The sequence below is a fragment of the Streptomyces griseofuscus genome (assembly GCF_014673495.1).
Classification (GTDB): domain Bacteria; phylum Actinomycetota; class Actinomycetes; order Streptomycetales; family Streptomycetaceae; genus Streptomyces; species Streptomyces murinus.
Genome location: NZ_CP051006.1, coordinates 7,348,974 through 7,406,644 on the forward strand (window position 1 = coordinate 7,348,974; position 57,671 = coordinate 7,406,644).

Below are 57,671 nucleotides of genomic sequence, written 5' to 3' on the forward strand. Positions count from 1 at the left end.
TCCAGGTGCCCGCAACGGTGTCGACGACCATGACCCCGGTTGCGCCGTAGAGGAACTGTGCGCGGCGGTGCTCGTGCCAGTCCAGCAGGTGGCCCGGCGGGTAGTCGGTGCCGATCGGCAGGACGTCCCGTTTCACGTGGTCGACTGCGTCCAAAAAGACGTTCCTCACCTCACCACCGTACTGGCTGAGACACGAAGGAACAGTGCCGATCTTCGCATGCGAGAAGGGCGACGGCCCTGGTGGGATGGTCCCGTGGACGTTGTGATGTTGATCGGGATCGGACTCCTCACCGGGGTGACGACGGTGTTGTTCGGGTTCGGCGGCGGGTTCGCCGCGGTCCCGGTAGTGGTGTGGGCGGACGCCGCGCTCGGCGCGGACGCAATACGGGTGGCGACGGCCACCTCGGCCCTGGTCATGGTGGTGAACGCGGCGTTCGCGACCGCCGTCACACCCCGGCAGGTACTCGGCGCCCTCCGCGGCAGCACCGGGCTGCTTCTCCCGCTGGCGGCCGGCGCCTCGGTCGGTGCGCTCGCCACCCGCCTCGCCCCACCGGCGCTGGTCCTCTGGTTGTTCGTCGCGTACGTGGCCATCACCATCGTCGACCTTCTGCTCCGGCCCGGCTTCCTGCGCCCCCGCACACACGTCGGGGAGCCGGCGGGCGGGCCGCGTCCGCTGCCGGCTGTTCTCGGCGCACCCATCGGCGCGGTCGCGGCCTTCCTCGGCGTAGGAGGCAGCGTCATGACCGTCCCCGCGATGCGGCGCGCCGGGCACACGATGCACGTGGCGAGCGCGCTGGCCAACCCGCTCACCTTGGCCATTGCGCTCCCGGCCACCGCCGTCTCGCTCAGCTGCGCCGGGCTCCCGACCTCCGCTGATGCACACGTTCGCCTGGTGGGCCTCGTCGACCCCGGTGCCGCCGCAGCCCTGCTCGTCGGTGCCCTGCCGGTCATCGGAGTGCTGCGCCGGCGCCCACCGCGCATCCCCGACCAGATCTACGCCTGGGCGTACGTCGGGCTGCTCACCGTGGTGGTGGCGGCGATGTTGCTGTCGGACCTCGCACGGTGACGGCGAAGTGGCCGGCGCCGCGCTGCCATGGCGCCGCCAATGAGTGACGGGAGGATTGCGTCTGCCTCAGCCTGAACAGCCGTCGGCCAGAGGCGTTCGCTACCACCCGCATGTCGGACGGCACCTCGGTGACGACGTGTTCGATGTTCACAAGGCACGACAGCACCCATGTCAGTCCGTGTGGTTGCCGGAAGGCGGAGCTCAAGAGCTCGGGCTGGGCGAGTCCGCCGCACATGAGGCGGGGCGATCGTCCCGGCGCCAGAGGGCCGCGACGCCACCGGCCGTTCCCGTCGTCAGCGGGCGGTGCGCCGGCGTCGAAGACGCGCCAGCCTCGGTAGGACGGCGAGCAGCAGCAGGCTGTAGTACTGCAGGACGGGCACGGCTAGTACTGCAACGGTGCTTGTTGTGACTGATGGCCAGGTCGGTCGTTGGTGTGGTTATGGGTGGGGGCCTTGCTGATGTCAGGTCGTGGGCGGGTGAACTGGAGGCTGTGCATGAGCGGTTCGTGCACCGTTTCAGCAGGTCGGAGCCCCGGGAATCGGCACTTGCCTATATGCGGGGCCTGATCGCACCCCTGCAGCGGAAGAACGGCTGGACCCTGGCGGAGGAAGCTGGCCACGCAGGCCCGGACCGCCTCCATCGGATGCTGAACCGGATCGAGTGGGACGCCGATGAGGTGCTCGACGACGTGCGCCGGTATGTGGTCGACAACCTCGGCGATCCCAGCGCCGTCCTGGTCGTGGACGACACGGGCTTCCTGAAGAAGGGAACGCGGTCGGCCGGGGTGCAGCGGCAGTACTCCGGCACCGCCGGGCGGACGGAGAACTGCCAGGTCGGCGTGTTCCTCGCCTATGCAACCGACCGCGGGCGGACACTGATCGACAGGCGTCTGTATCTGCCCGCCTCCTGGACCGACGACCGCGAAAGGTGCCGCCGGGCCGGTATCGACGACGAGGTCGGCTTCGCGACCAAGGTGGCCATGGCCAAGGCGATGGTCCGCCGGGCCATCACGGACAAGATCCCGTTCCGGTGGGTGACCGCGGATGCCGCCTACGGCTTCTCCAAGGGCTGGCGGTCCGAGCTGGAGAGGGCGGACGTCTTCCACGTCATGGCCACCACCCGGCACGACACCGTGGTCACCCGCTGGGTGATCGACCATCCCGTCCACGACCTGTTCAACGGCCTGCCGCGGCAGAAATGGAAGCGGCGTTCCTGCGGCAACGGGGCTCACGGCCTGCGGATCTACGACTGGGCACGCGTCGAGGTGCGGCCCTGGCACCGGCCCGACCGCCGGCACTGGGTGATCGCCCGCCGCAGCGTCGCCCGCCCGCAGGAGGTCTCCTACTACATCGCCTACTGCCCCGCCGAGACCACACTTGACGACCTGATCCGCATCGCCGGCAGCCGATGGGCCATCGAGGAATGCTTCCAGAGCGCGAAGCAGGAATGCGGCCTGGACGACTACCAGGTCCGCCGCTACCCCGGCTGGCACCGCCACATGACCCTGGCCATGGCCGCCCACGCCTGCCTGACCGTCCTACGAGCCCGGGAACTCGACGCTGCGAAAGCAGAAACGGATCCTCCGAGCTCATCCACCTCAGCCTCGCCGAGATCAGACGGCTGATCACCCGCCTTACCCACCACCAGCCCATGACCGTCGAACACATCCTGCACTGGTCGACCTGGCGCCGGCGGCCACAACACCAGGCCCGCACCAGCCACTACAAGCGACGCGGACACGGCCCCTGACCGACCACCCATCACAACAAGCACCGTTGCAGTACTAGCCGGGGCGCAGTCGGCGACGTCACGCACAGCCCGACGTGCTGCGCGGCGGTGGGTCACTGTGAGCGCCGGACCGAGCCTCGGAGCTGCTTGGACCAGCCATGGGCCGGTTGAAGCGGATTGCCTCGTCTCCGAGTGCGCGAAAATCTATGTCAGCCAGAGTAGACATTGGGCTGTGGTGTAGTTACGATTTCTCTCGTAGTCGAGATCGAGCGAGGCCTGGCAGACATGAACTGCCGGTCGGTAGTGCAGCAGTTGCAGTTCGCAGGACGGTGCGGTGGTGGAGTTCCGAAGCCAGAGCGGTTGCAGGATGGCGACGGGACTGACGACCGGACCGGGTAGCCCGCAGTGATCAGGGGCCGCCATGAGCAGTACCGCAGTGGCAGTACCCGTAAGTGAGTAGTTGATCAAGAGGGAAGAACGGAGGGGCCGAACGCCATCAGGATCGCCCGGGCGGAATTCTTGGCCCCGGGTACCGCAGGACATCGATAGTGAGGTGGTCTCCGGTCAAGCAACCGCGATCCCCGCACCCCCGACAGCGTCTCGGTCGGGTTTGCGGAAACAGAAGGCCGGTGCAGTATCAGGGCCGGCAGATGGTGTAGTAGTTCCTTCGGGGCCCTGGTGCCAGTACGGCGCCAGGGCCCCTCCACGCGTTTTACAGAGAGGTGCAATGACAGCAGACGACACGTTCGGCCGTCTCGATGACGACGACTACCCCGCGTACACCATGGGCCGGGCCGCCGAACTGCTCGGCACCACACAGGGCTTCCTCCGGGCCATCGGCGAACACCGCCTCATCACCCCGCTGCGCTCCACAGGCGGACATCGCCGCTACTCCCGCTACCAGTTGCGCATCGCCGCCCGGGCTCGGGAACTCGTCGACCAGGGCACCCCCATCGAGGCCGCCTGTCGCATCATCATCCTCGAGGACCAGCTCGAGGAAGCCCAGCGCCTCAACGCCGAATACCGCCGCGCCGCCGAATCAGCGAACCCGACGGCAGCAGCATGAGATGAGCGTGCCCGTCAGCGTCGGCGGGCACCGCACGCACGGTCTCGCGTGTGGCGTGATCATTTCCTGTGGTGACCCGGTGTGTGGGCGTGTAGCGTCTGTGTCAGCTGTCGTGGTTCGGAATTCCCTGCCCGCGCCTTTGGTGTGGGCGTTTTGCTGTGCTGTGCCGCAGGGACCAGGACGATCACCTCCGTCTGCCACATGGAGTGGGAGGCGTTCATCGACTGGAAGGCATGAGCATGGCAACGGGAACTGTGAAGTGGTTCAACGCGGAGAAGGGCTTCGGCTTCATCGCCCAGGACGGCGGCGGCCCGGATGTCTTCGCGCACTACTCCGCGATCAACTCCACCGGCTTTCGCGAGCTCCAGGAGGGCCAGGCCGTGACGTTCGACGTCACCCAGGGCCAGAAGGGTCCGCAGGCCGAGAACATCAACCTGGCCTGACCTCGCAGACCTGCCCGAGAGGTCGCGCACGCCGCGTCAGGTGGCCGCCGCCCGTGCAGGCCCTGCCTGCTGTCGCCGGGCCGGTGCAGGATCAAGGGGGCCGCGCAGCCATTGCTGCGCGGCCCCTGGTCTGTGGAGGCCCGGGGCCGCCGCGACTTCGGCTTGAACCTTCCTGACCTCAGGCGCTGCAAGCGTCGTCGGGCACGGGAGCCGCATGTCTGGCGCGGCTACCGTGCGTCTCGGAGGAGCGGACGTTCAGACGCTCGTCCAGGCGTCGAGGAAGGTTTTCCGTCCAGCCGGATCGTCCGACCTGCGGTCTGCGTGCAGGACGCGCCAGGCGGTGAGTTCGAGATCTCGGAGCCACAGTTCTCCGATGACCTGTGTCTTGAGGTCGGGCAGATGGTCGGACTCGACGAGGGCCTGACCGATCACCTCCCCGGCCGCGGACCGCTGGGGCGGGGTCATCTCATCGACGGCCGAGAGGATCTGCCGGGCCAGGGCAGTTCCCTCTCCTGCCAGCGAACGCAGCACCAGATCCTTGATGTTGACGGGCAGCAGGTACGCGGTGCCCGAAGACCTCCACAGGTCCGACCAGAAGTGCTCTCCTACCGCGGTGGGGGCAGGCAGCGCGGCCAGCAGTCCGAGGAGATGGCCGGTGGCCGCATAGCCATCGGAGTGGGCGGCTGCGACCACTGCGACACCGGCGATGCCCTCCACGTCGAGCTGGCCCGCCTCGAGATGCGGAGCCAGGTCCAGTTGGTGTTCCAACTGGTCTGCGAGCGCGGTGGATACGTAGGGGCGGACCTCAGGAAGCATCGGCGATCCTTGCGCGTAGGCGAGCGGAGATGCCCGTTCGTAAGCACTGATCGTTCCCAGGACCAGCCGTTCTACTCGGCTTCGGCAAGCCCAATTGGCGGTAGGCAGGCGGGGCCGGAGTTCCCACGGTGGCGAACCGGCTCAGGCCCGGCGACGCGGCTCTGTTCCGGACCGACCTCCCGCCATATGTCCGGGTGAGGTTTCCTAGCATGATCGCATGGTTGCCAGTGACGCCCATGAGCCCGGGGGAGGACGAGAAGCTGTGTCCCGCGACGCCGCTGAGGTTGAACGTGGTCACGTCGTGTCAGCGCGTGGAGAGCGCCGTGCAGACGGGCTACCCGACGAATCACCAGGCGACCAGGCAGGGAAGGGGGCTCACTCGGTCACTGCTCTGGTGGAGCGGGTGGCCGACCTGGCCGAACCGATCAAGCCGAAATTGCGTGGCTGGCTCCATGCCGGAATGGTCCCCGCCGCACTGATCGCGGGCGTGGTACTCATCTGCCTGGCCGGTACTCAGCAGGCGGTCCTGGCCTGCGCCGTGTACTCGATCACCGCCTGGCTGCTGTTCGCGACGAGCGCCATCTACCACCGTGGCACCTGGGGACCGCTCGGCGAGGCTCTTCTGCGACGCCTCGACCACGCCAACATCTTCCTGATCATCGCCGGCACCTGCACCCCCCTGGCCGTGCTCCTCCTCCCGTCCGAGCAGCGGTCCGTGCTGCTGTGGATCGTCTGGACGGGAGCGTTGGCCGGCATCGCGTTCCGGGTCCTGTGGGTCGGAGCTCCGCGTTGGCTGTACACCCCGTGCTACCTGGCCCTGGGCTGGGCGCCGGTAAGCTACCTTCCCGACTTCCTGCACACCGGCGGAGCAGCCGTAGTCGTTCTGATCGTTGTCGGCGGTCTCCTGTATAGCGCGGGCGCGGTCGTCTACGCCCTGCAGCGGCCCGACCCCTCACCCCGCTGGTTCGGCTATCACGAGGTCTTCCATGCCCTGACCGTGGCAGCGTTCACCGCGCACTACGCCGCCATCTCCCTCGCCACCTACTGACCGCGCCGGGTTCGGGCTCGCGCCGCTTGTCACACACGTTGGCGTACTGATCCACGACGGGCGGGGCCGTCCCCTGAGCATCCCCCTGCTTGAAATCCGTCCGCCGTCCCGTCTGTTCTGCGGGGGACCCCGACAGCTGCCCCGATAGGCTCTCAGCCCTACATGCTGCTCCGTCCCGCATGCCGATCTTCGGCGCCGTCGACTGGCACGGTGAGCCTGCTCGCCGTTGACCACGGGGGCTTTTCACGGAAGGGCGCATGGACGTCACGCCTGCCCGGCGGCCTGGACCAGCACCGCCGACCTGCTCGTGGAGACTTCTCCAGGTGCCCGTACTCCAACGGCACCCGAACTCAGAATGCAGATCCAGACCGGGTGAGCAGTGGCCATGTCGGTCGGTCATGAGCAATCGGGCCCGCTCCGAGCGCATGCGAAAGTCGATTGGGTCGATTCCGATCGGTGCCGTACAGTTCACCGTACCGACGCGGGGTGGAGCAGCTCGGTAGCTCGCTGGGCTCATAACCCAGAGGTCGCAGGTTCAAATCCTGTCCCCGCTACTCGAACGTGAAGGCCCGGCATCCACCGGGCCTTCACTGCGTGTGTGCCGGTTCGGACCTGGATACGGAATCGTGGGTCTGACACAAGGCGGCGATCCGTTTACACGGCGCAGCCCGCCGTCCTGTCGGCAGGCTGCGCCGATGGATCAGACCCCGCTGGCCATGGACAGACAGGAGGGACATGGACATCGCTGGTTTCCTGGCTGGTTTTCGGTCGTCCCGATCAGTGGTGCGATCCCAGTAGCTGGCCGCCTCGCGCCGATGCGGTGCCCGCCACCGAAGGCGCCAAGGGTGCTTCAGCGCACTCACCCAGCATGCGCCGGCACCGTCGTATTGCCGGCGGATGACTTTCGCGGGATCTGCCGGTCACCCGGCAGACACAGATGGCTCACCGGGCAGGCATGGGTAACCCGGCAGACTGCTCCCACCGGCTGCGCAGAGCACCGGTTGGCGGCGGCCCAGAGCCACCTGCGCTGGAGGAACCTCGTGAACGGCGAATCGACCATCCCATCGTGCGAGACGCGCTTCCCGGCAGTCACGGCGAGCATCACGGTCGCCCGGCACTGGGTCCGCGACTGCGTGGACGGTTTCGGCGGCCCGCTGCGCCAGCACCGGATGATCCAGACCGCCGAACTGCTCGTCTCGGAACTGATCACCAATGCCATCCGCCACGGCTCCGGGCCGCCCCTGATCCAGCTCATCTGGAACGGGCGGTGGCTGCACACAGCCGTCAGCGATTCCAGCGACCGCTGGCCCCGCAAACGCGCCACCGCGAACACCGAGTCCGGCGGCTTTGGCATCCAACTCCTCGGCCGGCTCGCGCGACGCTGGGGCGTCACCCCTGGTCACCCCGGCAAAACGGTCTGGGCCGAACTCGGCCTCGACTTCTGAGCGCGGTGGCGGAGCTGACCACCAACAGGGTCGTCCACGGCGCCGGCTCGGACACGCTGCGGATCGGGGCCGAGAGTGACCGGATCGTCTGCGAGGTCCACGACAGCGGACAACCGGACGATCCCCTGGCCGGTGGAGTGCGGTGCCACCCCGACCTGCTGGGGTGGCTGCCCACCCTGTGCCCGACCACGATGCCGGCGGCGCCGCGGCCGGAACGGGACCGTGCCGCCGGGCTGTGGCTCAGGCGTCGATGATGACGGGGATGATGAGGGGCTTGCGGCGATAGGTGCGGAACGCCCAGTTCGCCACGGCGCGGGCGACGAGCTGTTCGAGCTGGTACGCGTCCCCGACGCCTTCCTCGGCTGCTGTGGCCAGGGTCTTCTCGATGACGGGGATGACCGGCTCGAAGGTGGTGTCGTCGTGGACGAAGCCCCGGGCCAGGAAGTCGGGGGCCTCGGCGAGGGCGCCGGTGTCCGCGTCGACGATTGCCACCACCGTGACCACGCCTTCCTCCGCGAGGGTGAGGCGGTCCTTGAGGGACGCTTCGGTGGCGCCGCCGACTTCCATGCCGTCCACGTAGACGTTGCCGGCGGGGACCTTGCCGGTGATGGACGCCCGCCCGTCGACGAGGTCGACGACGACTCCGTCCTCGGCGATGACGACCCGCTCGGGGTCGACACCGGTGCGGATGGCGAGGTCGGCGTTGGCCCGCAGGTGGCGCCATTCGCCGTGCACGGGCATGACGTTGCGGGGCTTGACGATGTTGTAGCAGTAGACGAGTTCGCCGGCGCTGGCGTGCCCGGAGACGTGCACCTTGGCGTTGCCCTTGTGGACCACGTGGGCGCCCCACCGGGTGAGCCCGTTGATCACCCGGTAGATGGCGTTCTCGTTGCCGGGGATGAGGGAGCTGGCGAGCAGGACGGTGTCGTCCTTGCCGATACGGATCTGGTGGTCGCGGGTGGCCATCCGTGACAGCGCGGCCATCGGTTCGCCCTGGGAGCCGGTGCACACCAGCGTGATCTTGTGGTCGGGGAGCTTCTCCAGCTCCTTGGTGCTGACGACGAGACCTGAGGGGACCTTCAGATAGCCCAGGTCACGGGCGATACCCATGTTGCGGACCATCGACCGGCCGACGAAGGCGACCTTGCGGCCGTGCTGGTGGGCGGCGTCCAGGACCTGCTGGATGCGGTGCACGTGGCTGGCGAAGCTCGAGACGATGACCCGGCGCGGCGCGGTGCGCATCACCTGCTCGATCGCCGGGTTCAGCTCACGCTCGGAGGTGGTGAAACCGGGTACCTCGGCGTTGGTGGAGTCGGTGAGGAACAGGTCCACGCCCTCCTCGCCGAGGCGGGCGAAGGCGCGCAGATCGGTGATGCGGTCGTCGAGAGGGAACTGGTCCATCTTGAAGTCACCGGTGTGCAGCACCATCCCGGCCCGGGTGCGGATCGCGACCGCGAGGCTGTCGGGGATGGAGTGGTTGACCGCCACGAACTCGCAGTCGAAGGGCCCGAAGGCACGCCGGTCGCCCTCCCGCACGCGCACCGTGCGCGGCCGGATCCCGTGTTCCTTGAGCTTGGCCTCCAGGAACGCCAGCGTCAGCTTGGAGCCGACGACCGGAATGTCGGACCGCTCCCGCAGCAGGTACGGCACACCGCCGATGTGATCCTCGTGACCGTGGGTGAGTATCACGGCCACGATGTCGTCCAGCCGGTCCCGGATCGAGGTGAAGTCCGGCAGGATCACGTCCACGCCGGGCTGGGTCTCCTCGGGGAACAGCACCCCGCAGTCGACGATGAGCAGCTTGCCCGCGTGCTCGAAGACGGTCATGTTGCGGCCGATCTCACCCAGGCCGCCCAGGGCGATGACCCGCAGCCCTCCTTCGGGAAGGGGCGGGGCGGCTTTGAGTTCGGGGTGCGGATGACTCATACCCTGACGGTACCTGGAGAGCGGGACAGTGTGATCGTTGCCCGTGCGATCTCCTTTTCCCGACGGAGCCCGCAGCGGGCGGGTGCCTCGGCACGATCGGGTCACGCCGGCGGCCGGAACAGGCAGGGGTGAAAGCGGTGCCACCTTCCGGTGGCCTCGGCACTGGTCCACTCCAAATGGTCGAGACGCCGGTGCCGTCGGCGCTCAGGTGCAAGCGGGCCGAGAGCGCCCTGAGACAGCTTCTCTCGCTGGGCGGACAGTTGACGGTGCCCCCGAGGCGCTCGCCGCCCCCGACAGCCATGCCGGAGCCCGAGGGGGTGCCGCACGAACTCGACGACGAGGTCGGGCGGGGGCAGCTCGGCCGTTGTCTCGAGCCGGTCCCGGGAAGTCCCGGACTCGCGACACTCATATTGGACCGGAAGTGGTCCGAATCTTGCTGTATCTGGGGCGGCTGTCCCGCGGCAGTCGGCTGCCGGGCCCTGCTGCAACCGCTCGTAGCTCCCGGAAAGACAGCGACACTGGCAAGCACTGTGGTGACCTGGGGTTTTCGGAGCCGACGAGGTCAGCCGGGGAGGGGAATGAACAGCAGGATGTTGTGGGCGGTGGCGGCGGTGAAGGTCACCGGCTGACCGGCCACGGGCATCCCGGAGGTGGTCGTCGGGGTGGCGCTGAGGGTGGAGATGTAGAACTCGGGCAGCGGGATCAGCCGGAGCCGGATCGTGCCTGGCTGCGCGGTCAGCGTGGTGGGGGTGGGGTTCACGGTGATGGGGGTGCCGGCGTGGAACCGGTGAAGCAGGCCTGCCCCGATGCATTGACGGCGACCATCTGGGTCTGGCCCTTGGGGAGGGTGAAGGCGACCGTGCCGGTCGGCACGGAGGTGGTGGCTGGTGCCGGGGATGATGGTGGCGCATACGGTCACGCTCTGCCCGCAGGCCGAGGGGTTCGGCGTCACCGACAGCGCCGTCGTCGTGGGGTTGGGGCTCACGATGACGGAGGTGGGGTTGCCGTTCACGGTCGCGGTGAACGTACCGACGGTGTAAGCGTGGGTGCGCTGCCCGCTCCCGGTGACGTCCAGGGGGACGGTGACCGTGGGGCTGGCGTCCCCGAAGTTCACCACCGCTGTCCCGTTCGGAGTCCCCCGGAAATGTTGAACGTCACCGGCTGCGCGCACGCCGGTGACGTCGGCGAGGTCGTCACCGTCAACGGCGAAATCTCCGTCACGTTGGCCGAATTGGCGTTGCCGACGTAGACGTTGCCGTTCGGCGCCACCGCCACCGCCACCGCCACCGCCAGTGGGCTCGTGCCCGCCGGGATCGTCACCGTGGAGAACGCCGCACTGAAGGGCGCGACCGCAAGCCCCCGTGCCGTGGCCACCTCGGATCCACCGGCCGGTACAACCGGCCGAACCCCGCCGGCTACCGCCGGAGCTCCCCACCAACCCGTAATCGGTCCCATGACAAACCTCTCTCAGCTGAGAGGGCCGCCCAAGAACTCCCACCGGGGCCCGCGTCGCACGGCGCCGGTATACGCGAACCGGATCACCGCTTGCACGCCGGGACAGAAAGAGGGCACGCCGACATGTACACGCACCCGGGCACCACATGGGGGTTGCCCATCTCTCCCCGGACAGACCAATGCGCAGTCCAACCCCGGCACGCCGTACGAGACGACGAACTACCGAAGAACGACGAGGACGGTGAAGAGACGGTGCTGCACGCCACCCGCATGACCCTGGGTCTGCCGGCCCGGCGAATCGGGCAGCTCACCGACCAGATCCGGGGCCGGCCGTGAGGCGGGCGGCCGGTTGGGCCGGGACGATCTTTGGCGCTGCTCGTCGGCCACCGGTGCCGCACACCACGTCACCCTCCGCCGCTCCAGCGACCTACTGCCGTGGTGCCTGCTCAGGGCCGGCCGTGCTGCCGGGCGCGGTAGACGGGGTGCCGCTGCCGGAAGGACGCTCGCAGCACCTCGAACCCCGGCGAACCCAGGCGAGTGCCGGCAACTCACCCACGGCGGGCCCGCGAAAGGATCCGTTCGTCACGGAACGGTGAGCCCCCATCGTCCCGGGCCGGCGGGCCTCACGCCGTATCCGTGCAGCCGGTGGGAGCGGGCCCAGGGCGACCGAGGCCAGCGCCGCGCCATCTGCGTGCCATCGATATGCCAGAGCCGCTCGGCATGATGGCCGAAAGCGATTCGGGGGCGCTGTCCACTGGGCAGCGGAAACGAGGGGGCAGGGTCATGCGGCCGAGGCCATCCACCAGGCGCCGCTCAGGAACCCGGCCACACGCCCGAGTCGATCTGCTCGGAGTCGTAGTGATGACACCTCTCGTCGGGATTGGGTGCTGCTCATGACGCGGCAATATTGGCTTCGCTGGTTTTCCCTGCATGGTGTCCCGCGGGTGGTGCTGCGCGTGCAGTCCCGGAAAGGCGACACCTTCGCCCGGATGATGGGTCCTGAAGGGATCGCCGATCCGCACCCGTACATCGAGACGATACGCAGCCAGGGCAGGCTGGTGAAGACGCCGCTGCCGTGGGTGACCTGTGACCACGCGTTGGTGCGGTCGGTCCTGCGGGACGACAGGTTCGGCGTGCGCAGCTCGGCCAGGATACAGATTCCCAAGGTATTGCAGAGATTTGCGAACCGGGTGCCACCGCCGGCCAATCCGGCCGATCCGCCCGCGATGCTGCGCATGAATCCCCCGGACCACACCGCGATGCGCAAGCCGGTCGTATCCGCGTTCACGCCGCGCGCGGTCAAGAAGCTGCGCGATACGGTCGAGACCATCACCGAGGAACTGCTCGACGCCATGCCCTCCGGCGGTTCGATCGAGCTGGTCGAATCCTTCGCCTCGCGCGTGCCCATCGCGATCATCTTCGACATACTCGGCATGCCCCGGGAAGACCAGGAGAAGTTTCTGGCCTGGGGCAAAGACATGACGCCTATGCTCGACGTGGGCATCTCCCGGCGGACGTACGGCCGCGCGATGCAAGCGGCACAGAGCCTGAACGACTATCTCGACCGGCATATCGAGAAGCTGCGCAGGGAACCGGGCGACGACATCCTCAGCAATTTGGTGCGGAGCGGCGATCTGGACCATTACGCCCTCAAAGCCAACGCCAGCATCATAATCGGCGCCGGATTCGAGACCACCGCCAATCTGATAGGTCACTGCGTGTCCCTCCTGCTCCGCCTCCCGGAGCAGCTGGACCGGCTGCGCGCGGAACCGCAGCTGTGGCCCAACGCCGTCGAAGAGGCGCTGCGGTACGAGCCGCCGGTGTTCATCACGGCCCGTCAGGCGCTGACCGATCTGGAGCTGGAGGGCGTCCAGCTGCCGCAGGGCTCCATGGTCATGCTGTCGCTGGCGGGCGCCAACCGGGACCCCGCGGTGTTCACCGACCCGCAGCGGTTCGACGTGGCCCGGCCGAACGCCAACGAACACCTGAGTTTCAGCTACGGCGTCCACGCCTGTTTCGGGGCCAGTCTGGCCCGGATGGAAGCCACGCACGCGGTGCGCTCTCTGTTCGAGCGCTTCCCCGACATGCGCGCCGCGGCACCGCCCCGGCTCCGCCAGCAGCTCACGTTCCGCGGCTATGCGCAGGTGCCCGTCCACTTGGGACGCAAGGTGCAGGTCACACCGTCCACGGTGGCCTGAACACAGGAACAGCGCGGTTTACCCAGTCGACCGAAGCATCGCTCAGAACGAGGTTGAATGATGAATGCTGCCCACGGCTCCCCGACCGAGAGCGCGTCACCGGCACATGAGGGCGTCGCCGTCGTAGGAATTGGTTGCCGGTTCCCGGGTCAGGTCGGCAACGTGGAGGAGTTCTGGCGATTGCTGGTCGAGGAGCGGGACGCGGTACGGCAAGTGCCGGAGGACCGGTGGACCGCCGATGCCTTCTACGACCGCGACGCGGGCCGACCCGGGCACATGCGTACCCGCACCGGCGGTTACCTGGACGACGTGTCCTCCTTTGATGCCCACTTCTTCGGCATCACGCCGACCGAGGCCGCGAGGATCGACCCGCAGCAGCGACTGTTCCTGGAGACCACCTGGGAGGCGCTGCAGGACGCGGGAATCCCGCCCGAGCACATCGCCGGCCAGAAGGTGGCCGTATACGCCGGTGTGTCAGGACACGACTACGGCATCATCCAGCTCAATCCGGAGAACCGGCATCTGATCGGCGGTCACACGATGACCGGCGTGACGAACTGCATCGTGGCCAACCGGGTTTCCTATCTGCTCGACCTCCGCGGTCCGAGCATGACGGTCGACACGGCGTGTTCCTCGTCGCTCGTCGCCATCCACCTCGCGCTCCGCAGCATCCGCTCGGGCGAGGCGACGATGGCCATCGTCGGCGGCGTCAGCACGCTGCTGCTCCCGGAGGCAACGATCGGCTTCAGCCAGGGGACATTTCTCTCCCCCAGCGGCCGGTGCCAGTCGTTCAGCCGGACGGGCGACGGTTACATCCGCAGCGAGGGTTCGGGCGCGGTGGTGCTCAAGCCGCTGTCCGCGGCCGTGGCCGACGGCGACCGCATCTACGCGGTGCTGCGCGGCAGTGCGACGAACCAGGACGGACGCACCAACGGCATCTCCGTGCCGAGTGAGGACGCCCAGGCGCAGATGATCGCGGACGCCTGCCGCGACGCGGGGGTCGCTCCGGCCGACATCTCCTACATCGAAGCCCACGGCACGGGCACCCCGGTCGGCGACCCCATCGAGGCGCGCGCCCTGGGCCGCGTACTGGGAACCGGGCGCATCGGACGGAGCCCCTGCGTCGTCGGCGCCGTGAAGTCGAACGTCGGCCACCTTGAGTCGGCCGCCGGAATGGTCGGCCTCATCAAGGCGTGCCTCGTCGTCCAGAAGGGTGAGATCCCCGCGAACCTGCACGCGGAGGAGCCCAATCCGGCCATCCCGTTCGACGAGCTGGGGCTGCGGCTCGCGCAGACCCGCCAGCCCTGGCCCGGAACCGGACCGCGACTGGCAGGCGTGAACTCGTTCGGCTTCGGTGGCTCCAACGCGCACGTGATCGTGGCAGCTCCGCCGGCGGAGGAGCCGACGGAGACCCTGGCGGCGGGCAGCGCGGTGGACGAGCCGGTCTTGTTCACCCTCAGCGCGAAAACGGACGCCGCACTACGTGCCTATGCCGGGGCGTACGCCGACTTCCTGGCGGCTCCGAAGACGGCCGCCCTGTCCGAGATCGCCTCCGCGCAGGCCCGGACGCGTTCGCACTACGACCACCGGCTGGCCGTGGCCTGCTCGTCCGCGGAGGAACTGCGCGACGCGCTGCGTGACGTGGCCAGGGGAGCCGATCCCGAGGGGCTGCACCGCGGTGTGAAGGCATCCGGCGCGAGCAATGTCGCCTTCGTCTTCTCCGGCCAGGGCCCGCAGTGGTGGGGCATGGGGCGCGAACTGCTCGCCCAGAACAAGGTCTTCCGCCAGACCGTCGAGCGCGTCGACGCCGAACTTCGCCGGCACGCCGACTGGAGCGTGCTCGAGGAGCTCAACCGGGACGAGGACGAAAGCCGCATCGGCGAGACCTTCATCGCGCAGCCCGCGGTGTTCGCCATCCAGCTCGGACTGGCCGCCCTGTGGCAGAGCTGGGGCATCACCCCGGCGGCCGTCGTCGGTCACAGCATCGGCGAGGTGGCCGCCGCGTGCGTCTCGGGCGCGCTGTCCTTCGAGGACGCGGTACGCGTCATCTACCATCGCAGCCGGGTGCAGCAGCAGGCGTCGGGCAAGGGCACGATGCTGGCCGTCGGCCTGCCCCAGCACGCCGCGGAGCAGCTCGTCAGCGGCTATCGCGGACGCGTCTCGGTGGCGGCGCTCAACGGCCCGGAATCGACCGCGCTGGCAGGTGACCCCGACGCGCTGGAGGAGATCCGCAGCCAGCTGGAGCGGGACCGGATCTTCTGCCGCATGCTCCAGGTGAAGGTCGCGTTCCACAGCCACCACATGGACCCGCTGCGCGACGACGTGTTCGAGTCGCTGTCCGGCATCACCTCGGGCCCGGCCGACGTACCGATGTACTCCACGGTCACCGGCGCCCCGGTCTCGGCCGGTGAACTCGATGCCGGGTACTGGTGGCGCAATATCCGCGAGCCCGTCCGGTTCGCCCCCACCATCGACCGGCTCATCAAGGACGGGCACCCGACCTTCATCGAGCTGGGCCCGCACCCCATCCACTCCACCGCCATCGGCGAGCTGCTGTCCAAGCGGCAGACCACGGGGACCGCCGTGCCGTCGCTGCACCGCAAGCAGCCCGACGGCTTCACCCTGCGGTCCTCGCTGGGATCGCTGTACGCGGCCGGTCTCGACCTCGCCTGGCAGCGCGTGTTCGACGGCAGCACCCAGCGCGTGCCGCTGCCCTTCTACCCGTGGCAGCGCGAAGAGCACTGGCTGGAAACGCCGTTCTCGCGCAGCCGGCGCTTCCCCTCGCAGGGGCATCCGCTCGTCGGGACCCGTTCCCCTGTCGCCGACGAGCCGGACAAGTACGTGTGGGAACTGACGATGGACACCGATACGTTCCCGTGGCTCGAGGACCACCGCGTGCAGGGGCCGATCGTGTTCCCCGGCGCGGGCCACCTCGATCTCGTCGTCGGTTGCGCGACCGAGGCGTTCGGCCCGGGCCGGTACTCGGTCGAGAACGTCGAGTTCCGCCGCCCGCTGTTCGTCTTCGACGACCGGCCGGCGCCGCTCGTCCAGGTGGTGCTGTCCCCGTCGATGCACTTCGGGGTCTACAGCCTGCAGGACGGCGACAAGGAATGGGTCCTGCACTCCGAGGGCACGGTCCGCGCCGGCGCCCCCGACGCGGAGCCGCCCGTTCCGTTCGCCGAGCTGGAAGCCCACTGCCCGCTCGAATTCGACCCGGCGAAGGTCTTCGCGAAGTTCCGCAACAACGGCCTGATGCTGGGGCCGACGTTCCGGGTGATCTCGCGGCTGAAGTACGGCGAACTCCGCTCGCTCGGACGGATCGACACCCCGGACACCATCGCGGACGAAGCGCCGCGGCACCTGATCCACCCGGCGCTGCTCGATGCGTGCTTCCAGTCGCTGTCCATCGCGATGGGCAACGACCCGAACACCGAGGACAAGACGCTCTACATACCGTTCGACGTCAGGCGGTTCAGCTTCCACGCCAAGGCAGGCAAGCGGCTGTACTGCTACGGGCAGGCACACGTCCTCGACGACATCGCCTACTGCGAAGGCGATCTGTGGCTGTTCAACGAGGACGGCGAGCTGGTGGCCGAGTTCGAGGGATTCAAGGGCAAGTCCATCACCCAGCCCACCGAAGACCGCGACACGCTGCTCCAGTGGCTCTACGAGTACCAGTGGAGTCCAGCGCCGGTACGCGAGCGGACGCTGCTGCCCGCCGATTTCGTGCCGGACGCGTCCGCGCTGCGGGCCGCCATCGCCCCGATCGCCGACGAGATCCGCGACTGGCCGCTCAACCGCGAATACCACGCGGAGACGGAAGCCGAGATGAACCGGCTCTGCATCGCCTACGTCACCGAGGCGTTCCACCAGCTCGGCATGGACTTCACGCCCGGACGTCGCTTCACCCTCGATGACCTCGCGCGCGAGCTGGGCGTTCACCGCAAGCACCACGACTACCTGGCCCGCCTGCTGGAACTGCTCGCCCAGCACGGCATCACCGGCGAGGACGGCGACGCCTGGCAACTGCTGCTCACGCCCGCCCGCATCGACACCGCAGCGGCGCTCGCGCGACTGCGCGAGCAGCATCCCGAATGCGAGTCCGAGTACGCCGTGCTGGAACGCTGCGGCACCGAGCAGGCGGCCGTACTGCGTGACGAGGTCAATCCCGTCGAGCTCATCTTCCCGGAGAGCGAATTCCAGTCGGTCGTCGACCTCTACGAGACCTCGTTCTCGTTCGAGCGGTGCAATCGCATGGTCGCCGAAGCCGTCGCCGAATGTGTGCGGAGGCTGCCGGAGGACCGGCCCATTCGCGTGCTGGAGATCGGGGCCGGCACCGCCGGCACGACCGGCTGGATCCTGAACCAGCTGCCCTCGGACCGCGCGGAATACGTGTTCACCGACATCGGCCAGCTCTTCCTGAACAAGGCACAGCAGCGGTTCGCCGGCCACGACATCGTGGAGTACCGGATTCTCGACATCGAACAGGACATCGCGGAGCAGGGCTTCGATCCGCACCACTTCGACATCGTCCTGGCGGCCAACGTCCTGCACGCCACCCGGGAGCTGCGTACCACCCTCGGCAACGTCGAGCGGCTGCTCACCTCGCGCGGGCTGATGATCGTCGTCGAGGAGACCAACCCGCCGCACTGGGTCGACCTGACCTTCGGCATGACCGACGGATGGTGGCGGTTCGCCGACCGCGAACTGCGGCCGCACTACCCGCTGATGTCCGAGGCACAGTGGCAGGAGTTCCTGCCCACGGCGGGCTTCGAGAGCGTCCAGATCTTCTCCGACATGACCGACCCGCGGCAGACCGGCTGCTCGGTCATCACCGCGCGGGCGAAGGAGCTGGACCTCACACCCCACCAGCCGCGTGTCGAACCGGGCTCCTGGGTCGTGCTGGCCGACGCCGACGGCGTCGGCGAACACTTCCTCGACCGGCTCGGGGAGGCCGCCGGCGGCAGCGTCCTCGTCACCCGCGGCGAAGCCTTCGAGCCGCTCGGCGACAGCCGCTACCGGGCGAACCCGGCCAGCGCCGACGACCTCCGGCGCGTGCTTGAGCAGGTACGCGAAGAGGCCGGCGCCGTGCCCGGGGTCCTGCACCTGTGGAACCTGGACTACGCCGCGACCGAGCTGACCGGCGCGCTGCTGCCGCAGGTGGAACGCGACGGCGCCTACAGCGTGATCGCTCTGGCGCAGGCCGTCGAGCAACTGGACTGGACCGAGGCTCCGCGGTTCTGGGTCGCCACGGCCGGCGGGCCGGTAGTGGACCGGGCCGATCGGACCGTGCCGTCACAGCTGCCGAGCTGGGGCATTCTGCGGGTGCTGCTCAGTGAGCACAGCAGCCTGCGAGCGAAGATCATCGACTTCGATCCGGCGTCCGGCGCCGACGTGCGGGCCACGCAGCTGTTCGACGAGCTGCAACACGTGCGGACGCCGGAGGAGGAGGTCGCCTACCGCGGCGGGAACCGCTTCACCGACCGCTTCGAGCACCTCTCGCCCGCCGAGTTCGAGGCTTCCGTCGCGGCCCCCGTGCGGGTGTCGGACGGGACCACGTTCGCGCTGGGCGTGCCCGCCGAACCCGGAATCGACGAGCTGCGGTACCAGGAGGTGACGCTGCCCGATCTCGGCCCGCACGACGTCGCCATCCAGCCGACGGCGACCGGCTTGAACTTCCGCGACATCATGCTGACCCTCGGCGTACTGTCGGAGGGCGCGGCCTCAGGCGGTTTCTACGAGAAGAACCTCGGTGTGGAATGCGCCGGTGTCGTCGTGGGGACCGGGGCCGAGGTCGAGGGGTGCGCACCGGGTGACCGCGTGGTCGCCTTCGCCCGCAGTTGCTTCGGCTCCCGTGTGGTCACCGGCGAGCAGCACGTGTATCCCGCACCCCGCGGGCTGTCCGACGCTGACGCCGCGACGCTGCCGATGGCGTATCTGACCGCGTGGTACGCGCTGGTTGACGTCGGCCGGCTGCGCGCGGGCGAGCGGGTGCTGGTGCATGCCGCCGCCGGCGGTGTGGGCCTGGCCGCGGTCCACATAGCGCACCTGCTGGGTGCGACGGTCGTCGCGACCGCCGGCGGCCAGGAGAAGCGGGAGTACCTGCGGTCCCTGGGTGTGGAAGACGTCTTCGACTCCCGCTCGCTGACGTTCGCCGACGAGATCCGCCGGCGCTACGACGGCGTCGATGTCGTGCTCAATTCCCTCCAGGGCGAGACCATCGCGAAGAGCCTCCAGCTGCTCCGCCCGCACGGCCGCTTCGTCGAGATCGGGAAGAAGGACATCTACGACAACTACCAGCTGGGGTTGAGGCCGTTCGGCAACAACCTGAGCTACTCGGCTGTCGACATCGACCGCATGCTGCGGGAGGTCCCGGACCGCTGCCGGGAGGCCATGACCACGGTCCTGCGGCATGTGGACGCGGGGGCGCTGCCGCCGCTGCCGCACACCGACTTCGGCGCCGCGGAGGTGGCCTCGGCGTTCCGGTTCATGGCGGGCGCCAAACAGATCGGCAAGGTCGTCGTCGGATTCGATGCGGAGGACGAGGTCCTGGTGTACCCGGGCGCGACCGGTGACGTGGCGATCGATCCCGAGGGCACCTACCTGATCACCGGCGGTTACACCGGGTTCGGTCTGCGGACCGCCGGGTGGCTCGCCGCCAAGGGGGCGCGGACCATCGTCCTGGTCGGACGCCGGGCACAGATCGATGCCGAGAACGAGCAGCCGATCGCGGCGCTGCGCGCGAAGGGCGTCGACGTCGTCCTGGAGCGTGCCGACGTCTCGGTCGAGGCGGAAGTGCGGAGTCTGATCGAGCGCATCTCGGCGCTGCCCCCGCTGCGCGGCGTCTACCACGCCGCCATGGTCATCGCGGATGGCCCGCTCGCCGCGATGACCGAGGAACAATTCCTGCGAGCGGTGCGGCCGAAGGTGGACGGCGCCTGGCACCTGCACCACCACACTCGCGGACTCGACCTGGACGCGTTCGTCATGTTCTCGTCGATGAGCTGGAACGTCGGCACTCCCGGCCAGTCCAACTACGCGGCGGCGAACGGATTCCTGGAGGCGCTGGCCCTGCACCGCCGGCAGACCGGCCTGCCCGCGCTGACGGTCAACTGGGGTGCCATCGCCGAAGTCGGGTTCGTCGCGCGCAACAAGCTCGACACCCTGTCCTGGCTCGGCTGGACGCCGATCTCGCCCGATCACGCACTCGACTTCATAGGCCGCTGCCTGGTCCAGGGCGTCAGCAGCGCCAGCGTCTTCGGCGTGAACTGGCCGAAGATGAATCAGGTCATGCCGATCATCCGGAGCTCGCCGCGGCTCGCCCACCTCGCGGCGCAGGACGCGGCTCACCCCGCGGCCGGGTTCGGCACCGAGGGCCTGCGGGCAGAACTCCTCGAACTGCCGGATGACGAGCGGATGCCGCGGCTGGCGAGCGCGCTGTCACAGCAGATATCACGGATCTTCGACATGCCGGTCGATCGGCTCCCCCAGGACGTCGGGCTGACCGACCTCGGAATGGATTCGCTGATGGCGGGCCAGATCCGGAACATCCTGGCGAAGCATCTGGAGATCGACTTCCCGACCATGGGCCTGATGCGCGGCCCGTCGATCACCGAACTCGCCAGTGAGGTGCTCGCTCAGGTCGTCGGTGAGTCCACCGGCGCGGCGCCGGTGCTGCCCGTCACCGGTCCGGAGCGCTGGATTCGCACGGTGATCGGCCGCTCCAACACCGCCTCGATGCGGTTGTTCGCGCTGCCGTTCGTCGGCGGCGGCGCCTCGGTCTTCACGCCGTGGGCCGATCACCTGCCCGACTCCATCGAGGTGGTGGGCATCCAGTTCCCGGGCCGCGAGGAGCGACTCGACGATATTCCGGCGGACAAGATGCCGGAGATGGTGGCGGAGCTGGCCGAGGCGATGCTGCCGCATCTCGACCGGACCTTCGTGGTCTACGGGCACAGTATGGGCGGGCTCCTCGCCTACGAGCTCACCAAGCACCTCGAACAGCACTACAACGAGGTGCCGATGAAACTCGTCATCGGCGGCTGGCCCGCGCCGACGCTGGTCGAGGACTACGTGCGCAACCTCACGCACATCCGCGACGGCTTCGACCTGGACCGGGAACCCGACAGCAGGGTGTTCGCCGTGCTGCGGGACAACCACCTGCTCGACATCCCCGTCGAGGAGGAAGCCTCGATCCTGCACTGGATGCCGGCGATCCGGGCGGACCTGAAGATGCTCGGCGACTACCGCTTCGAGAGCGGCACCCCGCTGCGGGCTCCGATCTCCGTACTGCGCGGCGCCGCCGACCCGGTGTTCACGCTGGACCAGATGCGCGGGTGGGAAGCGCTGACCAGCGGCGCCTTCTCCCTGACGACCGTGCCCGGCGGTCATCTGTTCATCCAGGGCGCGGACCCGGAAGTCATGCGGACGATCGCCCAGGAACTGTCCGCCGAGGACGCCTTCCCGAGTTTCACGAGCCTTGTGGACGGCCACTGAACCGGCCGCCGCGCACGGGCGATCCGAAGGAGAAGACTGATGAAACCGGCACACCGGTACGACGTCGTGATCTGCGGTGGCGGCCTTGCGGGGCTGACGCTGTCCAGGCAGCTCAAGCGGGCGATGCCCGATCTCACGGTGCTCGTGCTGGAACGCAGCGAGCGAGAGTTCCCCGACGGCGCCTACAAGGTGGGTGAGGCGACGGTCGAGGGTGGCGCGCACTACTTCAGTGAACAGCTGGGCCTCACCGGGTACATGAACCGTCGGCACCTGCACAAACTCGGCCTGCGGATGTTCTTCGGCGACTCGCACGGGCCGCTCGAAGCACGGCCCGAGCTGGGCGCGCGACGGTTCCCACGGGTGACGTCGTATCAGATCGACCGCGGCAGGTTCGAGCGGGACCTGCGCGAGGGGGTGAGCGAGCTCGGGGTCGATCTCGTCGAGCAGGCGCAGGTGGTGGACATCGACCTGTCGACGGACGATGACGACCACGTGGTGCACTTCGAGACCCCTGAGGGCGGTGCGCAGAGGGCACTGGCGCGTTTCGTCGTCGACGCCTCCGGGCGTCGCCGGCTGCTGCAGCGCAAGCTGCGCCTCGGGGCCCCGAGCCCGCACAAGATCAACGCCGCGTGGTGGCGGTTCCGCGGCGAGTACGACGTCGAGAAGATGACGGATACCGCGGGCCCGACGTGGCGGCCGAAAACCCAGGAGCGTCGCTGGTTCTCGACCAACCACCTCATGGGCACCGGGTACTGGGTGTGGATGATCCCGCTGTCCTCGGGGAACACCAGCATCGGCATCGTCACCGACGACGCCATCCATCCGTTCCAGTCGTACTCCACGCAGGAGAAGGCGCGGGAGTGGATCAGCGAGCACGAGCCGACGCTGGCGTCGTTCATCGAGCGCGCGGAGCCGCTCGACTTCCTGCGGGTGCGGAACGCCAGTTACGCTTCCGAACAGATCTTCTCCCACCATCGGTGGGCCTGCGTCGGTGAGGCCGGCATTTTCCTGGACGCTTTCTACAGCCCGGGGTCGGACTACATCGCCTACACGAACACCATCGCCACGCGCCTGGTCGAACTGGACCGCAAGGGCAGCCTCACGGCGGAGGTCGCGCAGACCTACAACCGGCTGATGCTGGAGGACATGTGGCCGAACTATCTGGAGATGTACCACCAGAACTACGCGATCTTCGGAAGCGCGCCGGCCATGTTCACCAAGGTGATGTGGGACACGTCCTTCTACTGGGCGCTTCCCTCCCAACTGCTCTTCCGGGGCCTGATCGCGAACGAGGAAGCGGCAGCCGAGTTCCATCCGATCGCGACGAGGTTCAAGAGCATCCAGTCGCGGATGCAGGCGAATCTGCGCGCTTTCGGCGCCCAAGCGACGCAACCGGACAAATACCTGTTCGTGGAGTACAGCAAGGTGCCGATCTGCGCACAGCTGCACCTGGATCTGCTCACCGAGAAGACGCCGGACCGGACATTCCGCGAGATGCGGCACAACGTCGACCGGCTGGAGGCGTGGGCGGATTCGTTCGAGCAGGAAGTCGCCAAGAGGTACGACCTCCCCGACCGGGAGGCGGTCGGCGCATGACGCCGGCCGGAGAGCGAGAGGAGCGCGTATGACAGGGTTCGAAGGGCGCGTAGCGATCATCACTGGCGGCAGCCGGGGCATCGGCAAGGCACTCGCCCTCGCCTTGGCCGGGCAGGGGGCCAGTATCGCCATCGGCGCCAAGACGATGGAATCCGGCGGGCGGCTCCCGGGCAGCGTCCCGGATACGGTCCGGGAGATCGAGGCGCTGGGCGCAGAGGCCCTGGGGCTGCGCTGTGATGTGCGCGACGAAGCGGATCTGAAGAATCTTGTCGACCGGACGGTGCAACGCTTCGGCCGCGTGGACATCCTGGTCAACAACGCCGGAGCGATGTGGTTGCAGTCGGTCGAAGGCACCACGCGCAAACGCTATGACCTGGTGATGGCCATCAACGCCCGAGCGCCCTTCCTGCTCGCGCATCACTGCATTCCGCACATGCGCCGCGGCGGATGGGGCCATATCGTCAACCTGAGTCCGCCGCTGGACCTGGAGGGGATTCAGCACATGGGCGGCAAGGTGGCGTACATGTCCTCGAAGCTCAACGCGACGCTGCTGACCCTCGGCCTGGGCAAGGAGGTCGCGGCAGACGGCATCGCGTGCAACACGATATGGACGCGCACGCTGATCGGGACGCTGGCGACGCAGAACCTCGGCATCGGTAACCCGCGGGACTGGCGGACGGAGGACATCGTCGTCGACGCCATCATGGCCGTGCTGGAGCAGAATCCGGCGAAGTTCACCGGGAACGCCCTGATCGACGACGAGGTCCTCGCGAGCCTCAAGGGAATCGAGGACCTGACCCGGTACCGCTTCGTGCCGGACCACGAACCGACCCCGATGACATGGGAGTTGTGGGACGCTGTCGCCGAAGTCGCACAGCAGATGTACTTCGCCGCCATGACGGCGGCCGACGGCGCACAACCGGCTTCGCCGTCGGCCGGCAGCTAGAGAGGACCCTCCATGGACACAGAAAGCGACAACGTGATCAAAGGCCACGAACAGATCGTGGCGCACGTGATCGCGGCGTTCGACGACCTTCCCGTCCCACCCGGCATCCGCCTGCAACTGCCTCCGCCGTCGACCACGACACTGGCCCTGCAATACGAGAAGTTCGTACCGGGCCGGTCGATCTCGGCGACGGTGGAGATACCCCCGCAGTACGGCAATGTCATGGGCATACTCCAAGGCGGCTTCATCGCGGCGATGTTCGACGACCTCATGGCGCCGCTCAGCTATCTGACGGCGAAGAACCCCACGACCAGCATGGACCTGACGACGCATTTCCTGCGGCCGGTGTTCGTCGGCGAACGCGTGACCCTGACCGCCACGGTCCAGAAGGCCGGCCGGACAGCCATCTACCTGGCCGCGGAGGCACACAACGAGAAGAACAAGCTGGTGGCGACGGCGGTCTCCACGCTTCAGGTAGTGGGGCTGCCGCAAACCTGAGCCGCGTATCCATCCCTGATAGTGCGGGGTGTCCCCGGCTTCGGCCGGGGAGGGAATGCATCCTTGGCCCGGAGCCGCGAAGCCGCGGACTTCTCTGCCCCCGCGTTCACGCGAGGGCAGGAGTCACGGCGACACGGACTCGATGATCACGGGGGAATCCGTGCACCACGCTGCTCATCTGGCATCCGCTACCACCGACAAGAACCTGCAACTCGCCCTCAAGGTCCTGCCCGCCATCGTGGTCATCCTGGCCGGTTCGGCACTGTGCGGGCGGCTGGCCATCTGGCTCAGACAGCCGCGCGTCCTGGGCGAGATGGTCGCCGGCGTCCTGCTCGGCCCCACCCTGTTCGGGGCGCTCTTCCCGGATGCCCAAAGAGCCGTCTTCGCGCCCGAGGTCAAGCCGATCCTGTACGTGCTGAGCACCATCGGCCTGACGCTGTTCATGTTCCTGGTCGGTGCCGGCCTCGACCATGGCTCGGGCAAGGGCACCAAGGACATGAGGAACGCGGGCGTGCTGGCCCTCTCCGGCATCCTGCCGTCCCTGCTGCTCGGCGCCGCAGCCGCCTTCGTCCTGTACGGCAAGCTCTCCCGCCCCGGCGTCAGCACCTTCGAGTTCGCGCTGTTCCTCGGCGGAGCGCTGTCCATCACCGCGTTCCCGATGCTGGCCCGCATCCTGTACGAACGGAGTCTGCAGAACACCCCGATCGGCCGGATGACCCTGCTCGGCGCTTCCATCGACGACGCCGCGGCCTGGTGCTTCCTTGCCGTGCTCTCTGCCATGCACACCGGCTCCGGCGCCCCGCAGGCCCTGCGCACCATCGGCCTGACCGCTGTGTTCGCCGCTGTCATGCTCCTGGTTGTCAAGCCGCTGCTGCGCCCGCTGGGCGAGCGGGTGGAGCGCACCGGCAAGTTCGGCTTCGACCACATGTACCTCGTCGTCGGCATCGTGCTGCTGTCCGGCCTGTTCACCGATTACATCGGCATCTACTCCGTGTTCGGTGGCTTCATCGCGGGCCTGGCCATGCCCCGCAACCCGGCGTTCCGCGAGGCCCTGCACGGCCGCATGATGGACATCGTCTGTGTGCTGCTCCTGCCGATCTTCTTCGCCTTCTCCGGACTCAACACCGAACTGGGCGGCATCACCAACTGGACCGCGTTCGCGATCATCCTGGCCGCCGGCTTCATCGGCAAGTACGCCGGCTGCGCCGCCGCCATGCGCACCGTCGGGTTCACCTGGCGCGAGTCCTTGGCCGTCGGCGGCCTCATGAACGCCCGCGGCCTGATGATCCTCATCTTCATCAACATCGGCCTCGCTCAGGGCATGATCACACCCCAGGTGTTCGCCATGCTGGTCCTGGTCGCGGTGATCACCACCGCGGGCGCCATACCTTTGTACCGCTGGGCCCTGCCCGAGCGGCTGGAGGCGCGGATGCTGCCCACCCCGGGGGAGTCCGGCCCCGATGGGGCCGCGGTGCCGCAGCGCGACCGCGCACCCGCGTAAGCCTTCCGTGCCGACCGGACCGCGATATCGTGCCTCCGGTCGGCGTCGGTGAGGGGTTCCTGCCCTACCGTGCCGCCTCACAGGGCAGTTGACGTCTGTCCGCCCGCGGCCCTACGCCGAACAGCTCATGGTCGTGCGCAACACCTGAATCCACCAGTCGATCAGCCGATCGGCCGCGGTCCCGTCGAGGCCAACGCTGCGGCGGAACTCGTCTCCGAACAGTGGCTCCATCACCATGGCCTGGTGCATCGCGGCCACGGTCACTTGGATGTCTTCGCGTGACGGCGCCCTGCGCCCGCTGGTCGCGGACTGCCGCCGGGCCTCGGTGTACAGCCGGTCGACGACCTCGTTGAGCATTCCGCTGCCCGTATCGCGCCACCCGGACCGGTGCAGGGCGAGCGCGAGTTCCGCGTAGCCTTCGGCGTACATCCGGTGGAGCGCACGGACCAGGCCGGCCGGGTCCGCCGGGCCGTGGTTCCACGTCTCCAGGACGGCGCGCAGTTCGGCCCTCAGCTTGGCTCCGCCGAATCGCAGCAGCGCTTCCAGTAGTTGGTCACGGGTGCCGAAGTGGTGGTTGATCGCGGCGTCCGACACGCCGATCGCGGCGCCCACGGCCCGTACCTGCACGGCGGACGGGCCGCCGGCGGCGAGCAGCTCGCTCGCCGCTTCCAGGATCAAACGCTTGGCGACATCCGGGTCGCGCCGTACTCGCGTGGTCACCCGCCCAGATTACCTTGACGGGCCAAGGCGCCCCTCCTTACATTGGGCACTCAAGGTACAGAGGCGTGTACAGATCAACTCTGACCGGAGGAGCCCCCGTGGCCGAAGCCGACCCGACAGTTCACCCCGATCGACGCCGGTGGGCTGTGCTGGCGGTGATGTCGTTCTGCATGTTCATCGTGGTGATGGACAACACCATTCTCGTGGTGGCGTTGAAGTCGATTCAGCAGTCCCTCTCCGCGACCAATGCGCAGTTGCAGTGGACGATGGACGCGTACACCCTGACGTACGCGGCGCTGATGTTCACCACCGGCGTGCTCGGCGACCGTCTCGGCCACCGCAATGTACTGGTCTTCGGGATGCTCTTCTTCACCGTCGTGTCCACGTTCGGCGCGTGGTCCGGCGACACCGCACAGCTGACGCTGTGGCGCGCGCTGATGGGTGTCGGGGCGGCCGTGGTCCCCGGCTGCACCATGGCGGTGATCACCAATGCCTTCCCTCCGGCCGAGCGGGCCAAGGCCATCGGGCTGTGGTCCGTGTCGAACGGGCTCGGTATCGCCTGCGGCCCGGTGATCGGCGGGGCGCTGGTCAGCGAGTTCTGGTGGGGGTCGGCCCTGCTGGTGAACGTGCCGCTGGCAGGGCTGGCCATGCTGGCCATCGTGCTACTGGTCCCCAACACCAAGGCCCCGCAGCCCGGACGCCTGGACATCGCGGGGGTGGCCCTGTCGGCCTCCGGGGTCGGGCTGATCGTTTACGGCGTCATCGCGGGCGGCGAACCCGCGGGGTGGTTGCGCGCTCCGGTGTTCGGGCCGATCGCTGCCGGCGGCGTCCTGCTGGGGACGTTGGTATGGCATTCCCGACGCGCGGCGAATCCGGCGCTGGACCTGCCGTTGCTGCGTACCAGGGAGTTCGCGGCCGGCGCCGCCACCATGTCGCTGACCTTCCTCTTGGTCAATGGCGCCAGTTTCGTCCTGGTGTTTTATGTGCAGATCCTGCGAGGTTTCTCGCCGTTGCAGTCAGGTCTGCTGATGCTGCCGGTGGCGGTGGGGGCAGTCCTCACGGGACAACGCAGCGATGCGCTGATGAACCGGTTCGGCTCCGCGGCGGTGGTCGCGGCGGGCGCCATCACGTTGTGCGCCGGGTGCACCGGGTTCGCGCTGCTCGATCTCCACACCGGCATCTGGGTCTTCATTGTGCTGCAGTTCGTCTCCGGCCTGGGGTTCGGTGCGACTCTGGCGCCCTCGATGACGGCAGCGCTGTCGGTGGTGCCGAAGGCGCGGTCCGGCGCCGGATCGGCCCTCGCCAACACGTTCCGGCAGTTGGGAACGGCGCTCGGCGTGGCCGTGCTCGGGTCGTTGCTGGGGACGATATACCGCAACCAGTTGGGCGACCGTATCGAAATCCTGCCCCAGCAGGCGCGCGGCGAGGCCGGCAATTCCATCGGATCGACCCTGCTCGCGGTCGAGCGGGCACGCGCCGGAGGCGACGGGTCCGGTCCCGCTGAACTATCCCGGTTCGCGCGCCGGGCCGCGGAACTGGTCACCGCGGCACAGGACTCCTTCCTCGTCGCGATGCGGGTGACGATGGTGGTCAGTGCCGGCGTGGCGTTGCTGGCAGCGGCGGCCGCGATGCTGTGGCTGCCGAGGCGGGAACCGCGGGAACCGTCATCGGCCCGGAAGGCCGACGTGTCCGTGGGGTCGAGGTAGCACCGCCCGTGGCCACCGGACAGTCGACCGAGCCCGCCGTCTCGCGGTCCCACGCGCCGTTGTTCGTCCGGAAGACGGGGGCGGGCCCGCCCGTCGTGCTCGTGCACGGCGGACTTCCCGCTCGCCACGCCTGGGCCCGCCAGCAGGAACTCGCAGCCCGGTGGTCGTTGATGATCCCGAGCCGCCGGGGCTTTTCACCGAGTCCCCCTGCGCCGCGGCAGGATTTCCTCGTGGACGCCGAAGACATGGCGGCGCTCGTCGCCGGCATTCCTGGTGGCGCGCATTTCGTCGGGTTCTCTTACGGCGGATTGGGGATGTGTGTGGCAGCCGGTCTGCAGCCGTCCCGGGTCCGGTCCCTGACGTTGATCGAGGTGCCGTTGTGGAGCGCCGCCGGCGCGGACGAATCGGTGCGGAGGCTGGCGGAGGTCGCCGATCGATTCGCCGAGGGGCATCGTGACGCCCGGACCGAACGCGAGTTCCTGTCCGTGGCCGGCCTCGATCGTCAGTCTCTCGATACCCGGGACGACGACATGCTTCAGGCGATCGAGCTGGCGCGTGATTTTCGCTCCCCGGGCGAGGCGAGCCCGCGGTTCGGAAGGATCGTCGAGGCCGGCATACCTGTGCTCGTCGTCTCGGGCGGCCACGCACCGGCGATCGAGGTCGTGTGCGATGCCGTCGCCGCCCGGACCGGCGCGCAGCGGATCTGCGTCACCGGAGCCGGCCACGCGGTCCAGCGCGCGCCCGGCTTCAATCCGATGCTGGAGGCATTTCTGACCGCGGCGGAACACCGTGCGTCCCACCTGTGAGGCCGGGGGCCGGGCCGTCCGGCGGACCCGCCATCCGCGGCGCTCCTCAGCTCACGTGGGCCTCACCGCCGGGGACGTGGTCGCGCTGCGGCGGCCCGAACGGGAGGTGCTGCACGTCGAGGTAGCCGAGCGTGAGCGACTCGCCGGCCTGATGATCCAGACTCTGGAAGAGCTCCATGGCTTGGACGAGGCGCTGCACCGCCCGCCGGTGGCGTGTCTCCGCCCCGTGGACTTGGCCGAGCAAGCTCAGCTTCGATCAGCGATTCCCCGCAGACTGGAGATGTTCCCAGTGATCCGTCAGCACGCGGAGACGCTGGAGAAGCTCGCAGAAAGTCGTCAGGTCGAGGCCGTCAGCGTCTTCGGCGCCGACGCCGTGGTGGAGCATGTTCATCAGCAGCTGGAGCTGGTCACCGAACCACTGCTGAGCGGTTTCTCCGCAGGAGAACGGATTAGGGCGAGCCAGGGTACCGGTGGCGTCCTCGGGCAGCAGGACATCGCTCACGAGCTGGAGCTGGCTGATCTCGTGCCGGAAGAGACGGTGCAGTGCCCTGCTCGAGAGCGCCATGTCGGCTGTATTGCGAGACAGTCCTTGGGCGTACTCGCGCAGTAGGGTGTGGAAGGCGTAGCGGCCCGGGGCAGGCGAGCTCAGCATATTGACGTCCACCAACGTCTCCAGGTCCTGGCTGACCCTCGACGCCGAGTCGCCGAGAACGATTCCCGCGGTGGTCAGCGTGAAGTCGTCGACGTCCAGGTTGGACAGCAGCTTGAAGAGGGTTTGCTGGCGCTCGGAGAGCATTGCGTAGCGCTCGTCGAAGCTGCTTCGGACTTCGAGGCCGCTCAGGTGCCACTGGTCGACATCGGCCCGGTCCCGCTGGAGGCTGCTGATGAGATCCACCAGGCGCCAATGAGGACGGGCGGCCAGCTTCGCAGCGACCGATTGCAGGGCCAGGGGCAGCCCACCGCAGAAATCGATCAGTGCCGCAGCGGCCTCCGGTTCGGCCAGGAGGCGATCACGCCCGATGCTCTTGGCCACCAGAGCCAGACTCTCATCGGGAGGCAGCATGGCGAGTTCGACGTTGTACGCGCCGGGCAGGGCAGTGAGCCGGCCCCAGCTGGCGATGAGCACGGCGTTTCCCGGTTCCGCAGGGACCAGGTCCCGGACATCCATCGTGTCGGCCGGGTTGTCGAGCACCACCAGGAAATGCCGGCCCGCGAACAGCGATCGGCAAAGACGTTTTTGCAACACAGGGTGCACCGGCAATTCGAGTCCCGCGGGCGCCAATGCCTGAAGGAAGGATTTCAGAGCCGCGTGTGTCCTGGACGCATCGCCGCCCAGGTCGGCGTACAGAACGCCGTCCTTGAACTCCTGGCTCAGCCGGTGCGTCACATGGGCCACAAGAGTACTCGCGCCGGCCCCGGGCGGCCCGGACACCGTGACCAGGGGAACGTCATGGCGATTGTCGGTCAACCTGCCGACGATGTCCTCGATCTGTGACGCCTGGCCCGTGAAGTGGGGAGGAGCCGGCGGCAACGGGTTCGGCGTGAATTCTCCGGCCGACTGCGTGTCGCCGCTCATGGCGGTGACCTGAGGCGAGCCCGGTATCTGTGGTTCGTCGTCGGTGGGCGGCGAGCTTCCCGGTGTCAGAATGTGATGGTAGAGACGCTGCAGGGGCGGGCTGGGATCGGATCCCAACTCGTCGGCCAGTGTCTCCCTGAGTCGCTGGTAGGCGTGGAGCGCCTCTGCCGAGCGTCCCGTCTCTGCCAGCGCGTTTATCAGGTGTTTCCAGGACTGTTCCCGCAGCGGGTGTTCCGCCGTCAGCCTTTGCAGCTCGGCGACGGCAACCGCACCATTGCCGATCCGGATGCAGGATTCCGCCCACAGTTCGATCGTCTGCAGCCGGGTCTCCTGGAGGCGATGGCACTCGCTGTGCCGCAAGGATTCCGACGGCACATCGGCCAGGGTTTCACCTCGCCACAAGCGCAAGGCATTCGTGAGGGTGTCGGATGCGAGCTCCCAGTTCTCGTGAGCCGCTGCCTGACGGCCTGCGGCGCTGAGCATGAGGAATCTTCGGAGGTCGATTTCGTCGTCGGCCACCGAAATCAGGTAGCCGGTGGGCAGCGTCCGGATTCTCTTGGCCGAGTCCGGGCCGAGTTTCTTTCGCAGTCGCATGACGTAGCTCGACAGCGTGGCGCGGGCCTTGGCCGCGGGCCGGCCGTCCCACACGGTCTCCAAGAGGTCGGTCGCGGGGACCAAAGTGTTGTGCTTGAGGAGTAGGCTCGCGAGCAGTATGCGAAGTCGCGTGCTCGAAATGACCAGTTCCTCTCCACGGTCGTCGCGAACGAGTAAGGGGCCGAGAATTCCGAACTCCATGATGGACTTCCCCCGTATTGATATGTGCTTGTGACTCCGATGGGATCAGCTTGCGTTGCATTGACGAGGTTGCCTGACGTCGGCCGTGACGCCGGATCTGCGCCGCAATCTCGCCGGCGGTCGCGGTTCGAGGGAGGGGGCGGCGGCGTCGGCGTTCCACGAGTCGGTGCCTTCGAGCGGGGCGCGGCACCGTATCGCCTGCGTGATCTGGATGCCGAAGCGGACCTCAGTCGGGTTGAGTCAGGACGAGTCGACGGGGGTGCGGCGCACGTGCGTGTCCTACGCCGGCCACTCCTTCGCCTCCGGTGCGGTATGCGTGGACCAGTTTCCCCTTCACAGGAAGCCTGGCCGGTACGCGGCTTCATCACCTTCTTCGGGAACGCAAAGAAGCTCGCTCGATTCCGGTTCGGCTACGTCGCCCGATCACTTCGCCGTTGTCGACGTTGACAGGGGCGCACAGGTTCGCGGTCCGAAGGGTGGTGCCGGGCCATACCTCTCGACTGCCCGCCACCTTGGTGATTCAGCCATCTTTTTCGATCTCCAGACCGGCGATCCACACCGCAAAAGCTGACGTCAATGGGTCAGGACGTGCTAGAGCCTCGGTACGGTCAACGGCACGTCATGACATCGAATCTTCGACAAAGTAGCACGCGTGATCCGGGGCTTTCAACGGCGATGCGGACGGGCATATGACGGGCCGGAGGCTCTCGCCGGAAGGGATCTGAAGAACAAGATACCCTGGAGGCAAGAGTTTTTTTGGCCGTTTATGCGGCGCGGTGAGGTCGGATGCCGAGCGGGAAACCACGGGCCCCGCGGGCCGCTGTACGCCGCAGGAAACCTCCCTCTCTCTCGTGTGGCGGTGAGCCAACGATCAATTTCCGCGGTCTTGCCGATCATCTATGCGTGTATCGAAAGTGGATCTCGGCCGTGAGACGATCTTGATTCGTGGCGGGCGGAGACCTGACGAACCAGCAATGGACGGTGCCGGAGCCGTTGTTGCCGAAGGGTAAGAAGTCCGGTCGGCCGCCGACATGGAGTCGGCGGCAACTGATCGACGTCATACGCTTCCGGGTCCATGCCCAGGCGGACGCCAAGGATCTGATCACTTGGGACATCAACGTCGACTCCACCGTCGTCCGTGCCCCACCAGCACGCTGCAGGGGCACGGAAAAGGGGGACCTGTAGAAGGAACCGCCCGGTGGTGCCGTCGCCGAACCTGCGGACCATGGGCTCGCACGCTCGCGGCGGCCTGACCACCAAGCTGCACTTGGCTGTGGAGCAACGACAGAAGCCCATGTCAATCGTCGTCACGGCGGGCAGCGGGGCGACTCCCCGCAGTTCGAGGCCGTCCTGGGCCGTGTCCGGGTTCCCCGGCTGGGGCCGGGCAGGCCACGCACCCGGCCCAGGCGGGTTCGCGCGGACAAGGCGTACGCTTCCCGCAAGAAACGGGGGCTCTCAAGGCGGCCGACCGCCGAAGTTCGCCCCGGTCGACTACCGCGAGCGCCATGCGGTGGAATGCGGCATCAATCGCCTCAAGAGGCACCGAGCGGTTGCCGTTCCCAATCCAGCCCAGGTGCTTCGGCTGCTCGAGGCCGTTGCTCGCCAGCGGGGGCGGGGTCCTCATTTTGAAGCATTCTTCGGTTGCATGTACTTCGCGGCCTGGCAAGGAGCGGACCGACGACGGTGGGGTGTACGAGGTGCACTAGCTCAAGCGTCGCGCGGCAAGTGGGCGCGGGCCCGGCAATACGCCCTGACCCGTACTGAGCGCACTTCTCGCTTGGCCGAGCGGCCTTACGATCTCCGTCATGCCGGGATCTCGTTCTGGCTCTACTCCGGAGTGGACCCTGCCGAGTGCGCCCGCCGCGCCGGCCAGAGCGTCGAGGTCCTCTTCCGCCACTACGCGAGGTTCCTTGACGGCTTTCGAGAGCAGGCGAACCGTCTCATCGAGCAGTCCATGAACGAGTGGCGGCGCGTCAGCCAGGGTGACGTGCCCGAGGGCGGTTGAGAGCGGGTTGCATGAAGGGCGCCAGACGGGTGAAATCCCAGGTCAGGCGCCCTTTCCCGTGTGTCTAGAAGAAGCCCAGCTTCTTCGGCGAGTACGACACCAGGAGGTTTTTGGTCTGCTGGTAATGCTCCAGCATCATCTTGTGCGTCTCGCGCCCGATGCCGGATTGCTTGTAGCCGCCGAACGCCGCGTGCGCCGGGTAGGCGTGGTAGCAGTTGGTCCAGACCCGGCCCGCCTGGATCGCGCGGCCCGCGCGGTAGGCGGTGTTGGCGTCCCGGGTCCACACGCCCGCGCCGAGCCCGTACAGCGTGTCATTCGCGATCTTGATGGCGTCGTCGAAGTCGTCGAAGGAGGCCACCGAGACGACCGGACCGAAGATCTCCTCCTGGAAGACCCGCATCCGGTTGTCGCCCTCGAAGATGGTCGGCTGTACGTAGTAGCCGCCCTTCAACTCACCGTCGTACTCGATGCGTTCGCCACCGGTGAGGACCTTCGCGCCCTCCTGCCGGCCGATGTCCAGGTAGGAGAGGATCTTCTCCAGCTGGTCGTTGGACGCCTGGGCGCCGATCATCGTGTCGGTGTCGAGCGGGTGCCCCGGCTTGATCTGCCGGGTGCGCTCGACCGCGGCCGCCAGGAACTCCGCGTAGTGGCCGCGCTGGACGAGCGCCCGCGACGGGCAGGTGCACACCTCGCCCTGGTTGAGCGCGAACATCGTGAAGCCTTCCAGCGCCTTGTCGCGGAAGTCGTCGTCGTGCGCCCACACGTCGTCGAAGAAGATGTTCGGCGACTTGCCGCCCAGTTCGAGGGTGACCGGCTTGATGTTCTCCGAGGCGTACTGCATGATCAGCCGCCCCGTCGTGGTCTCTCCGGTGAACGCCACCTTCGCCACCCGCGGGCTCGACGCCAGCGGCTTGCCCGCCTCTACACCGAAGCCGTTGACGATGTTCAGCACGCCCGGCGGCAGCAGGTCCGCGATCAGGCTCACCCAGTAGTGGATGGACGCAGGGGTCTGCTCGGCCGGCTTGAGCACCACCGCGTTGCCCGCGGCGAGCGCCGGCGCCAGCTTCCATGTGGCCATCAGGATCGGGAAGTTCCAGGGGATGATCTGCGCGACGACCCCGAGCGGCTCATGGAAGTGGTACGCCACCGTGTCGTCGTCGATCTCGCCCAGCGACCCCTCCTGCGCCCGGATCGCCCCGGCGAAGTACCGGAAGTGGTCGATCGCCAGCGGGATGTCCGCCGCCAGCGTCTCGCGGACCGGCTTGCCGTTCTCCCAGCTCTCCGCCACCGCGAGGGCTTCGAGGTTGGCCTCCATACGGTCGGCGATCTTCCGCAGGATGTCCGAGCGCTCCGTCACCGACGTACGGCCCCACCCGGGGGCGGCCGCGTGCGCCGCGTCCAGTGCCCGCTCCACGTCCTCCGCGGTGCCGCGCGCGATCTCGGTGAACGGCAGTCCGTTGACCGGCGACGGGTTCTCGAAGTACTGCCCGCGCGCCGGCGGCACGTACTCGCCGCCGATGAAGTGGTCGTAGCGCGACTGGTAGGAGACGATCGCGCCCTCGGTGCCCGGCGCCGCGTAACGAGTCATCCTGGTGTGCCTCCTGGTGCAGCGCTGCCCGCCCTTGGGCAGCTCTCGGCGCGAGGCTAGGCGCGCGGACGTTGCAAGTACGTTGCGCCCGCCGCCCACCCCCCTGCCCGCGCGGCCGGTACCGCCAACTCCGTCTCCAGCGCGGCCAGTCGGGACCGCACCGACGCCGTCGGGCGTACCGTCGCGAGCGCCCGCCACACCTCGATGTCGTCCTCGCCCCATGGCGCGTGCGCCCAGTCGGCCAGCAGGTCGGGATCGCGCTGCGCGACCAGCGCCGTCCGCAGCCCGCGCGCGAGCCGGTCCCGCAGCCGTACGATCGCCGGGGCCTGCGAACCGGGCAGCAGCGGACCGGCGTACGCCTGCGCCGCCGCGGTGAGCGCCCCCGACGCCAGCCGCCGCTCCACCACGGTCGCGTCCGCCTCGACCGCGGCCGTCAGCCGGTACGGCCGCGAGTCCAGCAGCCCCGGCCCCAACGACCGCCGCAACCGCGCCAATTCCGCCCGCAACGTCACCGGGGTCACGGACTCGTCCGCGTACAGCGCGCACAGCAACGCGTCGCCCGTCAGCCCCTCGGGATGCCGTGACAACAGCAGCACGATCTCACTGTGCCGACGGCTCAGCCTCATCCGCCTTCCCTGGACGGTGAGTTCGGCCTCGTCCCGGCCCAGCGCGCGCAGCGTCGGTGTGTCCGCGGCACACCGCGGCGGAGCGAGCAGCGCCAACTGGGCCTCCGCCGCCCGCGCCACGGCCTGCACGAACCCCAGGCTGTGCGGATGCGCCAAGCCGTCCCCACCGGTGACGTCCACAGCGCCCAGCACCCGCCCGGTGCGCGGATCGTGCACCGGAGCGGCCACGCACGTCCAGGGTTGCACCCGCCGGGTGAAGTGCTCCGCCGCGAACACCTGCACCGGCCGGTCCAGCGCCACGGCGGTCCCCGGCGCGTTGGTGCCCACCGCGGCCTCCGACCAGCGCGCCCCCGGCACGAAGTTCATCGCGTCGGCCCGCCGCCGCGCAGCCGGGTGCCCCTCGACCCACAGCAGCCTGCCCTGCGCGTCGCACACCGCGAGCAACTGCTCGTCCTCGGCGGCGAATGTGCCCAGCAGCTCCCGGAACAGCGGCATCAGCCGGGCCAGCGGATGCTCCGCCCGATAGGCACCGAGATCGCTGTCGGACAACTCCACGCACGCCGTGCCGTCCGGTACGACACCGGCCCGCGCGCTGCGCCGCCACGACTCCGCCACCACCGACCGCACCGGGCGCGGCACCGCGCCCACCGTGGTGAACGTCTCGTGCGCGCGGCGCAGCACCCGGACCCGCTCGGCGGGATCGGCCCCCGGCTCCAGGGCCACCCACGGATCGGTCAACTCGGCCTCCCCGGACGGTGTTACGGCGATGATCCGGCTGGGACCATCGTCACGTGCCGTGTCCGCGCAGACAACCGGTGTGACGCCGGTTCGGGATCTGTGACAGGCCCTAGGCGAAGTTGACGAGCCTGATGTAGCGGACCCAGTCCCAGTTGGGGCCGGGATCGGTGTGGTCGGTGCCGGGCACCTGGTAGTGGCCGATGATGTGCTCCCTGTCCTTGGGGATGCCGTATCTGTCGCAGATGGACGCGGTGAGCTTCGCCGACTGCTCGTAGAGGGCGTTGGTGAAGTAGGAGGGCTGATCCACCCAGCCCTCGTGCTCGATGCCGACGCTGCGGGTGTTGTAGCTCCAGTTGCCCGCGTGCCAGGCGATGTCGCTCTCGCGTACGCACTGGGCGACATGTCCGTCCGCCGACCGCACCACGTAGTGCGCGGTCACCTGCTTCTCCGGGTTCTGGAAGATGGCCAGGGTGTTGGCGTACGTCTCCTGGGTCACATGGATGATGACCCGGTCGAGCGCGTAGGTGCCGGGCCGGCCGGAGGCCGTGTAGTTGGAGGTGCTGGCGGGCGTCCACTCGGCGGGCGGATAGTCGACGGAACCGCTCGCGCCGGCCTGCGGTTCGGGAAGCAGCGCGTACGGAACGGCGGCGAGCGCCGCGCCCTTCAGGATCCATCGTCTGCTCAGACGCGGCCTTTCCCGGTCCATGTCCATCGTGGGATGCCTTTCTGGAGTGGGGGAGTCGGGGAGTGATGGGAGTACGGGCGGTGGTGCGCTTGGGGGTGGGGGTATCGGGCGTGCGCGGTGTGCGCGGTGTTCGGTGGCCGGGCGTCAGCCGCGCAGAGCCCGTGCGGTCTCCCGGAGCCGCGCGTGCACACCGCGGTAGGTCTCCCGCGCGGGCAGCCACTCCTTGCGGAGCTTGGCCACGCATGTGTAGTTCGTGTCGCACACGTTCGCCAGCGGTGACTCGACCGTCTGGGTGGCGAACGGGTACGCGTCCAGTTCGCTGAACCCGTAGTCGCTCACCAGCCAACGCACCAGGTCCGCCTGCGATATCCGGAACGCGTCCTCCAGAGGGCGCGCCGAGCCGGTCGAGACGATGTGCGTGTCCGACTCCAGCCGGGGCCACGGAGTCGCGACGCCCTTGAGGAGGTCCACGATCACCACGGTGTTCATCGCGCACTCCACCGCCACCCCGCAGGTCTCGCCCTCGCCCTGACGGGCGTGTCCGTCGCCGAGGCTGAGCAGAGCGCCCTCCACATTGACCCCGAGATAGCAGGTGACACCGGCGCGCATCTCGGGCGTGTCCATGTTTCCGCCGTGCGCGTCCGGGACCAGCGCCGAGCGGACCTCCAGGTTGGCCGGCGCCACGCCCACCGTGCCGTGCATCGGCTCCAGGGGCAGCTCCCTCTCGAAGTCGCTGTCCCGGGCCCGGAAGAGGGCGGTGCGCCGGGCACGGTCCAACTCCCAGATCCAGACCCGCTCCGGCAGCGGTGGCTGGAGCGAGGCGGTGGCGTGGGTGGAGGTGAGTGCCCCGAAGAGAGGGACCGTCGTGGACGCCGCCCAGTCGCGGGCCGGTTCGATCGACACGAAGTGCACGGCCACCGTGTCACCGGGTTCCGCGCCCTCGATGTGGAAGGGACCGGTCTGGGGATTGAGGAACGGGAACTCGCAGACCTCGGACACAAGGTCCTTCTCGGAGCGGACCCGCCCGGCGAAGCAGTCCTCCGTGAACAGGTCGAGCACCGTGCCGGGCGCGACGCGGGCCACGGGTGCCGCGCCGCCGAACGTCCAGGCGTACTCGTCCGGCTCCGGTCGCACGGTGAGGATCCGGGGGTCGGTCATCGTGTCGTGGGTCCCTTCTGGTGGGCGGGTCGTAGGGGAGGGCGGGGGAAGGGGGACGGGGGAAGAGGGTGCGGACCGCCGGGGAAGCGGACGCAGCGTGGTGTGGTCGACGTGGTGTGGGGTGGCGTGGTGTCCGGTGGGCGAGGAGGCCTGTGATCACCAGCCATCGGGCGGTCGTACGGCGCGCGGCGCCGGTGCGAGAACCGGTCAGCTGACCACGCTGCCGCCCTGCCGCGGGTCGGCCGGGGCGTCCTCCTCGATGTGCACCCGCGCGGTCTCGGCTATGCGCTCGGGATGACGCCGGGTCAGGACCAGCAGCACCACCACGCCCGCCGCCATCCAGACGCCGACGATCGGACCCGCGTAGGACACCGGAGCCGTCAGCTCGGTCACGAAGTCGAACACCGGCAGGCCGGCCGCCGTCAGCAGCGCCGGGACGAAGGCGGCGATGCCCAGCACCGGGAACAGCAGATGCCGCATCGGCTTGAGGGCGTTGCCGCCGACCCGTATGAAGTGGCCCGCGCACGCGAGGTTCACCACGATGTACACGCCGATGACGACCGTGACGATCACCGTGGCCAGGAGCAGGAACGCGGTCTCGGGGCCGTAGCCGAGGCCGAGGCCGAGCACGGCGGCGACGGCCACGACGGTCTGTACCGCGATGCCCGCCACGGGGGAGCGGTGGCGAGGATGGAGCGTGGCGAGCACCCCGGGCAGGACCCGGATGCGGGCCAGGGCGAAGGCCGTACGGGTCGACACGTTCGCGCACGCGTTGGCGTTGGCGATCGTGGAGTTGACCACCGCGAGGAACAGCAGCACCCAGAAGAAGCCGAAGGAGGCCCGTGCCACCCCCTCCCAGGAGGCGTTGCCCGACGCGCCGAACCCGGCGAACCGGTCCGGCCCGAAGTAGACGGTCATCGCGTAGGTGGTGACGACGTAGAACAGGCCGATGCCCAGGGCCGCGCCCAGCACCGCGCGATGCATCGTCCGCCGGGGCTCGCGCGTCTCCTCCGCGAGCGGTGCCGCCGCCTCGAATCCGGCGAAGGCCAGCACGGTGTACACGGATCCCGCGAAGACCCCGCCGATCCCGGAGTGGCCCGCGGCGGTATGCGAAGTGCCGAAGACGGAGAAGGTGTTGGCGCCGCCCGCTCTGCCGATCAGCAGCGCGGCGAACACCAGGAGGACAAGGACCTCGAAGGCTCCGAGGACGGTGCCGAAGCGGGCCGAGGCGAGCACGCCCAGGTATCCGGCGACGGCGATCACGGCCGCTCCCGCGAGGGAGTACGGCCACCACAGGTCCGCCGGATACGAGGGCCACTCGTCGTGCAGTGTTCCCGCCACCGTGAAGCCCAGTTGCAGGAGCAGCAGCGGGGGGACCAGCATCTCCACGAAGACGTAGCCCCAGCCGACGAGGAAGCCGACGGCCGGATGCAGTCCCCGCGCAGCGTAGGTGGCGACCGAGCCGGCCGCGGGCAGCTCGCGCGCCAGCTCGGCCACGCAGGAGGCGGTGAACAGGCAGGCCACCAGGGCGACCAGCACGGCCAGCGGCAGGCTGCCGCCCGCGAAGGCCGCGCCGGCCGGGATGGACGCGGCCACCGCCGCGGCCGGCGCCATCGCCGTGATGCTCTGGAACAGGACCTCGCGTAACCCGATGGCGTCACGCCGCAGAGCCCCGGTGCTCTCCCCGCGCATGTGTCCCCCGATATTTGTCCGTCCGATGCCGCCCGATCTGGGTGAATGCCGCTCAAATCACGAGGCCCGCGCCGGTTCTGACGCTCCGGCAGCGTGTGCCTCGTGCGATTCACGGTACGGCGCGGGCGGGCCCGGCAGAAGGGTGCGCCACGGTTCCGTGGACAAGCGGAAGCCTGTGGATAACTTCGCCACTCGTTCGGACGAGGACAGTGCGCCGGGGACCGCGCGAGTCCGCCGGAGCCTCCGGCGGAGACACGGCTTCGTGACCTGCCACCGCTGTCCACAGGCGCCTGGCGAAGCGTCAGGCTCGTTTGGTCACCGAGGCCGGATCGTCCAGCACGGCGCGGACGACGGAGTGCGCCGCGCCCAGCAGCGGGCCCTCGGGACCGAGCGGTGACACCGCCACCGGGCAGGCCGGACCCGCCGTACGGCCCGTCAGCTCCGCCTCCAACGAGGGCAGCAGCCAGGGCGACAGCCCCGCCAGCGCGCCACCCAGGACCACCGTCTCGGGGTCGAGCAGGTTCACCGCCCCGGTCAGCGCGATGCCGAGGGCCGTGCCCGCGTCCCGCAGCGCCGCCCGCACCCCCTCCTCGCCCTTCTCGGCGTGCTCCGCGAGCAGGCCGACGAGGTCCTCACGCGGCTGGAGCCCCGCCGCGCGCAGCACCGCTTCCTGGCCCGCGTACTGCTCCAGACAGCCGCGCCCGCCACAGGCGCAGGACGGGCCGTCCGGTCGTACCGGCACATGGCCCAGCTCGCCCGCGAACCCCCGTGTGCCGCGCAGCAGTTGCCCGTCCACGACGATCGCCGCGCCGATGCCGATCTCGGCCGACACATGCAGGAACTCGCGCGGTGTGCCGGCGCCGAGCCACAGCTCGGCCAGCGCACCGAAGTTGGCCTCGTTGTCCACCGTGAGCGGCCAGTCGCCGGGCAGCAGGGCCCCGAGGTCCGTGTCACGCCATTCGAGGTTGGGGGCGCGTACGACGGTGTGGCTGTCCCGCGCCACCAGCCCGGGCACGGCGACCGCGAGCCCGGCGGGCCACAGCTCCTCCCGCTCGGCCTCGGCGACCACCTGGCCGACCAGCGTCGTCAGCTCCGCGATCACCGGCTCGGGCGCCCGGCCGCGGTTGGCGCCTCGGTGCACGGCCCGCGCGCGGACCGCGCCCCGCAGGTCGACCGCGCACACCGCGAGATGATCGACGCCGATCTCGGCCCCGATCCCGGCCGGACCACGGCCGCTCACCGCCAGCGCCGATCCGGGCCGGCCCACGCGCCCCGGCCGTTCGGGGCCCAGCTCCTCCAGCAGCCCCCAGCGGATCAACTCGTCCACCAGGGTCGACACCGCGGCCCGGGTCAGACCGATGCGGGAGGCCACCGCGGCCCGGGAGAGTGAACCCTCGGCACTGACCGCGTGCAGCACCCGCGCGAGATTGCGCCGGCGCATGCCCTGCTGGGTGTCCGGCAGAGCCCGGCCGACCCCCGCGGGTCGGGCCTCGTGCAGCGGTGCGGTCATGCCTGCGTCAATCCTCGTTCCAGGGCCGGGCGGCACGGATCAGCGGTCTTCCGTACCCCGCTCCAGCAGCGGGGCCGCGTCGGAGAGTACCCCGCCGATCCGGGCCAGCGTCTCCTCGTCCCGGGACACGGGCTCCAGCATCGGTCCCGCCGCGGTGTTCCAGCGCCGGGCCACCGCGGCCGGATCCTCGCCGGTCAGCAGCCCGGCCGCCTGGGCCGCCGCACCCAGGGCGACCAGTTCCTTGGCCGCAGGGATCTGGACCGGCCGTCCGGACAGCCGTCGTACGGTCTGCTGCCAGGCGTGGCCCCGCGCGCCGCCGCCGATCAGCAGGAGCGGGCTGTCGCGGTCCGCGTCCTCGTCGAGGACCAGGTCGAGCGCGCCGAGCAGGGAGTGCACCGCACCGTCGTACGCCGCCTGGAGCACTTGGCCCGGGGTCGTGTCGTGCCGCAGCCCGTGCAGCAGGCCGGAGGCGTTCGGCAGGTCGGGGGTGCGTTCGCCGTCCAGGAACGGCAGGAGTGTCACGGAGCCGCCGGGCGCGACGGCCTCGCGGTCCAGGCCCAGCAGAGTCGCGACGCGGTCGACGGCGAGCGTGCAGTTCAGGGTGCAGGCCAGCGGCAGCCAGTCCCCGCGCGCGTCGGCGAAGCCCGCCACCGTACCGGTGGGATCGGCCGGGCGGTGCCGGGACACGGCGTACACCGTGCCGGAGGTCCCGAGGCTCAGTACCGGGGTGCCGGGCAGCAGCCCGAGGCCCAGCGCGGCCGCCGCGTTGTCACCGGTGCCCGAGGCCACCAACGTGCCCTTGGAGAAAGGCAGACCGTGTCTGTCGCGTACCGTCCCGGCCACCTCGCCCGGACGCACCACCCGGGGCAGCAGCGCCGGGTCGAGCCCGAGGTGCGCCAGGGTGTCCTCGTCGTACCGCTCCGTGCCGGACGCCCACCAGCCGGTGCCGGAGGCGTCACCGCGATCGGTGACGGCCTGCCCGGTCAGGCGCTCGGTGAGGTAGTCGTGGGGGAGCCGTACGGCCCTGGTCGCGCGGGCCGCCTCCGGTTCGTGCTCGGCGAGCCAAGCCCACTTGCTCGCCGTGAACGAGGCCCCGGGCACGCTGCCGGTGCGTTCGGCCCAAGCCTTCGGGCCGCCCAGCTCCTCCACCAGCCGACGGGCCTGCGGCGCGGAGCGGACATCGTTCCAGAGCAGCGCCGGCCGCACCGGCTCACCTCGCTCGTCCAGCGTGACCAGGCCGTGCTGCTGTCCGCCGACCGAGATCGCGGCCGCCTCGTGCGCCGCGTCACCGCACTGGCGCAGCGCCTCGCACAGGGCGTCCCACCACTGGCGCGGATCGCTCTCCCGGCCCCCGCCGGTGGTGACGGTGTGCGGCGCCTGGCCGCTCGCCACCACCTGCCCGGTGGCCGCGTCGACGACCAGGGCCTTCGTGGACTGGGTGGACGTGTCCACGCCGACGACGAGCGGACCCTCCGCTGCTGACATGGGGCTCTCCCTCTTCCGCGGCTCAGCGGGATGTGCTGTGGGGCGCTCCCGAGGACACCCCGAGGGCGCCCGTGGAAGACATCTGTCGAAGCCGCCTTGTGGTCGAAGACACCTTGTCTCTTCCCAGAGGCGTGGTCGCATACTAATTTGTAAACGGCCATGACGAAATAGTCGTACGGAACAAGGAGCCGCGCCATGAGCTTCCAGCCCACCCCCGAGGACAGGTTCACCTTCGGTCTGTGGACCGTCGGCTGGCAGGGAAGGGACCCGTTCGGCGACGCCACGCGCCCCGCCCTCGACCCGGTCGAGACGGTGCAGCGCCTGGCCGAGCTGGGCGCCTACGGAGTGACCTTCCACGACGACGACCTGATCCCCTTCGGGTCCTCCGACACCGAGCGCGAGTCGCACATCAAGCGCTTCCGCCAGGCCCTGGACGCCACCGGCATGACGGTGCCCATGGCCACCACGAACCTCTTCACCCACCCCGTCTTCAAGGACGGCGGCTTCACCGCCAACGACCGCGACGTACGCCGGTACGCGCTGCGCAAGACGATCCGCAACATCGACCTGGCGGCCGAACTGGGCGCCAAGACGTATGTCGCCTGGGGCGGCCGTGAGGGCGCCGAGTCCGGTGGCGCCAAGGACGTGCGCGACGCCCTCGACCGCATGAAGGAGGCGTTCGACCTCCTCGGCGAGTACGTCACCGCCCAGGGCTACGACCTCCGCTTCGCCATCGAGCCCAAGCCCAACGAGCCCCGCGGCGACATCCTGCTGCCCACCGTCGGCCACGCCCTGGCCTTCATCGAGCGCCTGGAGCGCCCGGAGCTGTACGGCGTCAACCCGGAGGTCGGCCACGAGCAGATGGCCGGCCTGAACTTCCCGCACGGCATCGCACAGGCCCTGTGGGCTGGCAAGCTCTTCCACATCGACCTCAACGGCCAGTCCGGCATCAAGTACGACCAGGACCTGCGGTTCGGCGCCGGCGACCTGCGGGCGGCGTTCTGGCTGGTCGACCTCCTGGAGACCGCCGGTTACGAGGGCCCGCGGCACTTCGACTTCAAGCCGCCGCGGACCGAGGACTTCGACGGCGTGTGGGCCTCGGCCGCGGGCTGCATGCGCAACTACCTGATCCTCAAGGACCGCGCGGCCGCCTTCCGCGCCGACCCGGAGGTGCAGGAGGCGCTGCGTGCCGCGCGTCTGGACCAGCTGGCCCAGCCGACCGCGGCCGACGGCCTGGACGCCCTGCTCGCCGACCGCTCGGCGTTCGAGGACTTCGACGTCGAGGCCGCCGCCGCGCGCGGTATGGCGTTCGAGCACCTCGACCAGCTGGCGATGGACCACCTGCTGGGGGCGCGCGGCTGACGGCCGCGAGCGTGGGGCGCTGACGAAAGAAGGCCGGGGGTACGGCACGCGTACGCGTGCCGTACCCCCGGCCGTTCCGTCGCGCAGGACGGTCGCGCATGACATGGGCGCCTTTGCCGCGACCCTCCTATGCTCACCTCGTGACCTGCGTCACCTCGCCATGCTCTGTGGCCGCCGCCCGACCCGAGGAAACCGGCCCACTAGGGGCACACATCAGGGATCTCTCAGGGGCGAGGCCCGGAACCGCGGGGAGCCGGAGGCCGTTCTCACAGCAGAGAACGGCAGTGGCCGTTGAAGGAGGCGACGCTCATGTCGAGAAACGCGAAGATCGCCGTCGGGGGTGTGGCGGTCGGCCTGGTGCTGCTGCTCCTGGGGCTGCCCCTGTGGGTGGTGCTCCTGGTCGTGGTCGGAATCCCGGCCGCCGGCTACCTGGCGCTGGATCCGTCCCAGCGGCGCAGGCTCCGCAGGCTCAGCCGCAAGGAAATCGGCCGCTGAGACGGACCCGGCGCCGCCTCTGATCACAGGGGGCGTACGGCCATCCTGTCGAGGGCGTCCAGCAGCCCGGGCAGCTCCGGGCCGCGGCCGACCGGCAGGACCTCGCCGGGCTCCTCGTCGAGCAGGACGAAGGCGATGTCGTCGGTGCGCGCCACCATCGACCAGCCGGGGCCGTCCGCGCGCAGTGTGCGGGCGTCGCCGGGGGCGAAGGTGGAGCGCACCCGGCCCAGCGGTGGCGGTGAGTCGACGTAGGCACGCGCCTCCGTGAGCACCCGCCGGATCCCCTGGTGTCCGCCCTTCGGCGGTTCCGTGGCGCTGCCCTCGGCTCCCTTGTCGCTCTCCTCGGGCCGCGCCGAGGGCTCGGCGGTGTGGGCCGGGCCGCCCGGTACGGCGAACTCGTCGTCGTTGATCTGCTGCCGCCAGGCCGCCCACTGAGACGCGATCTCATCGGCGCCCAGACGCCGCTGAGCCGGGCCCCAGACGCTGGTGTCCGGCGGGCACAGCGGGGGCCGCTCGCCCGTCTCGGGAGCGGGATCGTGCGGCGCGGGAACACCGGGAGCCGCCACGGCGACCGCCAGCGGCCAGCCGGGCAGCGCGGTCACGATCGCGTGCTCCTCCGGCGACAGCTCGTACTCCAGGCCGCAGTCCCAGGACGCGATCGCCACCGCGACCAGCGAGACATCGTCGATGACGACCGTCCAGCGGGCGCCTTCGCCGTCCTGTCCGAGCACCAGGCCGTACCCGTCGGCGCGGGGCGCGAGCCCCAGCGCCGCGCACGACTCCGGATAATCGTCGCCCAGCACGCTCGGGAACTGCGCCGGCGTCAGCAGCACCGCCGTCAGCACATACAGCGCATCGTCCGCGGCGGCGACGGCCCCATCGTCCGTCCCGGCCATCCCTGCCTCCTAGTGGCTTGTCCGATCGCGCGCACCCTAATGCGGACGGAAGGCCCTTGTCACGACTCCTCACACCACGCGGACCTGCAACTTTCCCCCTGGACAGGGGCGAATCGACCACGGTCTCCACGGGACTTCCCCAGGCCGCCCCCACCCGGGGGCCGCGAAGGGCGCGGAACCCACAGAACAAGGGCGCCCGTCCTCCTTTCGAAATGGGGAGATCGGTGATGGTTCATCTCCCAGTGCTCCACATAGAGTTGGCATCCGGCGACAGAAGGGGGCGACGCGGTGAAGCGCTTCGAACGGCTGGAGCGGATCCGCCGGCTGGACCCGGTGGCGGACGCCCCGGAGATCTACCGGCTCAGCGCCGTCTACGAATTCCCCTGGGACTACACCCGCGCCCTCGAACTGGCCCTGTACCGCACCTACGCCGTCCCGAGCATCGGCCGGCTCCTCGCGCGCACCGCCGAGCTGACCGACCGCACCCAGAAGCGGTACGACGACACCGCGCTCCTCCTCGACACCGTCGTCGAGCACGGCTTCGCCGCCGAGCAGGGGCGCACGGCGATCCGCCGCATCAACCAGATGCACCGGAGCTACGACATCAGCGACGACGACATGCGGTACGTGCTCAGCACCTTCGTCGTGGTGCCCAAGCGCTGGATCGACACCTACGGCTGGCGCCGGCTGTCCCGGCACGAGATCGTCGCCGCCACCGAGTACTACCGGACCCTCGGCCGGCACATGGGCATCCCCGATCTCCCCAAGACCTACGAAGAGTTCGAAACCCTTCTCGACACCTACGAGGAGGCGAACTTCGGCTGGGACGAAGGGGCCCGGCGCGTCTCGGACGCCACCCTCGGCCTGATGGCATCCTGGTATCCACGCCCCCTCGCGCCCCTGCTGCGCACAGGTGTGCTCGCGCTGCTCGACGAGCCGCTGCTGAACGCCTTCCGCTATGAGCGGCCCGGCCCGGCCGCCGTAGCCCTGGTGCGCCGCGTCGTCCGGGCCCGCGGCCGGATGGTGCGGCTGCTGCCGCCGCGCCGCGCACCCCACTTCGCCCGCCAGAACCGGGAGATCAAGGGCTACCCGAACGGTTACCGCGTGGCCGACCTCGGTACTCGTCCGGTCCCGGGGCTGCGCGGCTGCCCGGTGCGGCACCTGGACACCTCAGACTCCGTCGAGTGACGCGAGGGTGTCGCGCAGCCAGCCGAGTTCGGCCCGGCTCGTGGCACGGGCGATGGTGAGGATCCCCTGCCGGAAGGGGTCGTCCACTTCCTCGGCGCGGACCGGCCGGTCGCCGTCGTAGAAGAAACTCGTCGGCTCCTCCAGGAAGGCGAGCCGTCGGCTCAGCACGGCGGCCTGGGCGGTGGGATCCCCGAGGTGGCGCAGGAAGGCCAGCAGGACGAACCACTGGTTCTCGTCCGTGATCTCGCGCTGACCGGGCTCGGCGAGTCGGCGCCGTAGCTCCTGTCGGCCCTCCTCGGTCAGCCGAAGTACATGACGTGGCGCGGCCACGGCGCCCGGCTCAGTGGCTCGCACCAGTAGTCCCGCCTTCTCCAGGCGCTTGATCGCCGGATACAGCGTGCTCTCCGCGACCGGCCTCACATGCCCGGTGAGCGCCACGATGTGACGGCGCAGTACGTATCCGTGCAGCGGGGCCTCGTACAGGAATCCCAGGATGGCGAGTTCGAGCATGCCCGCATTCTTCCGTAGGTCGACCGTGCGTCGACGCTGTACAGCGGCCCATCGATACTACGTCGACGTAATACCTCGATTCCGATGTATGGTCGGAAGCGGTGATCAAGGCCGACAGGGAGGGTGCTGTGCAGCAGGCCGTGTTCGATGGCGAGGGAAGCCGGATCCGCTGGACCGAGGTTTCGGGGGCGGAGCCCGCCCGGGTCTACCTCCACGGGCTGGGGTCGATGTCCGCGCCCTATCACGCCCACATCGCCGCTCGCCCCGAACTCGCGGGAAGGCGCAGCCTGTTCATGGACCTGCCCGGCCATGGCCTCAGCGATCGGCCCCGGCACTTCGGCTACACGCTGGAGGAGCATGCCGACGCGGTCGCGGCCGCGCTGGACGCGGCCGGAGTCGGCGGCGCCGAGCTGATCGCCCACAGCATGGGCGGCGCCGTCGCCATCGTGCTCGCGCACCGGCGGCCCGAACTGGTCTCCCGGCTGGTGCTCTCCGAGGCCAATCTGGACGCCTTCCCACCGCTGACGGCGGGCAGCAGCGCGATCGCCGCCTACGAGGAGGACGGGTTCGTGGAGGAGGCGTGCCCGCGTGTCCTGGCAGCCGTCGGTCCACTGTGGGCGGCCACCATGCGGCTGGCGGACCCGCGCGCCCTGCACCGCAGCGCCGTCGGCCTGCGGCGCGGCTCCGACCCGGTCATGCGCACAATCCTGGAAGGCCTGGACATCGACCGCGTGTACCTCCAGGGGGAGGAGAGCGGTGAACTGGAGGGCCGGGAGCGGCTGGAGGCGGCCGGTGTACGGGTGCTGACGGTGCCCGGCGCCGGGCACAACATCATGTTCGACAACCCGGACGCCTTCGCGGCCGCCGTCGCCGCAAACATCTGATCCCTCAGTCCTCGCGCACGGCGAGGGCGAGGAAACGGGCGTCCTCGTCGACGTACGACGTCATGCGCCACCCCGAACGGCACAGCAGAGGGCGGAGATTGGGCTCCGCTCGCAGATCCTCCGGCGTGATCTGCCGGCCCTGCCGCGCCGCCAGGGCCGCACGGCCGATGGGATGGAACAGGGCGAGTCGCCCGCCGGGCCGTACCACCCGGGCGAGCTCCCGAAGGTTCTCCACGGGGTGCGGCAGATGGGCGATCAGCCCTGCCGCGAACACCGCGTCCAGGCACTCCGGGCGCAGCGGCAGGGCGGCCACGTCCGCGAGCAGCAACGCACTCTCCCGGTCCCGGCCCGCCGCCACGGCGGCCGCGAGCATCGCCGGGGTCAGATCGGCGCCGAGCACCACACCGGTGGGGCCCACGGCGGCCCGCAGCGGAGACAGCGCGCGCCCCGTCCCACAGCCCGCGTCCAGCACACGGTCACCCGCCCGCAGCCGGAGATCGGCCACGGCGGCCGCGTACGCGGGCCCGTCGTCGGGGAACTTGCCGTCCCAGCCGGCGGCCCGCGCGGTGAAGAACTCCTGGACATGTGCGTGGTCGTCGCTCATGACTCGCATGATGCCCTGCTTCCGGGGTCAGGTGTGTCTCGCGTCCCGGCGGCGGACGATCGAGTGTCGATCGGCCGGGACCGCCGCTCAGGCCGCCAGGTCCCGGATCGCCACCACCTCGTCGACGGGGACGCGCACCAGCAGCTCGCCGGGAACGCCGTTGCGCGCGCCGAACTCCTCGGCACGGTCCTCGCCCATGTACCGGGCGGCGACCCGCGCGGCCCAGTGGCGCAGCTCCGCCGGGTCCTCGGACAGCCGGGCACGGCCGCTGAGCATCACGAAATGGAACGGCGGCCGGTCGTCGTCCACGCACAGGGCGACACGCCCGTCACGGGCGAGATTTCGCCCTTTCACGGTGTCCCGTCCGGTGAGAAGGACCAGTTCGTCCCCCTCCAGCAGGAACCAGACCGGGGCCACATGCGGGCTCCCATCGGCGCGAACAGTGGACAGTTTGCCGGTGCGGGTGCCTTTTGAGACGAACGCCCGCCATTCCTCATCGGTCATCTTCTGTGCCATGCCCCCATCCTGCTTGCCCGTACGCCGCACGTGGGGAAGGCTTGCGGAGGGTTCCTCCGGCCAGGGGGGAGAGATCGCACGGGGAGACGGAAATGGCGCAGAACCAGGGACTCGGCTGGCTCCTGGACGATCTGACGGAACGTGTGGACGATGTACGGCACGTGCTGGTCCTGTCCAACGACGGACTGGTCACCGGCGCGAGCACCGGGCTGCGCCGCGAGGACGCCGAACATCTCGCCGCTGTGGCGTCCGGACTGCACAGCCTGGCAAAGGGCTCGGGACGCCACTTCGGCGCGGGCGCGGTCCGCCAGACGATGATCGAGTACGACGACGCCGTGCTGTTCGTGACCGCGGCCGGCTCCGGCAGCTGCCTGTGCGTGCTCAGCGGGGCGGAGGCCGACATCGGGCAGATAGCGTACGAGATGACCCTGCTCGTCAACCGGGTCGGCGAACACCTCGGCGTCGACGCGCGGAAGCCCGAGCGGGCACCGAGCACGGACCTCTGACCTGCGAGTTCTCTAAGTCCCGCGGAGTTATCCACAGGCCGACCACGCGATGCGCCGATCCGGCTACGGTGTGTGCACGGCGATCGCACAGGGCGTGAGCCACCGACTCCATGGGGGAGTGCGACCATGTCGGCACACACCTTCGAGCCAGTCCGCTCCGACACCTGCACGCCGAGCCGAGCCGCTCGTGAACTGAACTTCCTGCGAGGCGAGTTCGACCTCGCCGTCCAGCTCGGCCATGTGCGGACCGTGCCCGACGAGGGCGGGGGAGGGGGCCGACTGGTGGAGCGCGCGGAGATCGACCGGCTCCGGGCGCAGGACGGATTCCCGGACACGCTCCGCGATCGGGTGCGCGTCGTGGGCACCACCGACGGCGCCGAGCTGATGGACATCTCCGCCGGCCGCTTCACCCGCCTCGCCCGCCTGGGCCTGCTCATTCCCGCGAAGGTCTACGTCAACCGGTACGGCGCCGTGGTCTGGCTCTATCTCACCGGGGAACTGAAGCACTTCGCGGCCGTCGCCGAGAACACGCATCTGCTCAAGGGCCGCACACCCGAGACGCTGCGCGCCCAGCTCGCGGAGGGCGTGGACCTGCGCGCCCGCAACTGGCGCATGCGGCAACTGGGATGCCTGCTGCGACAGGCCGAGGACCCATGGGCCCGAGCCGGGGCTCTCGCCGCCCTGCTTCCGCCCGTCGAGGTCGCCGACGTCGTAGAGGACCCGTACGAGCGCGCCTGGGTGAACCGATTGCGGCCCGCCCTGCCCGGCCAGACTCTCGCCGGAACCTCATTCGCCCATGTCGCCGAGCGGATCACGACCGCGCAGGACGCGGACGAGATCGAGTGGCTGCGCAGCGACCTCGCGCACTCGGTCGAGGAAGCACGCGCCCTCTCGCCGGCCCCGCGCCCGACCGCCCGCCGCACCGGGCCGACGCCGCGTCCGACAGCACGGCCGATCCCACCGCTGGCACGCACGGTCACGGCACGGGTGGAACCGATGCCGACGCTGGTGCCGGTGAACCCGGCTGAGCCCACGGACGAATCGATGGCGGGCAAGGCCGAGCCGACGAGGCGGGCGGCGGAGTCGCTGATGCGGGTCGTCGAGCCGCGCCGAATCCCCGGCGGACGCGCGCCCGAGCGGTGCCATGTGCCGCGGGTGCGGCCCGCTCCGTCCCCCGTACCCCGGTTGCCCGCAACCGGGCCCACGCCACCGCGCTCCACACGCCGTCTGCGCGCCTGGCTGCGCCGCGAAGCGCTTCGGCCCACAGAGGTCTGAGCATCCGCGATCGCAGCCGGCCGACGGTTCTCTACAGAGACCTGAACAGTCCCTCCTGGACGACCGAGACGAGCAGTCGCCCCTCGATGTCGTAGATCCGCCCGCGGGCGAGGCCCCGGCCGCCGGTGGCGATCGGTGACTCCTGGTCGTACAGGAACCATTCGTCGGCGCGGAACGGCCGGTGGAACCACATGGCGTGGTCCAGCGAGGCCATGTCGAAGCTCCGGCGGCCCCACAAGGGTTCGATGGGGATGCGCACCGCGTCCAGGAGTGTCATGTCGCTGGCGTAGGTCAGCGCGCAGGTGTGGACCAGCGGGTCGTCGCCCAGTGGTCCGACCGCGCGCATCCACACCGCGCTGCGCGGCTCGGCGCCCTTGACCTCCTCGTCGTTCCAGCGCAGCGGCTCGGCGTACCGGATGTCGAAGGGCTGGCGGCGTGCCATCCGCTCCAACTGCTCCGGCAGCGCGCCCAGGTGCTTGCGTATCTCCTCGGCCACGGTCGGCAGCGAATCGGGGTGTGTCAGCTCACGGGCGGGCGGCAGCTGATGTTCGAACGGTCCTTCCTCGGGCTTGTGAAAGGAGGCGGTCAGATTGAAGATCGTGCGGCCCTGCTGCACCGCGGTGACCCGACGCGTGGTGAACGAACGCCCGTCGCGGACCCGCTCCACCTGGTACACGATCGGTACCCCGGGGCGGCCCGGGCGCAGGAAGTACGCGTGCAGCGAGTGCACCGGGCGCTCGCCGTCCGTGGTGCGGCCTGCGGCGACCAGAGCCTGGCCCGCCACCTGGCCGCCGAAGACCCGCTGGAGGGACTCCTGCGGGCTGCGGCCGCGGAAGATGTTGACCTCGATCTGCTCCAGGTCGAGCAGATCGACCAGTCTTTCCGCCGGGTTCGTCGTCATGGGTGAGATTCTCCTGTGGTCACAGCTGGCCGACGTCGGTGACGCGGATGATCGCACGGCCCTCGGCGTCCGAGGCCGCGAGGTCGACCTCAGCGCTGATACCCCAGTCGTGGTCGTCGTTCGGGTCGTCGAAGATCTGGCGGACCCGCCACAGGCCGTTCTGCGGCTCCTCCTTGATGACCAGCAGCTTGGGACCGCGGGCGTCGGGACCGGTGCCGAGATCCTCGTACTCGTCCCAGTACTTGTCCATTGCCTCGCCCCACGCGTCGGCGTCCCAGCCGGACTCGGCGTCCATCTCGCCCAGTTCCTCGACCTGGTCCAGCGCGGCCAGCTCCACCCGGCGGAACAGCGCGTTGCGGACCAGCACCCGGAAGGCGCGCGCGTTGGTGGTGACGGGCTTGACCTCGTCGGCCTTCTCCTGGGCCTGCTCGGCGGTCATCTCCTCGGGGTTCGCCAGTTGCTCCCACTCGTCCAGCAGGCTGGAGTCCACCTGGCGCACCATCTCGCCGAGCCACTCGATCAGGTCCTGGAGATCCTCGGACTTCAGGTCGTCCGGGATGGTGTGGTCGAGGGTCTTGTAGGCGCTGGCGAGGTAGCGCAGCACGATGCCCTCGGTGCGGGCCAGCTCGTAGAAGGACACCAACTCGGTGAAGGAGAGCGCGCGTTCGTACATGTCGCGGACGACCGACTTCGGCGACAGCGGGTGGTCGCCGACCCACGGGTGGCTCTTGCGGTAGGTGTTGTACGCGTGGAAGAGCAGTTCTTCCATCGGCTTCGGGTAGGTGACGTCCTGGAGGCGCTCCATGCGTTCCTCGTACTCGACGCCGTCGGCCTTCATCGCGGCCACCGCCTCGCCGCGCGCCTTGTTCTGCTGGGCGACGAGGATCTGCCGCGGGTCGTCCAGGGTGGACTCGACCACGGAGACCATGTCGAGGGCGTAGGACGGCGACTCGGGGTCGAGGAGTTCGAACGAGGCGAGGGCGAAGGTGGACAGCGGCTGGTTGAGCGCGAAGTCCTGCTGGAGGTCGACCGTGAGCCGTACGATGCGCCCCTCGGCGTCGGGCTTGTCGAGCTTCTCCACGATGCCGCCGTCGAGCAGCGAACGGTAGATCGCGATTGCCCGGCGGATGTGCCGCAGCTGCTGCTTGCGCGGCTCGTGGTTGTCCTCCAGAAGATGGCGCATCGCCTCGAAGGCGTTGCCCGGCCGGGCGATCACCGACAGCAGCATGGTGTGGGTCACCCGGAAACGGGACGTCAGCGGCTCCGGCTCCGAGTCGATCAGCTTCTGGAAGGTGTTCTCCGTCCAGGCGACGAAGCCCTCCGGCGCCTTCTTGCGCACCACCTTGCGCCGCTTCTTCGGGTCGTCGCCCGCCTTCGCCAGGGCCTTCTCGTTCTCGATGACGTGCTCGGGCGCCTGGGCGACGACGAGGCCCGCCGTGTCGAACCCGGCGCGGCCGGCCCGGCCCGCGATCTGGTGGAACTCGCGCGCCCGCAGGGTCCGCACCCGGCTGCCGTCGTACTTGGTCAGCGCGGTGAACAGCACGGTACGGATGGGCACGTTGACCCCGACGCCGAGCGTGTCCGTGCCGCAGATGACCTTCAGCAGGCCGGCCTGGGCGAGCTTCTCCACCAGCCGCCGGTACTTGGGCAGCATGCCGGCGTGGTGCACACCGATGCCGTGCCGGACGTACCGCGAGAGGTTGCGGCCGAACTTGGTGGTGAAGCGGAAGTTGCCGATCAGCTCGGCGATCTGGTCCTTCTCCTCGCGCGAGCACATGTTGATGCTCATCAGCGCCTGGGCCCGCTCCACGGCCTGCGCCTGGGTGAAGTGGACGATGTACACCGGCGCCTGCTTGCTCTCCAGCAGCTCGGTGAGCGTCTCGGTGAGCGGGGTCAGCTTGTACTCGTAGGAGAGCGGCACCGGACGGGTCGCCGAGCGGACCACCGCCGTCGGGCGGCCGGTGCGGCGGGCGAGGTCCTTCTCGAAGAACGACATATCGCCCAAAGTGGCCGACATCAGGATGAACTGCGCTTGGGGCAGCTCCAGCAGCGGAATCTGCCAGGCCCAGCCGCGGTCACCCTCCGCGTAGAAGTGGAACTCGTCCATGACGACCTGGCCCACATCTGCGTTCTTGCCGTCGCGCAACGCGATCGAGGCCAGCACCTCGGCGGTGCAGCAGATCACGGGGGCGTCGGCGTTCACGGAGGCGTCGCCGGTGAGCATGCCGACGTTCTCGGTGCCGAACAGCTTGCACAGCTCGAAGAACTTCTCCGACACCAGGGCCTTGATCGGTGCCGTGTAGAAGGTGACCTCGTCCCGGGCCAGCGCCGCGAAGTGCGCACCCGCGGCGATCATGCTCTTACCGGAGCCGGTGGGCGTGGAGACGATCACGTTCGCCCCGGACACCGCTTCGATCAGCGCCTCTTCCTGGTGGGGGTAGAGGGTGAGGCCGCGCTCCTGGGCCCACGACTCGAAGGCTTCGTACAGGGCGTCGGGGTCGGCGGTCGGCGGCAGCTGATCGATGAGGGTCACCCTCCCATCTTGCCTGCCCTCCTCCCCGATCGGGGAATCGGCTGGGGCCGGGAAGATCACGGCAGCTACGCTGTGTCGCCGACGGGGCGTCAGCGCTCCGTGCCAACTGGACAGCGGTATACGAGGAATGGGGCGGGAAGCGGCCATGATGGGACCAGCACACTCACTGTCGGGAGCCGCGGCCTGGCTCGGCGTCGGGGCGGCCGCCGCCGCGGCCGGGCACCCGATGCCCTGGCCGGTCCTGCTGGTCGGCGCCCTGATCTGCGCGGGCGCCGCGCTCGCACCGGACCTCGACCACAAGGCCGCCACCATCTCGCACGCCTTCGGGCCGATCTCGCGCTGGCTCTGCGAGATCGTGGACAAGCTGTCCTACGCCGTCTACAAGGCGACCAGGAAGAAGGGCGACCCGCGCCGCTCCGGCGGCCACCGCACCCTGACGCACACCTGGCTCTGGGCGGTTCTGATCGGCGCCGGCGCCTCGGCGGCGGCGATCGCCGGGGGCCGCTGGGCGGTGCTGGCGATCCTGTTCGTGCACATGGTGCTGGCGATCGAGGGCCTGCTGTGGCGCGCGGCCCGGGGCTCCAGCAGCGACATATTGGTCTGGCTGCTGGCGGCGGCCTCCGCCTGGATCCTGGCGGGTGTCCTCGACAAGCCCGGCAACGGCTCGGACTGGCTGTTCACCGAGCCCGGTCAGCAGTACCTGTGGCTGGGGCTGCCGATCGTGCTGGGCGCGCTGGTGCACGACATCGGGGACGCGCTGACCGTCTCGGGCTGCCCGATCCTGTGGCCGATCCCGCTGGGCCGCAAGCGCTGGTACCCGGTGGGTCCGCCGAAGGCGATCCGCTTCCGGGCAGGCAGCTGGGTCGAGCTGAAGGTTCTGATGCCCGTGTTCATGGTGCTCGGCGGGGTGGGCTGTGCGGCGGCCCTCAATGTGATCTGAGGCCGCGTGATCTGAGGCCGCCCGCCGGATCAGGTGGCGTCGCCCGCGTCCGCCTGGCCGTAGCGGCGCTCGAAGCGGGCGATACGGCCCTCGGTGTCGACCTGGCGGGCCTTGCCGGTGTAGAAGGGGTGGCTCTCCGAGGAGATCTCCACGTCGATCACCGGGTAGGTCTCGCCGTCGTCCCAGTCGATGGTCTGCTCGCTCCGCGCGGTGGACCGGGTCAGGAACGCGTAGCCGGCGGCGCGGTCACGGAAGACCACGGCGTGGTAGTCGGGGTGCTTGTCCTGCTGCATGGCGGCTCCTTGTGCGAGGCGGTCGGGCAGGGCGCGGGCCGGACGGCCGGGGCCCGGAGGTCACCCGGAGAGGGAGTCCTCGTCCACGATGTGCATCGCGGCCTCCTCGGCGGAGGCGGCGGCGCCGTCGATGCCGACGTCGCTGGCCACGAGCGCGGCTTCCTCGTCCTCGTGCGCCCCCTCGTCGGGTGCCACCAGGCGGCCGGAGCGCAGATCGCCGACCTCGTTGTCGAGGAGTTCCCCGTCGGTGCCCTCGCAATCGCCGATGCCGTCGTCGTCGGGGACCTCCTGGTCGGGCATCTCCTCGGCGAGGCGCTGGTCCAGGGTCTCGCCCGCCTTTCGCTCGGCCGCGGTCACGCCGTCGTGTTCCACCGCCCAGGGGCGCTCCGGAGGCGACCAGCCGCGGTCGAGGGGGTCGTCGACACCGTCGAAGTCCAGAGTGTCCTCGACGTCGAGCACCCCCGAGTCCTCCCGGACCTCCGAGGGGTCGGGATCGGGCTGGTAGACGTCGTCCCCCCAGCTGTCGGCGCTGTCCACGACTACCTCCAGGTGGTGAGGACGGCCGGATACCGCCGAAGCAGGCGGCGGGCCGTCGGCACACGCGGCACGGATGTCGCACGGCGCGAACCGGGAGGTTCCCGGGCGAAACTCGCGCCAGTGCCGTTCTCCAGCCTTCCACTGCTGCTCACCACCGCGCAACGGCACGGGGCCCGGGCAGCCCCCGAGGGGCCCGCCCGGGCCGGGCGGTCAGCCGTGCCAGGATCGCCACAGGGCCGCGTACGCGCCGCCAGCCGCGACCAGCTCGTCATGGCTGCCCAGCTCGCTGATCCGGCCGCTCTCCACCACGGCGATCACATCGGCGTCGTGGGCGGTGTGCAGCCGGTGGGCGATGGCGACGACCGTGCGGCCGTCCAGGACCCTGGCCAGGGACCGCTCCAGATGGCGGGCCGCGCGCGGGTCCAGGAGCGAGGTCGCCTCGTCCAGGACCAGTGTGTGCGGATCGGCCAGCACCAGCCGGGCCAGCGCGATCTGCTGGGCCTGCGCCGGGGTCAGCGTCAGCCCGCCGGATCCGACCTCGGTGTCCAGGCCCTCGTCCAGTGCCCGGGCCCAGCTGTCGGCGTCCACGGCGCCCATGGCCGCCCACAGCTCCGCGTCGTCGGCGCCGTCGTGGGCCAGCAGGAGGTTGTCCCGCAGGGAGCCGACGAAGACGTGGTGCTCCTGGTTGACCAGGGCGACGTGCGAGCGGACGCGTTCGGCCGGCATCCGGGACAGCTCGGCCCCGCCGAGGGTGACCCGGCCGTCCCGGGGCGCGTAGATCCCGGCGAGCAGTCGGCCCAGGGTGGACTTGCCCGCGCCGGAGGGGCCGACCAGGGCGAGCCGGGTGCCCGGCGCGACCTTGAGGGACACCTCGCGCAGCACGTCGACGCCCTCCCGGTAGCCGAAGCGCACC

General features: G+C 69.5%; 49 protein-coding genes and 1 tRNA gene (2 of these 50 cut by a window edge). 26 read left to right on the forward strand and 24 right to left on the reverse strand.

The window, feature by feature from the left end; genetic code table 11:
* Positions 1 to 169: the beginning of an AraC family transcriptional regulator gene (locus tag HEP81_RS33365; protein ID WP_078967609.1), read on the reverse strand. The gene continues 689 nt to the left of window position 1, outside the view; only the first 169 of its 858 coding nucleotides appear in the window; it begins with the start codon at positions 167 to 169; the stop codon falls past the left edge of the window.
* A gap of 84 nt (positions 170 to 253) precedes the next feature.
* Between HEP81_RS33365 and HEP81_RS33370 the strand changes: the two genes are divergently transcribed.
* The 4 genes from HEP81_RS33370 to HEP81_RS33385 all read left to right on the forward strand — a co-directional run bounded on the left by HEP81_RS33370 (position 254) and on the right by HEP81_RS33385 (position 4,303).
* Positions 254 to 1,066: a sulfite exporter TauE/SafE family protein gene (locus tag HEP81_RS33370; RefSeq protein ID WP_172637023.1), complete on the forward strand. Its 813-nt coding sequence runs from the start codon at positions 254 to 256 to the stop codon at positions 1,064 to 1,066.
* 439 nt (positions 1,067 to 1,505) lie between these two features.
* Positions 1,506 to 2,690 (forward strand): IS701 family transposase, encoded by a 1,185-nt coding sequence (locus HEP81_RS33375; RefSeq protein ID WP_037664760.1) that lies wholly within the window; start codon positions 1,506 to 1,508, stop codon positions 2,688 to 2,690.
* A gap of 831 nt (positions 2,691 to 3,521) precedes the next feature.
* Complete coding sequence (locus HEP81_RS33380) at positions 3,522 to 3,860, forward strand: MerR family transcriptional regulator (RefSeq protein WP_037659163.1); 339 nt, start codon at positions 3,522 to 3,524, stop codon at positions 3,858 to 3,860.
* A gap of 239 nt (positions 3,861 to 4,099) precedes the next feature.
* Positions 4,100 to 4,303 carry a cold-shock protein gene (locus tag HEP81_RS33385; RefSeq protein WP_030052720.1) on the forward strand — a complete coding sequence of 68 codons (204 nt, stop codon included), beginning with the start codon at positions 4,100 to 4,102 and terminating at the stop codon, positions 4,301 to 4,303.
* A gap of 255 nt (positions 4,304 to 4,558) precedes the next feature.
* On the opposite strand, the gene HEP81_RS33390 is transcribed toward HEP81_RS33385, so the two are convergent.
* Positions 4,559 to 5,119, reverse strand: coding sequence for a hypothetical protein (locus tag HEP81_RS33390; RefSeq protein ID WP_190276058.1), 561 nt, complete (start codon positions 5,117 to 5,119; stop codon positions 4,559 to 4,561).
* 394 nt (positions 5,120 to 5,513) lie between these two features.
* Here HEP81_RS33390 and trhA point away from each other — a divergent pair, with 394 nt between their 5' ends.
* The 4 genes from trhA (at position 5,514) to HEP81_RS42750 (ending at position 7,866) form a co-directional block, all read left to right on the forward strand.
* A complete protein-coding gene (gene trhA / locus HEP81_RS33395) occupies positions 5,514 to 6,167 on the forward strand; it encodes a PAQR family membrane homeostasis protein TrhA (RefSeq protein ID WP_037659161.1) in 654 nt (217 codons plus the stop codon).
* Between the two features lie 480 nt (positions 6,168 to 6,647).
* A tRNA-Met gene (locus tag HEP81_RS33400) sits at positions 6,648 to 6,721 on the forward strand.
* Between the two features lie 486 nt (positions 6,722 to 7,207).
* Positions 7,208 to 7,612 (forward strand): ATP-binding protein, encoded by a 405-nt coding sequence (locus HEP81_RS33405; protein WP_051850393.1) that lies wholly within the window; start codon positions 7,208 to 7,210, stop codon positions 7,610 to 7,612.
* 5 nt (positions 7,613 to 7,617) lie between these two features.
* Entirely contained in the window at positions 7,618 to 7,866 is a 249-nt protein-coding gene (locus HEP81_RS42750; protein WP_037659159.1) for an ATP-binding protein, read from the forward strand.
* On the opposite strand, the gene HEP81_RS33415 is transcribed toward HEP81_RS42750, so the two are convergent.
* Complete coding sequence (locus tag HEP81_RS33415) at positions 7,853 to 9,538, reverse strand: ribonuclease J (protein ID WP_037659158.1); 1,686 nt, start codon at positions 9,536 to 9,538, stop codon at positions 7,853 to 7,855. The genes HEP81_RS42750 and HEP81_RS33415 overlap by 14 nt on opposite strands.
* A gap of 562 nt (positions 9,539 to 10,100) precedes the next feature.
* Positions 10,101 to 10,298, reverse strand: a complete 198-nt coding sequence (locus tag HEP81_RS41730) for a hypothetical protein (protein ID WP_243279669.1) — start codon at positions 10,296 to 10,298, stop codon at positions 10,101 to 10,103.
* A gap of 127 nt (positions 10,299 to 10,425) precedes the next feature.
* On the opposite strand from HEP81_RS41730, the gene HEP81_RS41735 reads away from it, so the two are divergent.
* Entirely contained in the window at positions 10,426 to 10,578 is a 153-nt protein-coding gene (locus HEP81_RS41735) for a hypothetical protein (protein ID WP_243279670.1), read from the forward strand.
* 70 nt (positions 10,579 to 10,648) lie between these two features.
* On the opposite strand, the gene HEP81_RS41740 is transcribed toward HEP81_RS41735, so the two are convergent.
* A complete protein-coding gene (locus tag HEP81_RS41740) occupies positions 10,649 to 10,912 on the reverse strand; it encodes a hypothetical protein (protein WP_243279671.1) in 264 nt (87 codons plus the stop codon).
* A 1,025-nt stretch (positions 10,913 to 11,937) separates the two neighbouring features.
* On the opposite strand from HEP81_RS41740, the gene HEP81_RS33425 reads away from it, so the two are divergent.
* From HEP81_RS33425 to HEP81_RS33450, 6 genes are all read left to right on the forward strand, one after another.
* A complete protein-coding gene (locus HEP81_RS33425) occupies positions 11,938 to 13,191 on the forward strand; it encodes a cytochrome P450 (protein ID WP_207748335.1) in 1,254 nt (417 codons plus the stop codon).
* 57 nt (positions 13,192 to 13,248) lie between these two features.
* Positions 13,249 to 21,687, forward strand: coding sequence for a type I polyketide synthase (locus HEP81_RS33430; RefSeq protein ID WP_078967536.1), 8,439 nt, complete (start codon positions 13,249 to 13,251; stop codon positions 21,685 to 21,687).
* 66 nt (positions 21,688 to 21,753) lie between these two features.
* A complete protein-coding gene (locus HEP81_RS33435) occupies positions 21,754 to 23,283 on the forward strand; it encodes an NAD(P)/FAD-dependent oxidoreductase (protein WP_157854505.1) in 1,530 nt (509 codons plus the stop codon).
* A gap of 28 nt (positions 23,284 to 23,311) precedes the next feature.
* Positions 23,312 to 24,229 (forward strand): SDR family oxidoreductase, encoded by a 918-nt coding sequence (locus HEP81_RS33440; protein ID WP_051850391.1) that lies wholly within the window; start codon positions 23,312 to 23,314, stop codon positions 24,227 to 24,229.
* A gap of 12 nt (positions 24,230 to 24,241) precedes the next feature.
* Positions 24,242 to 24,727 (forward strand): PaaI family thioesterase, encoded by a 486-nt coding sequence (locus tag HEP81_RS33445; protein ID WP_037659154.1) that lies wholly within the window; start codon positions 24,242 to 24,244, stop codon positions 24,725 to 24,727.
* Positions 24,728 to 24,869: 142 nt separating this feature from the next.
* Complete coding sequence (locus HEP81_RS33450; protein WP_051850390.1) at positions 24,870 to 26,228, forward strand: cation:proton antiporter; 1,359 nt, start codon at positions 24,870 to 24,872, stop codon at positions 26,226 to 26,228.
* A 111-nt stretch (positions 26,229 to 26,339) separates the two neighbouring features.
* Here the strand turns inward: HEP81_RS33450 and HEP81_RS33455 are convergent, their stop codons facing one another.
* A complete protein-coding gene (locus HEP81_RS33455) occupies positions 26,340 to 26,948 on the reverse strand; it encodes a TetR/AcrR family transcriptional regulator (RefSeq protein ID WP_051850389.1) in 609 nt (202 codons plus the stop codon).
* Positions 26,949 to 27,046: 98 nt separating this feature from the next.
* Here HEP81_RS33455 and HEP81_RS33460 point away from each other — a divergent pair, with 98 nt between their 5' ends.
* Positions 27,047 to 28,654: an MFS transporter gene (locus HEP81_RS33460; RefSeq protein ID WP_037659151.1), complete on the forward strand. Its 1,608-nt coding sequence runs from the start codon at positions 27,047 to 27,049 to the stop codon at positions 28,652 to 28,654.
* 95 nt (positions 28,655 to 28,749) lie between these two features.
* Positions 28,750 to 29,460, forward strand: a complete 711-nt coding sequence (locus tag HEP81_RS33465) for an alpha/beta fold hydrolase (protein ID WP_259332583.1) — start codon at positions 28,750 to 28,752, stop codon at positions 29,458 to 29,460.
* A 46-nt stretch (positions 29,461 to 29,506) separates the two neighbouring features.
* On the opposite strand, the gene HEP81_RS42220 is transcribed toward HEP81_RS33465, so the two are convergent.
* Both HEP81_RS42220 and HEP81_RS33470 read right to left on the reverse strand, forming a co-directional pair.
* On the reverse strand, positions 29,507 to 29,638 hold the full coding sequence (locus tag HEP81_RS42220) for a hypothetical protein (RefSeq protein ID WP_259332483.1): 132 nt from the start codon (positions 29,636 to 29,638) through the stop codon (positions 29,507 to 29,509).
* A gap of 78 nt (positions 29,639 to 29,716) precedes the next feature.
* A complete protein-coding gene (locus HEP81_RS33470) occupies positions 29,717 to 31,831 on the reverse strand; it encodes an AfsR/SARP family transcriptional regulator (protein WP_037659148.1) in 2,115 nt (704 codons plus the stop codon).
* A gap of 945 nt (positions 31,832 to 32,776) precedes the next feature.
* Here HEP81_RS33470 and HEP81_RS41745 point away from each other — a divergent pair.
* A complete protein-coding gene (locus HEP81_RS41745) occupies positions 32,777 to 33,016 on the forward strand; it encodes a transposase (RefSeq protein WP_243279672.1) in 240 nt (79 codons plus the stop codon).
* 592 nt (positions 33,017 to 33,608) lie between these two features.
* Positions 33,609 to 33,836 (forward strand): site-specific integrase, encoded by a 228-nt coding sequence (locus tag HEP81_RS41750; RefSeq protein ID WP_243279673.1) that lies wholly within the window; start codon positions 33,609 to 33,611, stop codon positions 33,834 to 33,836.
* Between the two features lie 64 nt (positions 33,837 to 33,900).
* Here the strand turns inward: HEP81_RS41750 and adh are convergent, their stop codons facing one another.
* From adh to xylB, 7 genes are all read right to left on the reverse strand, one after another.
* A complete protein-coding gene (gene adh / locus HEP81_RS33485; protein WP_037659142.1) occupies positions 33,901 to 35,424 on the reverse strand; it encodes an aldehyde dehydrogenase in 1,524 nt (507 codons plus the stop codon).
* 56 nt (positions 35,425 to 35,480) lie between these two features.
* Positions 35,481 to 36,788 (reverse strand): GAF domain-containing protein, encoded by a 1,308-nt coding sequence (locus HEP81_RS33490; protein WP_037659137.1) that lies wholly within the window; start codon positions 36,786 to 36,788, stop codon positions 35,481 to 35,483.
* A 109-nt stretch (positions 36,789 to 36,897) separates the two neighbouring features.
* Positions 36,898 to 37,494: an N-acetylmuramoyl-L-alanine amidase gene (locus HEP81_RS33495; RefSeq protein WP_190276108.1), complete on the reverse strand. Its 597-nt coding sequence runs from the start codon at positions 37,492 to 37,494 to the stop codon at positions 36,898 to 36,900.
* A 123-nt stretch (positions 37,495 to 37,617) separates the two neighbouring features.
* Positions 37,618 to 38,631 carry an acetamidase/formamidase family protein gene (locus tag HEP81_RS33500; protein ID WP_037659131.1) on the reverse strand — a complete coding sequence of 338 codons (1,014 nt, stop codon included), beginning with the start codon at positions 38,629 to 38,631 and terminating at the stop codon, positions 37,618 to 37,620.
* 207 nt (positions 38,632 to 38,838) lie between these two features.
* Complete coding sequence (locus tag HEP81_RS33505) at positions 38,839 to 40,323, reverse strand: APC family permease (protein WP_037659128.1); 1,485 nt, start codon at positions 40,321 to 40,323, stop codon at positions 38,839 to 38,841.
* Positions 40,324 to 40,624: 301 nt separating this feature from the next.
* Complete coding sequence (locus HEP81_RS33510) at positions 40,625 to 41,833, reverse strand: ROK family transcriptional regulator (RefSeq protein WP_037659126.1); 1,209 nt, start codon at positions 41,831 to 41,833, stop codon at positions 40,625 to 40,627.
* A 39-nt stretch (positions 41,834 to 41,872) separates the two neighbouring features.
* On the reverse strand, positions 41,873 to 43,318 hold the full coding sequence (gene xylB, locus HEP81_RS33515; RefSeq protein WP_037659122.1) for a xylulokinase: 1,446 nt from the start codon (positions 43,316 to 43,318) through the stop codon (positions 41,873 to 41,875).
* 195 nt (positions 43,319 to 43,513) lie between these two features.
* Here xylB and xylA point away from each other — a divergent pair, with 195 nt between their 5' ends.
* Positions 43,514 to 44,680, forward strand: coding sequence for a xylose isomerase (xylA, locus tag HEP81_RS33520; protein WP_037659119.1), 1,167 nt, complete (start codon positions 43,514 to 43,516; stop codon positions 44,678 to 44,680).
* Between the two features lie 309 nt (positions 44,681 to 44,989).
* Positions 44,990 to 45,175 (forward strand): hypothetical protein, encoded by a 186-nt coding sequence (locus HEP81_RS33525; RefSeq protein ID WP_037659116.1) that lies wholly within the window; start codon positions 44,990 to 44,992, stop codon positions 45,173 to 45,175.
* Between the two features lie 23 nt (positions 45,176 to 45,198).
* Here the strand turns inward: HEP81_RS33525 and HEP81_RS33530 are convergent, their stop codons facing one another.
* Complete coding sequence (locus HEP81_RS33530; RefSeq protein WP_037659114.1) at positions 45,199 to 46,071, reverse strand: hypothetical protein; 873 nt, start codon at positions 46,069 to 46,071, stop codon at positions 45,199 to 45,201.
* A gap of 288 nt (positions 46,072 to 46,359) precedes the next feature.
* On the opposite strand from HEP81_RS33530, the gene HEP81_RS33535 reads away from it, so the two are divergent.
* Positions 46,360 to 47,259 (forward strand): oxygenase MpaB family protein, encoded by a 900-nt coding sequence (locus HEP81_RS33535; RefSeq protein WP_037659113.1) that lies wholly within the window; start codon positions 46,360 to 46,362, stop codon positions 47,257 to 47,259.
* Here HEP81_RS33535 and HEP81_RS33540 read toward each other — a convergent pair.
* Positions 47,242 to 47,769, reverse strand: coding sequence for a PadR family transcriptional regulator (locus HEP81_RS33540; RefSeq protein ID WP_037659112.1), 528 nt, complete (start codon positions 47,767 to 47,769; stop codon positions 47,242 to 47,244). The two genes, HEP81_RS33535 and HEP81_RS33540, sit on opposite strands and share 18 nt — an antisense overlap.
* A gap of 128 nt (positions 47,770 to 47,897) precedes the next feature.
* Between HEP81_RS33540 and HEP81_RS33545 the strand changes: the two genes are divergently transcribed.
* Entirely contained in the window at positions 47,898 to 48,653 is a 756-nt protein-coding gene (locus HEP81_RS33545; protein WP_037659186.1) for an alpha/beta fold hydrolase, read from the forward strand.
* A 4-nt stretch (positions 48,654 to 48,657) separates the two neighbouring features.
* On the opposite strand, the gene HEP81_RS33550 is transcribed toward HEP81_RS33545, so the two are convergent.
* Both HEP81_RS33550 and HEP81_RS33555 read right to left on the reverse strand, forming a co-directional pair.
* Positions 48,658 to 49,257 (reverse strand): class I SAM-dependent methyltransferase, encoded by a 600-nt coding sequence (locus tag HEP81_RS33550; RefSeq protein WP_037659109.1) that lies wholly within the window; start codon positions 49,255 to 49,257, stop codon positions 48,658 to 48,660.
* Positions 49,258 to 49,344: 87 nt separating this feature from the next.
* Entirely contained in the window at positions 49,345 to 49,773 is a 429-nt protein-coding gene (locus HEP81_RS33555; RefSeq protein ID WP_037659106.1) for a PPOX class F420-dependent oxidoreductase, read from the reverse strand.
* 92 nt (positions 49,774 to 49,865) lie between these two features.
* On the opposite strand from HEP81_RS33555, the gene HEP81_RS33560 reads away from it, so the two are divergent.
* Positions 49,866 to 50,279, forward strand: coding sequence for a roadblock/LC7 domain-containing protein (locus tag HEP81_RS33560; RefSeq protein WP_037659103.1), 414 nt, complete (start codon positions 49,866 to 49,868; stop codon positions 50,277 to 50,279).
* A gap of 126 nt (positions 50,280 to 50,405) precedes the next feature.
* The gene (locus HEP81_RS41755; protein ID WP_421673942.1) at positions 50,406 to 51,554 is read left to right on the forward strand and encodes a DUF6397 family protein; all 1,149 of its coding nucleotides are present in this window, start codon (positions 50,406 to 50,408) and stop codon (positions 51,552 to 51,554) included.
* A 31-nt stretch (positions 51,555 to 51,585) separates the two neighbouring features.
* Here HEP81_RS41755 and HEP81_RS33570 read toward each other — a convergent pair whose 3' ends face one another.
* Complete coding sequence (locus HEP81_RS33570; RefSeq protein WP_037659100.1) at positions 51,586 to 52,455, reverse strand: acyl-CoA thioesterase; 870 nt, start codon at positions 52,453 to 52,455, stop codon at positions 51,586 to 51,588.
* Between the two features lie 19 nt (positions 52,456 to 52,474).
* Complete coding sequence (locus HEP81_RS33575) at positions 52,475 to 54,988, reverse strand: DEAD/DEAH box helicase (RefSeq protein WP_037659098.1); 2,514 nt, start codon at positions 54,986 to 54,988, stop codon at positions 52,475 to 52,477.
* Between the two features lie 145 nt (positions 54,989 to 55,133).
* Between HEP81_RS33575 and HEP81_RS33580 the strand changes: the two genes are divergently transcribed.
* The gene (locus HEP81_RS33580; protein WP_037659096.1) at positions 55,134 to 55,928 is read left to right on the forward strand and encodes a metal-dependent hydrolase; all 795 of its coding nucleotides are present in this window, start codon (positions 55,134 to 55,136) and stop codon (positions 55,926 to 55,928) included.
* Between the two features lie 29 nt (positions 55,929 to 55,957).
* Here HEP81_RS33580 and HEP81_RS33585 read toward each other — a convergent pair whose 3' ends face one another.
* The 3 genes from HEP81_RS33585 to HEP81_RS33595 all read right to left on the reverse strand — a co-directional run.
* Positions 55,958 to 56,221, reverse strand: a complete 264-nt coding sequence (locus HEP81_RS33585) for a type B 50S ribosomal protein L31 (RefSeq protein WP_037659094.1) — start codon at positions 56,219 to 56,221, stop codon at positions 55,958 to 55,960.
* Between the two features lie 60 nt (positions 56,222 to 56,281).
* Positions 56,282 to 56,758 carry a DUF5709 domain-containing protein gene (locus HEP81_RS33590; protein WP_037659092.1) on the reverse strand — a complete coding sequence of 159 codons (477 nt, stop codon included), beginning with the start codon at positions 56,756 to 56,758 and terminating at the stop codon, positions 56,282 to 56,284.
* A 210-nt stretch (positions 56,759 to 56,968) separates the two neighbouring features.
* Positions 56,969 to 57,671 carry the final stretch of an ABC transporter ATP-binding protein gene (locus HEP81_RS33595; RefSeq protein ID WP_037659090.1) on the reverse strand. Its footprint extends 1,079 nt past the window's final position, so 703 of the gene's 1,782 nt are visible here — the last part of the coding sequence; its start codon lies beyond the right edge, outside the window; its stop codon occupies positions 56,969 to 56,971.

Coding starts and splice junctions, on each gene's coding strand:
- HEP81_RS33585 (WP_037659094.1), bottom strand. CDS start 56,221: ATGCAGCAGGACAAGCACCCCGACTACCACGCCGTGGTCTTCCGTGAC.
- HEP81_RS33385 (WP_030052720.1), top strand. CDS start 4,100: ATGGCAACGGGAACTGTGAAGTGGTTCAACGCGGAGAAGGGCTTCGGC.
- HEP81_RS33530 (WP_037659114.1), bottom strand. CDS start 46,071: ATGGCCGGGACGGACGATGGGGCCGTCGCCGCCGCGGACGATGCGCTG.
- HEP81_RS33430 (WP_078967536.1), top strand. CDS start 13,249: ATGATGAATGCTGCCCACGGCTCCCCGACCGAGAGCGCGTCACCGGCA.
- HEP81_RS33555 (WP_037659106.1), bottom strand. CDS start 49,773: ATGGCACAGAAGATGACCGATGAGGAATGGCGGGCGTTCGTCTCAAAA.
- HEP81_RS33525 (WP_037659116.1), top strand. CDS start 44,990: ATGTCGAGAAACGCGAAGATCGCCGTCGGGGGTGTGGCGGTCGGCCTG.
- adh (WP_037659142.1), bottom strand. CDS start 35,424: ATGACTCGTTACGCGGCGCCGGGCACCGAGGGCGCGATCGTCTCCTAC.
- HEP81_RS33375 (WP_037664760.1), top strand. CDS start 1,506: ATGGGTGGGGGCCTTGCTGATGTCAGGTCGTGGGCGGGTGAACTGGAG.
- HEP81_RS33510 (WP_037659126.1), bottom strand. CDS start 41,833: ATGACCGCACCGCTGCACGAGGCCCGACCCGCGGGGGTCGGCCGGGCT.
- HEP81_RS33390 (WP_190276058.1), bottom strand. CDS start 5,119: ATGCTTCCTGAGGTCCGCCCCTACGTATCCACCGCGCTCGCAGACCAG.
- HEP81_RS41755 (WP_421673942.1), top strand. CDS start 50,406: ATGTCGGCACACACCTTCGAGCCAGTCCGCTCCGACACCTGCACGCCG.
- xylB (WP_037659122.1), bottom strand. CDS start 43,318: ATGTCAGCAGCGGAGGGTCCGCTCGTCGTCGGCGTGGACACGTCCACC.
- HEP81_RS33450 (WP_051850390.1), top strand. CDS start 24,870: ATGATCACGGGGGAATCCGTGCACCACGCTGCTCATCTGGCATCCGCT.
- HEP81_RS33540 (WP_037659112.1), bottom strand. CDS start 47,769: ATGCTCGAACTCGCCATCCTGGGATTCCTGTACGAGGCCCCGCTGCAC.
- HEP81_RS33415 (WP_037659158.1), bottom strand. CDS start 9,538: ATGAGTCATCCGCACCCCGAACTCAAAGCCGCCCCGCCCCTTCCCGAA.
- HEP81_RS33500 (WP_037659131.1), bottom strand. CDS start 38,631: ATGACCGACCCCCGGATCCTCACCGTGCGACCGGAGCCGGACGAGTAC.
- HEP81_RS33470 (WP_037659148.1), bottom strand. CDS start 31,831: ATGGAGTTCGGAATTCTCGGCCCCTTACTCGTTCGCGACGACCGTGGA.
- HEP81_RS33445 (WP_037659154.1), top strand. CDS start 24,242: ATGGACACAGAAAGCGACAACGTGATCAAAGGCCACGAACAGATCGTG.
- HEP81_RS33505 (WP_037659128.1), bottom strand. CDS start 40,323: ATGCGCGGGGAGAGCACCGGGGCTCTGCGGCGTGACGCCATCGGGTTA.
- HEP81_RS33580 (WP_037659096.1), top strand. CDS start 55,134: ATGATGGGACCAGCACACTCACTGTCGGGAGCCGCGGCCTGGCTCGGC.
- HEP81_RS33550 (WP_037659109.1), bottom strand. CDS start 49,257: ATGAGCGACGACCACGCACATGTCCAGGAGTTCTTCACCGCGCGGGCC.
- HEP81_RS33440 (WP_051850391.1), top strand. CDS start 23,312: ATGACAGGGTTCGAAGGGCGCGTAGCGATCATCACTGGCGGCAGCCGG.
- HEP81_RS33380 (WP_037659163.1), top strand. CDS start 3,522: ATGACAGCAGACGACACGTTCGGCCGTCTCGATGACGACGACTACCCC.
- HEP81_RS33570 (WP_037659100.1), bottom strand. CDS start 52,455: ATGACGACGAACCCGGCGGAAAGACTGGTCGATCTGCTCGACCTGGAG.
- xylA (WP_037659119.1), top strand. CDS start 43,514: ATGAGCTTCCAGCCCACCCCCGAGGACAGGTTCACCTTCGGTCTGTGG.
- HEP81_RS33560 (WP_037659103.1), top strand. CDS start 49,866: ATGGCGCAGAACCAGGGACTCGGCTGGCTCCTGGACGATCTGACGGAA.
- HEP81_RS42220 (WP_259332483.1), bottom strand. CDS start 29,638: ATGGAGCTCTTCCAGAGTCTGGATCATCAGGCCGGCGAGTCGCTCACG.
- HEP81_RS33495 (WP_190276108.1), bottom strand. CDS start 37,494: ATGGACCGGGAAAGGCCGCGTCTGAGCAGACGATGGATCCTGAAGGGC.